Genomic DNA, 57,671 nt, shown 5'->3' with positions numbered 1-57,671 from the left:
GCTGTTGGGCAACAGCAAATGCATCAATCGCTGGGTGGCAAATGCCGGTGCGACGATGCCCAGCCGCGCCGACAGGTGCGGGCTAACGCTCTGGATCCCGCCCTCGTCATCGAGCAACACGTAAAGGTCGGCACCGATCGGCTCAGGCTCGCTTGGCACGGACAACGCCTGGCTTTCGGGCGGCGCTTCGCCACGGCCCAGCCAACGGCTCAGCCGGTTCTTTTCAGGGGGCAAGTTGCAGGCTCGCTTGCGCAGTCAGGTAGGTCGGCAGACGCGGGACCTCACCGATGCCGGGCAATTTCAGCAGCGGCAGGACTTGGGTCAATCGGGTCTTGGGGTACTGGATACTCACCGTCAGCACACCGGCGGTGTACGTCACATGGGTGTGATCGGCACTGAAACCAAGCGCAGGCGGTATCCAGGACAATTGATTCATGACGACACTCTGCGCCTGGCCGACCAACAGGTCATTGTAGTTGGCCGCCGTCGGACTTAACGCCACGCTGCGGCGCACCGCTTCACTGGTGGCCGCATTGAATGACTGCATCATGAGCAACGGCAAACTGTAACTCACCATGCCATAGAACACTGAAAAGAAAATCACAAACACCGCCGCGAATTCAATAGCGGCGGCCCCCCGTTGATGACGAGTCATTGTATGTTTCGGAATGATGCTCATAGCAACGTCTACCCTGACATTTACCGCATGACCACAGCATAGATTCTTTATGGACAACAGGATGTTTTTTACGTGATGAGATTAGGGGCTCTGCTGATCTGGTTTGTAATTTGCGCTGAACAGGATGCGCGACGCAAGGAAATTTCCAACGGGCTGACCATAGGCGGTATCGCCGTGGCTGCCGGGTATTTGAGTGCCACAGGCACTACCTGGCTGGGCGCACCGGCCATTGAAGCGGGCCTGGCGCTGCTGGTGGCGCTGGCGCTCACGCTACCCGGCTACTTCATCGGCAGGCTGGGCGCTGGCGACGTCAAACTGATGACGGCACTGGCACTGGCATCGGACAGCACTTACCTGCTGGGCACTTTTATTGGCGCGGGCGTCGCACTCTTGTCGTGGCGTCTTATCGGCAGACGGGCTTGGCCTCTTATACAGCAACGGCTTACGCAACGTTACGCGTGCATGAACCCGGAAGCGTCAGACAAATACCCTTTCTCACCGTTCTTATTGATCGGCCTGTTGCTGACGGCCTGGGCACTCCACTAACCGAATGAAAAAACCAATGCTATGTACATAGTCGGAAAGTAGAGCTACGGTTAATGCCGTGCGTTGACGTAATGTCGCGTATTCCGACAGCCCCGCCCTAAGTTTGCTGAATGGATAAAGGTCACGGTGTACCGGCCTTAACAGCATGGAGTCGCGTGTGAATAACTTCCCGGACATGAAAGTTCTCGTGGTCGATGACCAACCGTTTATTGTCGAAGAACTCTGCGAGTTTCTGGAGGGCAGTGGTTATACGTGCGTGCGTTGTCACTCAAGCCTTGAGGCCATCGAGCAATTCACGCATGACGGCAGCATCGGGATCGTGCTCTGCGATCTGGAAATGCCCGGCATGAACGGCATCGAAATGGTTGAAGCCATGAAAATGACGGGGGGCAAAACGCATCTGTTCGAAGCCATCATGCTGACCGGGCAGGCTGAAAAAAAGGACGTCATCAAGGCGTTGCGGGCCGGTATCGCCGATTACTACCAGAAGCCGGTCAATCTCGACGAGTTGCTGGAGGGCGTCCAGTTACAGGCCGAAGCGCTCAACGAGCGGCAACGAAATCGCCATCAATTGGGCCTGCTCAACGAGAAACTGCAATTTCTGGCGGCCTCGATTGACGACCTTTATCAGACGATGGATAGCGCCAAGAGCAAGCCGCAGCCTGAGCGAAAAACCGAGACCCGCCCGGACAGCGATGCACAGATGTCCGTCACACTGGCCAAGCTGTCACGCCGCCAGCAGGATGTGGCGCGCCTGGTCAGCACCGGGTTGACCAATTACCAGATTGCCTGCGAGCTGGGCATTACCGAAAACACGGTAAAACTTTATGTCTCGCAGGTGTTGCGCCTCACCCACATGCATAACCGCACCCAGCTGGCACTGGCCTTTTCACCCGGCAAGTCCGTGGAACGGCACAGGCAGACCGAAAGCCAGGGCTGAACGGGTCAGGCTTCTATTTCCGTCCGAACCATGTGATACGGCACCTCCGCGAGGGCTGAATGGACCTGATTGCGGCCGGCGTGCTTGGCGCGATAAAGCGCCGTGTCGGCTTGAGACGCCAGGCTCAGGCTGTCTTCGTGTACGCCAAGGGACACCACGCCGGCGCTGAAGGTGCAGAACAGGTCCGCAGGCTGCGCCGGGTAATGAATCTCCGCAAAACGGTGGCGGATTTCGTCAAGCACCTTGTGGGCGCTGTGGATATCGGTGTCCGGCATCACCACGGCAAATTCCTCACCGCCGTAACGACCGATGAAATCGGTCTTGCGCAGGCGTTGCTTGAGAAACAGCGCGAGGCTTTTGATCACTCGATCACCCATCGGGTGGCCGTGACTGTCGTTAACCTTCTTGAAGTGGTCGATATCGAGCATGGCAAAGCACAACGGCTTGCCATCGCGTCGTGAACGAAAGCTGCAATCTTCGAGCAGTTGCAGGATATGCGTGTGATTGTAAAGCCCGGTCAGGCTGTCGCGGACCATGCGCGCCTTGAGGTTGCGAGCTCTGGCGGCGCGGTTGCGCACCGTGGTAATCAGGTGGCGCGCCTTGATCGGCTTGGTCAGGAAGTCATCGCCCCCTTCGCTCATGGCGTCGAGCTGCTTATCCTGATCATCTTCCGCCGACAGGTAAATGATCGGCACGCTGACATAGCGATCATTGTGACGAATGACCTTGGCCAGCTCGGTGCCGGTGCAGCCCGGCATGTACATGTCGAGGATGATCAGGTCCGGCTGGAACTCCGCCAGTTCGGCCATCGCCTTGATCGGGTCGAGCAGAACACGCGTAACAATCCCTGCGGCATTGAGTACCCGCTCGGTGTGCATCGCCTGAGCACGGGAATCATCGATGATCAGCACCTTGTACGGCTCGTACTGGGCCACGCAGGTCAGGACTTCAATCTTTTCCAGCAGGCTCGAGGCTTCCAGCGTGCCGGTCAAAAACTCTTCACCACCGGCCCGCACGGCAGCCAGACGGGTGGGCGTATCCGTTTCGTGAAGACTGAAAAACAGCAGCGGCAGCTTATGCTCCAGCCCCTCTTGGGCCTGCGAGGCCAGTTTCAGGCCCTGACCCGGCCCGTTGAAGTCGACATCCATGACGATCGCCGCCGGATGCCGTTGTGCCATTGCGTGCAGAAAATCGCCGACCGTGTGCAACGACAAGGCGGTCAGGCCGAAAAATTCGAGTTGTTTGGCCAGGCGCTCGGCGCGTTCGTGATCCTGGAGCGCTATATAGACAGGCTTACGCAACGGCGGCAGAGAAGTGTGCTCAAGCCTGTCGCCTTGCCGCAGCCCGGTACGCGACAGACGCTGCATCAAACGATTGAGTTCGGTGATGACGTGGCTGTTGAGCCGCCCGCGATTAGCCTCGACCGCGCCCAGCACCTGGCTGATTTCGTTCGCCAGAGTGACGTGCTCAGCCTGCTCGAAGCGCTCGGCAAAGCGCAGCAGACGCAACGTCGATTCCTTGAGCTCAGCCATGTCATCCACCGACCACTCGGCTTTTTGCAGACGTTGCCACGTCTCAAGAATCTGGCGCGCCTGATGTATGACCCGCTGTGCAAAATGATGCTTGAGGCGATCTCGGCTAGGATCTTCTGGCTCGGTCATATTCGGACTACTGTGGTTTTGCTGAGCGGTACAGCTGATGGCGCTATGCTAGCACCCCTGTTACGACACAACGATGCCGTAAGTCAGTTATTTGACAACACTTTGCTGGCGCTTGGCCATTACACAAAATCAATTGACTGATAGAAGGGAGCTATAGCTGCAAGTGATCCGCTTTCCATGTGAAAGCTGAAGCTTGATACGTGGGCACCTTGAGGTATGGTTGCGGTCGAACCCCTTGTGAAGCATTCCACTCAAGATCGAAAGGACCCTACCATGCTGGATTGGAAAAACCGCGCAGGCAGCGCGGGTGAGCGCACCGCTGACACCTCATCGGTCAAACGCCGCGGTTACCTGGGTAACCTCTTCTATAGCCGCGCGCTGGGCGCCCTGATCTTGATTTATCTGCTGGTGGCGCTGCTGGTCGGCTGGTACTGGAGCAGAGAACCCGCCTTGTTTCCGGTACAGCAGAACGCACAAGCTGCGGCCGAGCGCGAAGGCAAGCAAATGGTCATCGGCTACACCACGGTCGAGACGCTTAAAAGCGTGGCCGGCACCTTGCTCAACAAGCCAGGCGGTTACCTGCTGAACGACAAACTGCCGCCGGGCGTCTGGCTGGACAACATTCCAAGCTGGGAATACGGCGTACTGGTGCAGGTCCGAGACCTGAGCCGTGCGTTGCGCAAGGATTTCGCCCGTTCGCAGTCGCAATCGGCTGAAGACGGCGATCTGGCCCGCGCCGAGCCTCTGTTCAACGTCAAAGACGACACCTGGATGTTCCCTTCCAGCGAATCTCAGTACGCCGAAGGCATCAAGGCCCTGAGCCGCTATCAGGCGCGGTTGTCCGATCCTAATCAGAAAGGCGCGCTGTTCTATGCCCGTGCCGACAATCTGAACAACTGGCTCGGCGACGTCGGGACTCGTCTGGGTTCGCTGTCGCAGCGCCTGTCGGCCAGCGTCGGTCGGGTCAAACTCAACAGCACGCTGAAAACCGAGAGCAACATTTCGGTCAAGCCGGGTGAAGTGCCACAGGTAGACGAAGAAATCGTCGAAACGCCGTGGTTGCAGATCGACAACGTGTTCTATGAAGCGCGTGGTCAGGCCTGGGCGCTGTCGCATTTGCTGCGCGCCATCGAAGTCGACTTCGCCGATGTACTGGCCAAGAAGAACGCAACGGTCAGCGTGCGCCAGATCATTCGTGAGCTGGAAGCGTCGCAAGAACCCATGTGGAGCCCGGTCATCCTCAACGGCAGCCCGTTCGGCATGTTCGCCAACCACTCGCTGGTCATGGCCAACTACATTTCACGTGCCAACGCTGCGGTGATCGACCTTCGCCAGTTGCTGAATCAGGGCTGATGCCTATCCCACCGAACGAGGCCGCGCACCGCGCCGCCTCGGACGCCGAGCACATCGCGTGGGTCGACGAGCAGGATCGACTGCTCGGGTCTATGGTTCGCGCCGAACTGCGTGACCAGGGCCTGATCGGGCGCGGCACCTACATTCTGCTGTTCAACAGCGCAGGCGAGCTGTGCGTGCATCGACGCACCCTGAGCAAGGCCATCTATCCCGGTTACTGGGATGTGGCCGCAGGCGGCATGGTGCAGGCGGATGAGAGCTATGCCGAGTCCGCCGCTCGCGAGCTGGAAGAAGAACTGGGCGTGAGCGGTGTGCCGTTGCAGGCTCACGAACAGTTTTTCTTCGATCAACCGGGTAACCGGCTCTGGTGCGCGGTGTTTTCGGCGGTGTGGGACGGCCCATTGAGGCTCCAGCCTGAAGAGGTGCTGGAGGCGCGCTTCATGCCGGTCGCTGAAGTGCTGCGTCAGGCTGAGCAGAACCCGTACTGTCCGGACTCTCTGGCTGCGTTGAAACGCTACCTGACACACATCGCGACGGCTTAGCGATGAACGCCCGGTAAAGCGTCGGTTCAGTAATTTGGCCCGCGCGCCCCTTAGCAATCGGGCGGTTTGCCGTTACACTGCGCGACCTTTTTCAAACTGTGACGGCCCTGCCGTTGCAGTAGCGCTGCCCCTGCCAGAGTGGGGCCTCGCGGTCGATGGCTGTTACAGGCCCGGCCCATCTTCAGTCCTCAACAAGAGGATTTTGCGTGGCTAAAAAAGCCGCTTCCCTCGCCGCCCTGGGTGGCCTGGTGTTTTCGACCGACGCAGGGCGTCATTGCCCTGATTGTCGTCGCCCCGTTGCCGACTGCACGTGCAAACAGACTGCTATCCCCGAAGGCGATGGCATTGCCCGCGTTCGTCGTGAAAGCAAAGGGCGCGGAGGCAAAACCGTCACGACCATTACCGGCGTGCCCTTGGCCGAGGAACCGCTCAAGGAACTGGCCAAAGCCCTCAAGCAGCGCTGTGGCACAGGCGGATCGCTCAAGGAAGGCGTGATCGAGATTCAGGGCGATCATGTCGAATTACTGCTGGCAGAGCTGGTCAAGAAAGGCTTCAAGGCTAAAAAGTCCGGCGGCTGAACCGGGAATCAAATCGTCACTTCAACTCATTACAATGCGCCCAGCCGGCTTGAAGCTGGCGCAACGACTTTTTATAGGGGACTTCGATGTCCGTAAGACGCACACGTAAAGACGATGGCAGCCAATGGACCGTTTCGGACAGCCGCAGCGTTTATGGTATTCGCCATTGGGGCGCTGGTTATTTCGCGATCAACGAAGCAGGTCGCGTCGAAGTACGCCCCAATGGGCCGGACAGTTCGCCCATCGATCTCTACGAGCAGGTTGATAACCTGCGCAAGAGCGGTCTTTCGCTGCCGTTGCTGGTGCGTTTCCCGGACATCCTGCAAGACCGCGTGCGTCAACTGACCGGGGCCTTCGACAGCAACATCGCGCGCCTGGAATACCAGAGCCAGTACACCGCGCTGTACCCGATCAAGGTCAACCAGCAAGAAGCGGTGGTGGAAAACATCATCGCCACCCAGAACGTTTCCATTGGCCTGGAAGCCGGCTCCAAGCCTGAGCTGATGGCCGTGCTGGCTTTGGCGCCCAAAGGCGGCACCATCGTCTGCAACGGTTACAAGGACCGTGAGTTCATCCGCCTGGCGCTGATGGGCCAGAAGCTGGGCCATAACGTCTTCATCGTCATCGAGAAAGAGTCCGAAGTCGAACTGGTGATCGAAGAAGCCGCCGAGCTGAAAGTCGCCCCTCAAGTCGGCCTTCGCGTGCGTCTGTCATCCCTGGCGTCGAGCAAATGGGCTGATACCGGTGGTGAAAAATCCAAGTTCGGTCTGTCCGCCGCGCAATTGCTGTCGGTGGTCGAACGTTTCCGCAAGGCCGGCCTGGATCAGGGCATTCGCCTGCTGCACTTCCACATGGGCTCGCAGATCGCCAACCTGGCGGACTACCAGCACGGTTTCAAAGAAGCGATCCGCTATTACGGCGAACTGCGCAAACTCGGCCTGCCGGTAGACTACATCGACGTGGGCGGCGGTCTGGGCGTCGATTACGACGGCACGCACTCGCGCAACGCCAGCTCGATCAACTACGACATGGACGATTACGCCGGTGTCGTGGTCGGCATGCTCAAGGAGTTCTGCGACGCACAGGGCCTGCCGCACCCGCATATTTTTTCGGAAAGCGGCCGTTCGCTGACCGCTCACCACGCCATGCTGGTGGTGCAGGTCACCGACGTCGAGAAGCACAACGACGAAGTGCCTGAAATCGCCGACAAGGAAAGCCTGCCGGAAACCGTGCAATGGCTGGTCGACCTGCTGGGTCCGACCGACATTGAAATGGTCACCGAAACCTACTGGCGCGCGACGCACTACATGAGCGACATCGCCACCCAGTACGCCGATGGCAAAATCAGCCTCGCAGAGAAAGCGCTGGGCGAACAATGCTACTTCGCTGTCTGCCGCCGCTTGTACAACTCGCTGAAAGCGCGTCAACGCTCCCATCGCCAGGTGCTGGACGAACTCAACGACAAGCTGGCCGACAAGTACATCTGCAACTTCTCGGTGTTCCAGAGCCTGCCGGACACCTGGGCCATCGGTCAGGTGCTGCCGATCCTGCCGCTGCATCGTCTGGATGAAGAGCCGGTGCGCCGCGCCGTGCTTCAGGACCTGACCTGCGACTCCGACGGCAAGATCAAGCAATACGTCGACGAGCAAAGCATCGAGACCAGCATGCCGGTGCATTCGCTGAACGAGGGTGAAGACTACCTGCTGGGGATTTTCCTGGTGGGCGCTTACCAGGAAATTCTGGGCGACATGCACAACCTGTTCGGTGATACCGACTCGGTGAACATTTACCAGAACCCGGACGGCAGCGTTTACCACGCGGGTATCGAAACCCACGACACCATCGAAGACATGCTGCGCTACGTGCATCTGTCGCCGGAAGAACTGATGACCCATTACCGGGACAAAGTCGCCAGCGCCAAGATCACTCCGCGCGAACGCACCTACTTCCTCGACGCGCTGCGTCTGGGTCTGACGCGTTCTTCGTACCTGTCTTCCTGACGACAGGCAGCCATCGGGTCAGCGCGGGAAACCGCGCTGAAACCGCTGCATCTGGCTGAATCCTCCTCGCGTCCACCGTGAGGGCATGTATGTCGTGACACCCCGCGTCACATATCGCTGCGATGTAATCCCCCACCAACACACTCTGTAGGCAACGTCCTGTTCTGCGCTGCCAGCCTCTACTCGCCCGGCGTGTGAGCCAGAATCCGCGGCCGTTTTCCGGTAGAGACCTTTCCCATGCCCGCCCCCGCCCGCGCGCCGCTTTTTCGCCTGGAGATTGCACGCCTGCAACGCCGCTTCAACGTTGTGTCGTTCAACATGACCGAGGCGATCAGCCAGCCGTTTACCGTTGAGCTGGATATGCTCGGCGACGGTTTCTATCTGGACCTGACCGGCCTCATGTACCAGCCTGCCTTCCTGAACCTCGGCGGACAGCAGGGTGTTCACGGGCAGATCCATTGGGCGACCCGCAAGCATTATGAACCCGGCCCTGGGTGTTACACCTTGAGGCTGGGGCCTCGGCTGACGTGCCTCGGGTTGCGTTACCACTCGCGCCTGTTTCAGCAGATGAGCGCGACCCGAATCATCACGCAAGTACTGGAAGAACACCGCCTCAAGAACAGCTATCGTTTTGACCTGCAGACGGAAAGCAGTGAACGCGCAAGCTGCGTGCAGTATCAGGAATCCGACCTGCAACTCGTCCAGCGTCTGTGCGCCGAAGAAAACATTCACTATCACTTCAGCCATTCCCGACGCCGTCACGAGCTGGTGTTCGGCGCAGGCCTGCACGGTTTTCAGCGCAGCCCTATCGCCCCTTGGCGTCAGTTCGAGGGGCAGCCCGGTGTGACACGGTTTGCCGTCACCGAAGACCAGTCCCCTCTGCCCGGCAGCCGTACAGGCCAGCGGGCAACCGGACACAGCACATTGCCATTTGTCACCTGCGGGCAACTGCTGCCGCTGGCCGGGCACCCTGAAAAACGCTGGAATCGCCTGTGGCTGATCACCGAGGTTCAGCATCGCTTTGCGGCCGCTGACGGCACCTCCGAACACTACCTGAACCGGTTTGAGGCCATACCGTGGGAGGCCGGTTTCAGCACACCGACACCTGCGCCCTGCACTCCCGTAGCGCCGTTGCAACAAGGCTGGATTGTCGGTAACGCCGATGAACCGACCAGGCCTGATGCCTCCGGTCGCGTGCAGGTCCGGCTCGAATGGGACTCGCAGCACCCGGACAAACCTGATCGCCGTTGCTGGCTGCACCTGGCACCGGGCCTGAACCTCGAATGCCGGGGCGGCATGACGGTGTTGATACGCTTTCCCGAGGACGACAAAACACCACCACAGATCATCGGCTGCCTGCAGCCGCGGGCACTTGAACCCTGTGAGGCGCCCTCTCCCGAGCCTGTCGATAACGTGCAGATGCGCCTCGACTGGCCAGTGATAAACGGGGCTGAGCGAGTCCTGCAACTGGGTGACGGCCCCACCGTACACCTCGGCGAAGGCAGTCGGCTGACGGTGGACGTCGGCGCCAGCCACGTACAGATCGACCATGACAGCATGACGCTGAGCAGCCCGCGCATCAGCGTTGCCAGCAAAGCGCACGACCCTGCCGGTGATCCGGACGCAGGCTCATGACGTACGGTAACTCTGTGGCACTGGGGCGCAGCGTGGCGGTCTCAGAACTATCCGAACCACCTGCCAGAGCCCTTTCACATGATCCGAGCGATTTTTCTGACACTGATGACCGGTGCCGTGCTGGCGGTGTTGTCCGGCTGTTCGCCCCTGAAGCTGCTCAACTCGTTGAACCCGACCGGCCCTGTCGACCACGTCGACGGGCTGGCCTATGGGCCGGACCCGAGCAATACGCTTGACGTGTACACGCCGAAATCGAAACCGGCCGACGCCCCGGTGGTGGTGTTTTTCTATGGCGGAAGCTGGAACAGCGGCTCGAAAACCGACTACGCCTTCGTCGGGGAAGCCCTGGCCGCGCGTGGCATGGTTGTGGTGATCGCCGACTACAGGCTCTACCCGCAAGTACGTTACCCGAGCTTTCTGGAAGACTCGGCCAAAGCCCTGGCCTGGGCGCACACACACGCAAGAGCCTACGGTGGCGACCCCGACCGCCTGTACGTGATGGGCCACAGCGCAGGCGCCTACAATGCCGCGATGATGGCGCTCGACCCACGCTGGCTGGCCCGTGAAGGGTTGTCGCCGTCCATGCTCAGCGGCTGGATCGGGCTGGCCGGACCTTACGACTTCCTGCCCATCGAAAATCCGGACGTGAAACCGGTGTTCTTCTTCCCGGACTCACCGCCGGATTCGCAACCCATCAACCACGTCAGCGTCAGCGCGCCGCCCGCCCTGCTGCTGGCCTCGAACACCGATTCGCTGGTCAACCCCAAGCGCAACACGGGCGGCCTGGCACGCAAACTGCGCGCTGCGGACGTACCGGTGCGCGACCTGTATTTCTCGCGCACCAATCACGGCACGCTGGTCGGTGCATTCGCGAAGTTGTTGAGCAGCCTGGCGCCTGTGGTCGACGAAGTGGACATGTTCGTCAACCATACCCCTCACCGGCATTCTGCAACGGATGAGCCGAAGCCAAAGCCTCAGTGAGCAAACCAACCGTTGGTGCGCGTCAGACGCCAGGCAATCGCCCCCAGGCTCAGGCCGCGCAGCAGGGTAAACGCCAGAAATGTCAGCCACAGCGCATGATTGCCGTGGCTGGACGCCAGATAGGCGACTGGTGCGATGGCGGCTGCGCTCAGCAACATCGCATTGCGCATTTCGCGGGCGCGCGTGGCGCCGATGAACAGCCCGTCCAGCAAATAGCTCCAGACTGCCAGTAACGGCATCAGTGCCAAATAAGGCAAATACGTCATCGCGGTTGCGCGAACCTCGGGAATGTCGGTCTGCAGGCTGACAAACATGTGCCCACCGATCAGAAACAGCAGCGCGAACGCTACGCTGGCAATCAGCGACCAGCCTCCCGCCACCACCAGCGAGCGCCGCAAAGTGTCCCGATCACGCGCACCGATGGCGTGCCCGCAGAGCGCTTCGACCGCGTGTGCCAGCCCGTCCAGCGCGTGGGCCGTCAACAACAGGCCGTTGAGCAGCAAGGCGTTGGCGGCAACCGTTGCATCCCCTAGACGAGCGCCCTGCACGGTGATCAGGAACATGACCGATTGCAGCGCCAGCGTGCGCAAAAAGATGTCGCGATTGACCGCCAGCAAGGGTCGCCAGTTGTTCCACAGCTTCAAGGCCGACCAGACGATCTGACCAGGCCAGGCCCGCAACGTTTTGCGGGCCAGCACCAGACCGAGCACTACACCGGTCCATTCCGCCAGCACCGATGCCCGTGCCGAGCCGACCACGCCCCAGTCCAGCCCCATCACGAACCAGAGGTTGAGCACGATGTTCACGAAATTGGTGATGAGCAGAATCGCCAACGGCGCTCTGGCGTTTTGCGCCCCGAGAAACCAGCCGACCAGCGCATAACTGGCCAACGCTGCCGGCAGGCCGAACAGCCGGGTGTGGAAAAAATCCAGGGTCATCTGCTGCAGATCGGCAGACGGCTGCATCATTGCCAGCGCCAGGTGGCTGAACGGCAAGGCGATCACGCCCAGCAGCAACGCCAGCCCACCGGCCAGCAACAGCCCCTGTAGCAGAATCCTGCGCAACGCCGCGCTGTCCCCACGCCCTGCCGCCTGCGCGGCAAAACCGGTCGTGCCCATGCGCAGAAAGCCCATCGCCCAGGCAAGAAAGGTATACAGCGTCGCACCCACGGCAACCGCGCCCAACTGATGGGCATGCGGCAAATGGCCGATCACCGCGCTGTCGACCAGCGCCACCAGCGGCACGGAAATGTTCGACAGAATCATCGGCGCCGCCAGCGCCCAGACACGGCGATGGGTTGAGCGATGACGCCAATCACTGAATAACGTGGACATAAGAACTCCCGGCAAGGCGGGCATTGTAGCCAGAGCGCGGAAACGTGTTGTATGAATAATGGCCGCCGCCCCAGAGAACAACGCCGGTGCAGGCATGCAATTGCGGACGCCCTGCGTCCGACCTTGAGCACACAGCGTTGTGACGCGGAGCTTCACGCAAGGCATTCCCACGCGGAGCGTGCGGAACGAGAGGTGTATGAGCGAACAACGCTCGTGCCAACGCCCTGCGTCCGACCTTGAGCGCACGGTGCGAAACGAGAGGTGCCCGGGCGCGCACTGTTCAATCTGACAGTAATACTTGTCACCTCGACTGTTATATAGTCGCTTCCTCTCTACCGTTGCCGATGAGTGCCTTCATGTTAAACAAAGGATTGTTTCTGGCATGCGTGCTTGCGCTGCTGAGCGCCTGTGATTCTTCCACTCCGGACAAACCGGCACCCGCCGGGGCATCTGCGACTCAGGCAGCGGTTCCCGATACAAAGCCCAAACCCGCTATCGACCTCGCCGCGCTGAGCAAACGCTATGCCGGGCGCGACCTGACCGTCATCGACGTGTCGGAAATCCAGGTTGACGGTGCAAGCACGCTCTCGGTGAGTTTTTCCGTCCCGCTGGACCCGGAGCAGAACTTCGGCGAAAAACTTCATCTGGTGGACAGCAAGAACGGCAAGGTCGATGGCGCCTGGGAGCTGTCGGACAACCTCATGGAGCTGCGCCTGCGCCACCTCGAGCCGCAACGCAAGCTGGTGCTGACGGTCGATGCCGGTCTGCTGGCCGTCAACAAGGCCAAACTCTCCGCCGAGTACATCAGCCGCCTGGAAACCCGCGACCTGCAAGCCACTGTCGGCTTTGCCAGCCGTGGCAGCCTGTTGCCGACCCGTCTGGCCGAAGGCCTGCCGGTCATCGCGCTGAATGTCGACAAAGTGGATGTCGAGTTCTTCCGGGTCAAGCCAGACTCGATGCCGAACTTCCTCGCCCAATGGGACGGCGCGTCGAGCCTGTCCAGCTACAGCTCCGAAGAACTGCTGCCTATGGCTGATCTGGTTTACAGCGGCCGTTTCGACCTCAAACCGGCACGCAACACCCGCGAAACCGTGCTGCTGCCGATTGCCGGCATCAAGGCACTGCAACAACCGGGCGTCTATCTGGCGGTGATGCGTGCGTCGGGCACTTACAGCTACTCGCAACCGGCCACCCTGCTCACCCTCAGCGACATCGGCCTGTCAGTACACCGTTACAGCAATCGTCTGGACGTCTTCACCCAGGCGCTGGAGGGCGGCAAGGCCCTGGGCAATGTCAGCGTCGATGTGTATGACGACAGCGGCAAGGTGGTCGCGCAAGGCAAGACCGACGGCGACGGCCACGCCCAATTGCCGTTGCCTGCCAAGGCTGCGGTGGTGCTGGCGCACAAGGACGAACAGACCAGCATGCTGCGCCTTAACAACGCGGCGCTGGACCTGGCCGAGTTCGACATCTCCGGCCCCCAGGCGCATCCGCTGCAATTCTTCATTTTTGGCCCGCGGGACCTTTACCGTCCCGGCGAAACCGTGCTGCTCAACGGCCTGCTGCGTGACAAGGACGGCAACAACGTCAAACCACAACCGATCACCGTCGAAGTGCGCCGTCCTGACGATCAGGTCAGCCGCAAGTTTGTCTGGGAAGCCGACAGCAGCGGTTTTTATCAGTATCCCTTGCAGCTTGCCGAAGAAGCTCCGACCGGGCGCTGGCAACTGGTGTTCGACCTGGGCGACGGCAAACCGCAGCTTTACGAGTTCAAGGTCGAAGACTTTTTGCCCGAGCGTCTGGCGCTGGAGCTCACGGGCAGCGATGAACCTGTCGCGCCCGCTGACAACCCCGAGTTCGACGTCACCGGCCGTTACCTGTACGGCGCGCCTGCGTCGGGCAACACCCTGACCGGTCAGGTGTACGTGCGCCCGTTGCGCGACGCGGTGCCCAAGCTGCCGGGTTACCAGTTCGGCTCGATCACCGAAGCAGACCTCAAGCACGACCTGGAGCTGGAACCCGTCACCCTGGACGCCGAAGGTCACTCGACGCTCTCCGTGCAGACCCAATGGGCAGAAGCCAGATCTCCGCTGCAACTGATTCTGCAAGCCAGCCTTCAGGAGTCCGGCGGTCGCCCGATTACCCGTCGCCTGGTACAGCCGATCTGGCCTGCCGAGCACCTGCCCGGCGTCCGCGCGCTGTTTGGCAGCAGTACTGGCGGCGACGATTACGACGACGAGGCCGGCAAAGGCGAATCCCAGACCAATGGCGACGGTCCGGCCGAGTTTGAAATCGTGATGGCCGACGCCGCGGGCAACAAGCTGGCCGCTGAGAACGTCAAGGTCCGGTTGATCCGCGAGCGCCGCGACTACTACTGGAACTACTCGGCCAATGATGGCTGGAGCTACCACTTCAACGAAAAATTTCTCAACCTGAATGAAGAAACCGTCAGCCTCGCCAAGGACTCCACCGCCAAGGTCAGCTTCCCGGTCGAGTGGGGTCCCTACCGCGTCGAAGTGGAAGATCCCTCCACCGGCATGGTCAGCAGCCTGCGTTTCTGGGCCGGTTACCGCTGGCAGGACAACACTGACGGCGGCGCAGTCAGGCCGGATCAGGTCAAACTGGCCTTGAACAAACCGGCTTACAACGATGGCGACACCGCCACCGTGACCGTCACACCTCCGGCTGCCGGCAAGGGCTATCTGCTGATCGAGTCAAGCGAAGGCCCGCTGTGGTGGAAGGAAATCGACGTGCCGGCTGAAGGCACGTCATATGAAATCCCGCTCGACAAGCAATGGGCGCGTCACGACCTGTACGTCACCGCACTGGTCATACGTCCCGGTGAGCGCAAAGCCAATGTCACGCCCAAGCGTGCTGTGGGCGTGCTGCACCTGCCACTGGACCGCGCGCAACGCAAACTCGCGCTGACCGTCACCGCACCGGAAAAGATGCGCCCCAGACAGCCGCTCACCCTCAAGGTGGCTGCGAAGAATGCGGACGGCAGTGTGCCAAAGCAGGTTCATGTGCTGGTGTCGGCAGTGGACGTCGGCATTCTCAACATCACCCGCTACGCCACGCCGGATCCGTTTGCCAGCCTGTTCGGGCGCAAGCAATACGGCGCTGACCAACTGGATATCTACGGCCAGTTGATCGAAGCCGGTCAAGGGCGTCTGGCGAGCATGGCGTTCGGCGGCGATGCGCTGGCCAAGGGCGGCAAACGCCCGGACACCAGCGTCACCATCGTCGCCCTGCAAAGCGCGCCGGTCATACTGAATGAGATGGGCGAAGGCGAAGTCAGCGTCGACATCCCGGACTTCAACGGCGAGTTGCGCATCATGGCTCAGGCCTGGACCGACGACCGCTATGGCATGGCCGAAGCGAAAACGGTGGTCGCTGCGCCGATCATCGCCGAATTGTCGACGCCGCGTTTCCTCGCCGGTGGCGACCAGACCAGCATCGCGCTGGACATCTCGAACCTCTCCGGCACCGCGCAGAAGCTGGACGTACACATCAGCGCGGAAGGCCAGTTGAGCATTCCGGGCGGGGATCAGAGCAAACCCCTGCAGCTCAAACAAGGTCAGCGCGTTACCCTGAAAGTGCCGGTGCTGGCGCAAGGCGGCCTGGGCCAGGGCAAGATCAGCGTGCGGGTGGAAGGTCTGGACCTGCCGGGTGAAAACCTGCCCGCCTTTACCCGCGAATGGACCGTGGGCGTGCGCCCCGCCTACCCGGCGATGCTCAAGCATTACCGCGCCACCCTGAACGAGCAGAGCTGGAACCTGCCGGAAGGTGCGCTGGAAACCTTCGAGCCTGCCGGCCGCGAAGCACTGCTGTCGCTGTCGAGCCGTCCGCCGCTGAACCTGGGCGAACAGATTAGGGCGCTGAAGGCCTACCCTTACGGGTGTCTGGAACAGACCGCGAGCGGCCTGTATCCCTCGCTGTACACCGATGCGGCAACCCTCAAGCGTCTCGGCCTGACGGGCGAGCCGGATGCCGAACGCAAGCGCAAGGTCGAGATCGGTATCGAGCGCCTGCTGGGCATGCAGCGTTACAACGGCAGCTTCGGGCTGTGGGGTTCAGACAGCGATGAAGAATACTGGCTGACCGCTTACGTCACCGACTTCCTGTTGCGCGCCCGCGATCAGGGCTTTGCGGTGCCACCGGATGCGCTGAAGAAGGCCAACGAACGCCTGCTGCGTTACTTACAGGATGCTGGCCAGATTCAGGTCAATTACAGCCAGAACGCCGAACATACGCGTTTTGCCGTGCAGGCTTACGCCGGGCTGGTACTGGCGCGCAGCCAACAGGCCCCGCTGGCGGCACTGCGCAGCCTGTTTGATCGTCGCAGCGATGCGCGCTCGGGCCTGCCGCTGGTGCAACTGGCCGTGGCGCTGGAGAAAATGGGCGACAAACCGCGCGCCGACCTGGCCCTGACCGCTGGCCTGGCGGTCGGGCGCAAGAACGAATGGCTGGCCGACTACGGCAGTTCCCTACGTGATCAGGCGCTGATTCTGGCGTTGCTGGAGGAAAACGACCTCGCCAAGGACAAACGTGACGAGCGCCTGTTTGCCCTGGCCGATGAAGTCGCCGCCAATCGCTACCTGTCCACGCAGGAAAGCAATTCGTTGTTCCTTGCCGGTCGCAATCTGCTGAGTAAGCCGGAAAAGGACTGGACCGCCAGCATCGCCAGCGGCACCGAAACCCGTGAGCTGAGTAACAAGCAGCCGGGACTCAAGCTGGCCGGCGCGCTGCTCGCCACCCCGCTGTCCGTCCATAACCAGAGTAGCGAGCCGCTCTACCAACAACTGACTGTCTCGGGTTATCCGACTCAGGCACCCGTGGCGGGCGGTGAAAACCTGAGCATTCGTCGTGAATACCTGAGCCTGAGTGGCGCGCCGTTGAACGTCGGCGCGCTTAAAACCGGGCAACTGGTGCTGGTGCATCTGGAGATCGGTGCAAAGCAGCGCGTACCGGATGCCTTGGTGGTGGACTTGCTGCCAGCGGGCCTGGAACTGGAAAACCAGAACCTCGCACAAAGCTCGGCCAGCCTGGAAGATGCCAGTGAAGAGGTGAAGACCCTCCGTGAGTCGATGGAAAACGCCGGGATCAAGCATCAGGAATACCGCAGTGATCGTTACGTCGCGGCGCTGGATATCGACGGCAGCCGAAGCGTCCACCTGCTGTATCTGGCGCGTGCCGTCACACCGGGCACCTATCGCGTACCGCCACCGCAAGTGGAATCGATGTACCGCCCGAACTGGCAAGCCCTGGGTGATGCACCTGCGCAGATGGTGGTGAGGGGAAAGTGATCAGTAACTGATTGATTGGAAAGCATACCTGTGGGAGCGAACTTGTTCGCGAAAGCGCCGGTACATCCGCTGAACATGTACCGCCTGGAACAAAGCCTTCGCGAACAAGTTCGCTCCCACAAAGAGAGCGTCTTACATCCGCTGAAGGTGCAAGGGCTGCCGCAGATGGGTGAGAGGACGTGAGCGCTAACTGATTGATTGGAACGCACACCTGAGGGAGCGAACTTGTTCGCGAAAGCGCCAGTACATCCGCTGAAGATGTACCGTCTGCAACAGAGCCTTCGCGAACAAGTTCGTGCCCACAAAGAGGGCGTCTTACATCCGATGAAGGTGCAAGGGCTGCCGCAGATGGGGTGACGGGACGTGAGCGCTAACTGATTGCTTGGAACGCATACCTGTGGGAGCGAACTTGTTCGCGAAAGCGCCAGTACATCCGCTGAAGATGTACCGTCTGCAACAGAGCCTTCGCGAACAAGTTCGCTCCCACAAAGAGGGCGTCTTACATCCGCTGAAGGTGCAAGGGCTGCCGCAGGTTGGGGTGAGAGGACGTGAACGCTAACTGATTGATTGGAGTGCGTACCCGTGGGAGCGAACTTGTTCGCGAAAGCGCCGGTACATCCGCTGAACATGTACCGCTTGGAACAAAGCCTTCGCGAACAAGTTCGCTCCCACAAAGAGGGCGCTTTACATCCGCTGAAGGTGCAAGGGCTGCCGCAGATGGGGTGAGAGGACGTGAACGCTAACTGATTGATTGGAATGCGTACCTGTGGGAGCGAACTTGTTCGCGAAAGGGCCGGTACATCCACTGAAGATGTACCGTCCGGAACAGAGCCTTCGCGAACAAGTTCGCTCCCACAGAAAGGGCGCCTTACATCCGCTGAAGGTGCAAGGGCTGCCGCAGATGGGGTGACGGGACGTGAGCGCTAACTGATTGCTTGGAACGCACACCTGTGGGAGCGAACTTGTTCGCGAAAGCGCCGGTACATCCGCTGAAGATGTACCGTCCGGAGCAGAGCCTTCGCGAACAAGTTCGCTCCCACAAAGAGCGCGCCTTACATCCGCTGAAGGTGCAAGGGCTGCCGCAGATGGGGTGAGAGGACGTGAGCGCTAACTGATTGATTGGAATGCGTACCTGTGGGAGCGAACTTGTTCGCGAAAGCGCCAGTACATCCGCTGAAGATGTACCGTCTGGAACAAAGCCTTCGCGAACAAGTTCGCTCCTACAGAGAGGGCGTCTTACACCTGTTGAAGATGCAAGGGCTAGAATATTGCCCGGGCCGGGGCTTGTTACCTTGTCAGTGAATGATCCAGCTCAGTAACCAGAGGCCCAGCGCCAGCCAGATGATCCCGAGGATGATCGAGGCGCGCATGAATGCCCGGACAGCCGAGTAAAGCAACATCAGGCCGATGATCAGTGCGACGATGCTGATCAGCGACGTGTCCATGCCCAGCGTGCGGGACAAGCCATCGACAAAATTTCCTCCAGCATGGGTAAACCCGTTGAACAACCACGCCAGACCGTCGACGAAGAAGCGAATCACCGCGCCGATGGCCTGCCCGAGCCATTCAAAAAAGCCTTCTACCTGCATATGTACGTCCTGATTGGGGTCGTGAAGAAAATGATCTGTTCGCTTTGGCCGTCGCCAGGCGTATCAGGTTCCGTGGATCATAAAGGCTCTTTGCGTTGAAACCTGAATTTCTTCTGCGCCTCGTGCAAAAACTCAAGTGGCTGGCAGGCGGCCTTTTGCTGGTGATCGCCCTCCTCTGGCTGGCTGACCGTGTGTGGCCGCTGCCACTGCCCAAGGATGACCTCGCCCGCGTGGTGCTGGCCGAAGACGGTACACCGTTGTGGCGCTTTGCCGATGCCGATGGCGTCTGGCGCTACCCGGTCACTCCCGCGCAGGTTTCGCCGTATTACCTTGAAGCACTGCTGACCTATGAAGACCGCTGGTTTTACAGCCATCCCGGCGTAAACCCGCTGGCGCTGTTGCGTGCCAGTTGGCAAAACCTCAGCGGAGCCCGTGTGGTGTCTGGCGGCAGCACGCTGTCGATGCAGGTCGCGCGGCTGCTCGATCCGCATTCACGAACCTTGCCCGGCAAGTTTCGCCAGTTGTGGCGCACGCTGCAGCTCGAGTGGCATTTATCCAAAGACCAGATACTCAGCCTGTACCTTAATCGCGCGCCGTTTGGCGGCACGCTGCAAGGGGTTGCGGCTGCCAGTTGGGCGTATCTGGGCAAGTCGCCACAGAACCTGACCCGCGCTGAAGCCGCGTTGCTGGCGGTGTTGCCGCAGGCGCCGAGCCGTCTGCGCCCTGACCGTCACCCGCAACGCGCACAACTGGCCCGCGACAAAGTCCTGAGGCGCCTGGCCGAGTTCAAGGTCTGGCCGCAAGGCAGTGTGGACGAAGCGCTGGAAGAGCCGCTATGGCTGGCACCGCGACAGGAACCCAGCCTGGCGCCCTTGCTGGCCCGACGCTTGAATCGACCGAACAGCCCGCCGCTGATCCGCACCACACTGGATGCCCCGCTGCAAAGGCGCATGGAAGACCTGCTGATGGGCTGGCGAGCACGGCTGCCAGAGCGCACGTCGGCAGCGATTCTGGTGGTTGAGGCCGACAACATGGCGGTGCGCGCTTACGTCGGCTCGGTGGACATCAACGATGCCAAACGTTTCGGTCATGTGGACATGGTCACCGCCCTGCGCTCGCCAGGCTCGACGCTCAAGCCGTTCCTGTACGGCATGGCGATGGACGCCGGGCTGATTCATTCCGAATCACTGATGCAGGACGTACCGCGGCGCTATGGCGACTATCGGCCTGGTAACTTTTCGACCGGGTTTGGCGGGCCGGTGGCGGCCAGCTCAGCATTATCGATGTCGCTTAATCTGCCCGCCGTGCAGTTGTTGGAGGTCTATGGCCCGAAACGCTTTGCCGCCGAACTGCGCAAAGGCGGCGTGCCGCTGACCTTGCCGCCCCTGGCCGAACCGAATCTGGCGCTGATTCTGGGTGGTGCAGGCAGTCGGCTTGAGGATCTGGTGGCAGGCTACAGCGCCTTCGCACGGGGCGGCAGGAGCGCCGATGTTCGACTGCAACCGCAGGACCGTCTGCGCGAACGGCGGATGATGTCGCCGGGGGCTGCATGGATTATCCGGCGCATTCTCAGCGGCCAGTCGCGCCCGGACATCGACCCGCGTGCAGAGCTGGTGCAGCGTCCGCAACTGGCCTGGAAGACCGGCACCAGCTACGGCTTCCGCGACGCCTGGGCGATTGGCGTGGGTCCGCGCTTTCTGGTGGGTGTATGGATCGGCAGACCGGACGGTACGCCGGTGCCGGGGCAGTTCGGCCTGGCGTCGGCAGCACCGCTGATGCTGCAGGTGCATGACGTGCTGGTCAATCGCGACAGCCAGCGCGGGATTGCTGCGCCGGTTCAGGCAGTACCGCTGAATGTAGGCGTGGCGGCGATCTGCTGGCCGCTGGGCCAACCGATGAGCAAGAGCGACCCGAACTGCCGCCGTCAGCGCTTCGCCTGGACACTGGACGGCACCACACCGCCGACCCTGCAAGCCGCCGATCAACCGCTCGGGCTGGGTTTGCTGGAGCGTATATGGGTCAATACTCAGGGGTTGAGCGTCGCTGCCAGTTGCCCGGATGCCCAGCCACGCGACATCGCCTTATGGCCTGCGCCGCTTGAACCCTGGTTGCCCAAGGCAGAGCGCCGAGAAGCGCGCCTGCCACCCGCCGACCCGGACTGCCCGCCACAAAACCTGAACCTGGCCCCGCCGCTGAGCATCGTCGGCGTGCGCGAAGGTGACAACCTGCGCCTGCCCGCCACCAGCCGCCAGGCCCTGCGCCTGAAACTGTCGGCCCTGGGCGGCAGCGGCCGGCGCTGGTGGTTCATCGATGGCGCCCCCTTGGCGGACACCGACACCCGCCAGGACTTCACCCCGACCCTGAACAAACCGGGCCGCTATCAACTGAGCGTCCTGGACGAAAGCGGCCAGACCGCGAGGGTTGAATTCAGCGTGGTGGAGTGAGCGTCACTGAACCTGAAAGATCTTCGGCTCGGGGAACAGGTTGTTGAGGGTTTCCAGCAAGCGGACGTGGTAAATGGGTTTGCGGAACAGGTCGAGTACGTGCAGGCGCAGCAGGTCGCTGACGTCGTCCATGTCGGCATGACCGGAGGTGACAATGACGGGCAGGTGCTGGCGCGACGTGTGTTCACGCAGATGGCGAATCAGCTGGATGCCGCTCTCCTCCGGCATCCGCAGATCAGTGATGACCAATGCTATATCGGGATGAACAGTCAACTGATGCAAGGCCATTTTGACGGAAGACGCGGTGAAGCAGCAGAACCCCTCACCTTCGAGCAGTTCTGCCAGTTCTTCGTTTGCGTCCTCTTCGTCGTCAACCAAGAGCAGCTGTTGGCGGGGAGGATGGACAGACATGGTGCTATCTCATTAAGGATGAACTCGTTATCACGATCATAGACTACCCTCCGGCAGGTGTGGAGGGTGTTGTGGTAACGGCAGTGCCGCCCAAACCGGTAAGGATCGCATTGAATTTCGTTCTGATCGCATCGCCTATGGGCGTGACAAGTACAAACAACACCAGCGCTACCATCGCAACCACAATTGCATACTCAATGGCTGAGGCCGCCTCCTTGTCTCTAAGGAACGATTGAATACGAGTGTAAACACTCACATACAGCTGAGTAAGAAACATTCGGGTCTCCTTGCGCCCCCTGAGGCGCTTCTGAATCGTCTTGCACGCTTGTCCCCTTGCAGTACCAGCATTGTCCCCAAACCCTTAACTCACAACCTCAAAAAAGTATTAACCGGAAAGTTATAACCGACTGAGAGGCCTGTTCCAGAGGCCTCGACCACGCGCTCGACAAACAAAAACCGCTTTCGTACAAAAGCATAATGGCGCTTTGAATCCGATGAGCTAACGTCATACAAAAGATCCTGCAATCCTTCGTTGCCCTGTCGCGACGTTGCCGCACCGTTTTGAGGTTGTCCTGCAATGACAAAGGGAAAGTTGCCATGAGCAGTCGAATTACCATGGTGCTCGCTGTCCTGTTCTTGCTGGGTGCATTGATCGCCGGGTATCTGGGACTCGCTGTCAGCACGCAGGCCGAAGCACCTCTTGTCGAACTCGAGTCTTCGGTGCCTCCAGCCACCGTACCGACCACCGCCTCTGCCCCGACCCCGCCCGTCGAGGACGCGTTGCGTCACAACGTTGTCGTGCTGACCCACGACATCCCTGCCTACACCCCCCTCACGGCTGCCGACCTGGCCGTCGAACGGCTCAAGGTCGCGCCGCCCGGCAGTTTCACGACTGTCGACGATGTGGTGGGCCGCAGCAGTTGGCGAACCCTGAGCGCCGGGACCTGGCTCAGCGAAAGCAGTTTTGAAACCGGGGGCACACTGGCACGAATGATTCGCCCTCACGAGCGGGCGCTGGCGTTGCAAGTGGACGAGGTGGTCGGCGCCTCCGGGCAACTCAGCCCCGGTGACTACGTGGACGTGTTGCTTTATCTGCCTGAAGACACCGGCAACCTGACCCGCTCAAGCCAGGTGGTGGTACCCGCGCTGCGCATTCTCAGCGTTGGCGGACTGCTTGGCACGGATCGCGACGGCAAACCGGTGCAACACATCAGCGCTGACGAACGCCTGAAACAGGAACAGCAACGCGTCAATGCACGAACCGTGACCGTCGCCGTGCCAGAGGCCTTGTTGAGCCGCTTGATGCTCGCCTCACAAACCGGGGTCTTGCGTCTCGCGGTGCGCAGTGCCGACGAAGGTCACCTGCAGAATTACTGGGCCGCTGAGCCCGGCAGTCATGACGTGGCCGAACGGCTGGATTCGGCCAACCGCCAATTGGTCGGTTTCAGGCAGTTGAGCCTGAACCAGGCCAGTGCGCCAGCGTCAAGCTCCGCCACCCGCACGGCTCGCACCGTCGAGGTCATACGCGGCAACCAGATCACGCAACAAACTCCCTGATTGAGCAAGGATTGCATTTGATGAGCTGTTGTTCCGTGCCCGCTATAAAACCCGGATTGCTGGGTTTATTCGTGATTGCCCTGTGGGGACCATCGGCCTGGGCGGCCTCAGGCAGTTGTGCCGGACTGGCTGCGATGCCTGCCGCCATCGAGATCGACCAAGGCATTCAACAGCATGTGCAATCTCCTGTGGCGATCACGCGCATCGCGGTGGGAGACCCGAAAATCGCCGATGTACACGTCAGCAACAGCGATGGCTTTCTGTTGACCGGCGTTTCGCAGGGGACGACCAGCCTGATGGTCTGGACCGCATGCTCCAGCTCGCCACGTCAGAGCATGGTTTTCGTGCGCGGCCTGGCCACGGCCTCGATGGTCGAAACGTTCACTGCGCCTTCCGCAGAAGCCCAGTTGCCCAGCCAGGTTCAGACCGACATCCGCTTTATTGAAGTCAGCCGCACCAAGCTCAAGGAAGCCAGCACGTCGATCTTCGGCAAAGGCTCGAACAACTTTCTGTTCGGCGCGCCTGGCACGGTGCCCGGCGTCAATGTCACGCCTGGGACTGTAAGCGGAACCCGGCCGAGCATCCCGCTGAACAACAGCAATTTCAATATCGTCTGGGGCGGTGGCAGCAGCAAAGTGCTGGGCATGCTCAATGCGATGGAAAACAGCGGCTACGCCTACACGCTGGCCCGTCCAAGCCTTGTGGCGCTCAACGGCCAGAGCGCCAGCTTCCTGGCCGGTGGCGAGTTCCCGGTGCCTGTGCCCAATGGCGAGGGCAACGGCATCTCCATCGAATACAAGGAGTTTGGTGTGCGCCTGACCCTGACGCCGACGGTGGTGGGACGTGACCGGATCCTGCTCAAGGTCGCCCCGGAGGTCAGTGAACTGGACTTTTCTGCCGGTATCACCATCTCCGGGACCACCGTGCCCGCGCTCAATATCCGCCGGACCGACACCAGCATTGCGCTGGCCGATGGCGAAAGCTTTGTGGTCAGTGGCCTGATCAGTTCAAGCAACAGCGGCTCGGTGGACAAGTTTCCCGGGCTGGGCGACATCCCGATTCTGGGAGCGTTTTTCCGCAGTTCGCAAATCCAGCGTGATGAGCGCGAGCTGCTCATGATCGTGACTCCGCATCTGGTGCAGCCACTCGCCGCCAACGCCCGCCTGCCCTCACTGCCCGGCGAAAGCTTGCGCAACTATGACCCGAGTTTCCCGCGTCTGTATTTCCTGGAAAACGGCGACTTTGATCACCGCGACGGGCTATCCCGATGAGCCAGAGCCTGAGCCAGACGTTTCTGGCGATCACCCGCAACAACACCGACCTGGAATGGCTGCAAAGCGCCCTGGGTTCGCTGGGCCAGGTGGTCAGTGCCGGAACGGGCAGTCTGGACGATCTGCTGTCGCTGGTGGACGTCACGTTTGCGAGCGTGGTGTTCGTCGGCCTGGACCGCGAACACCTGATGACGCAAAGCGCCCTGATCGAAGGCGCGCTGGAAGCCAAACCGATGCTCGCCATCGTTGCGCTGGGCGACGGCATGGACAATCAGTTGGTGCTCAACGCCATGCGCGCCGGTGCCCGCGATTTCGTGGCCTATGGCTCACGATCAAGCGAGGTCGCCGGGCTGGTCAGACGCCTGAGCAAGCGCCTGCCCGCCGTGACGCCCAACCCGAACATGAGCGGTCTTTCAGTGCTCTACGGCGCGCAAAGCGGCGACGACGGGGCCTTGATCGCGACGCACCTGGCGATGGTGGTCCACAAGACCGGGCAGCGCACGTTGCTGCTCGACCTCGGTCTGCCGCGCGGCGACAGCCTGTCGATGCTCGGCCTTGAGTCCTCGTTCAGCTTTGGTGATGCCCTGCGCCACTTGCGCAGACTGGACGCCACGCTGATCGACAGTGCGTTCACCACCAGTGAAAGCGGCCTGCGCATCCTGGCCTATACCGAAGCCGACGATCATCTGGATCAGTCCAGCGCCGCCGAGCTTTATATGCTGCTGAGTGCGCTGCGCCAGCATTTCCAGCACGTCGTCGTGAACCTCGTGGGCCAGCCAGACAGTGAAGCCTTGCGCTCGCTGGTCAGCCATTGCGACCAGTTGCTGTGGTACACCGATCAGAGCGTGCTGGGTTGCCGTCGAAACCTGACGGTGCTCACCAACTGGCGTGAAAAAGGCATGAAAATGCAACACGCCAGCCTGTTGGTGGACCGCTACCTGCGTTCCGTGGCGCCCAATTCGGAAACCCTGGGCAAGACGTTCGGCCTGCCGGTGCTGTCGGTACTGCCAATGGCCCCGGAGCTGCGCCTCAACGCCAAGAATCAAGGCATCACGCTGTTCGAACTGGCGTCGCGCGACGCCCTGTGCTCTGGGTTGCGACGCCTTGGCGAGCACCTGGCGCGTCATTCCGATGCTCCGGAAAAACCTGATCAAGGCTGGCTCGCACGACTGTGGGGGAACACATGATGGCGGAAAAACTGTTTGGCGTATCGTCCCGGTCTTCGGGCCAGGAAGACGGCGGGCAAGGCCTGAAACTGGTCCTGCATCGATACATCATCGATGGCATCGAAGAAAGCGGCAAAAACCTGCTTGAAGGCTCAAGACCCGCCTTGGCGCAATTCGTCATCGACAAAGTGGCCGAGTACGTTGCTCGTCTGCGGCTGGCTATTTCGCGTTACGAGATGGAGCGTCTGGCTGAAGAGCTGGTCGACGAGCTGACCGGTTTCGGCCCGCTGGAAGTGCTGCTACGCGACAGTTCGGTCACCGAAATTCTGGTCAACGGGCCGAGCAAGGTGTTTGTCGAGCGCGACGGCGTGCTGCATCACACAGACCTGCGCTTTATCGATTCGCATCACGTCGAGCGCGTGATGCAGCGCATTCTGGCACCGATGGGCCGGCGTCTGGACGAGTCTTCGCCCATGGTCGACGCACGCCTGCCCGATGGCAGCCGGGTCAACGCAATCATTCCGCCCATTGCCCTGGACGGTCCGTGCCTGTCGATCCGGAAATTTCGCAAGGACATGCTCAAAAGTGCCGACCTGGTGGCCATGCAGACCATCGATCAATCGATTTTCGAGTTCTTTCAGGAAGCGGTGGGCAAACGTTGCAACGTGCTGGTCAGCGGCGGCACCGGCACCGGCAAGACCACCATGCTCAACGTGCTGAGCCAGTTGATCGACCGCAATCAGCGTCTGGTCACCATCGAGGACGTTGCCGAGCTGCAACTCAGCCATTCGCACGTCGTGCGCCTGGAAACCCGCCCGCCCAATGCCGAGGGGCATGGCGAGGTAAGGGCCAGCGACCTGATTCGCAACTCGCTGCGGATGCGGCCGGACCGCATCATCCTCGGCGAAATCCGGGGCGTCGAGGTGCTGGATGTGCTGACCGCGATGAACACCGGCCATGACGGTTCGATGAGCACCGTCCACGCCAACAACGCCCAGGACGCCCTGCTGCGCCTGGAAACCCTGGTCGGCCTGACCGGGCGACTGATCCCGGAAAAAACCCTGCGGCAAATGATTTGCGCGGCGCTGGACGTCATCATCCAGCTGACCCGCCTGCCTGACGGTCGCCGCTGCGTCAGCGAAGTGGTGGAGGTCGTCGGCATCCGCGATGACATCTATGTCACCAACACGCTTTTCCGTCTGGATCGCCGCACCGGGGTGAGTTTCATGCGCGAGGCCGCGCACGCCGCGGGTGACAAGCTGCGAGCCGGCTACTGATCCGGCCAAGGGAGGCGCCATGAATGCGTCACTGATGCTCGGCCTGATTTCCATTCTGCTGCTGATCGCGTCCATTCGCATGTTCTATCTGGCGCTCAATCAGGGCGCCAGCGAGCGGATCAGGCAGCGCCTGACGGCCGGGCAGGTCCAGCCAGTGGCCGAAAAACCCGGCTGGGAGTATCTGGACCGCGCCTTTCTGCGCGCCGGTCTGGGTCAGCCGACCAAACGCATGGGCCTGGCGCTGACCCTGTACGCGCTGCTGATATTGATCGGCTATGGACTGGGTGGCGGGTTCGCTGCGATGGGTGTGCTGCTGGGCGTACCGCTGACGTTGCGCATGTTTGTGTCGTGGCGCTATCAGGTGCGGGTACGTCGCATGATCCAGCAACTGCCGCAGCTGCTCGATCACACCGTGCGCAGCCTCAAATCCGGGAGAACCCTGGCCGATGCGGTGTTACATGGCATCACCGCGGCGGACCAGCCTCTCAAGGATGGCATGAGCCGTATCGAGCGTAACGTGCAACTGGGCGTCAGCCTGCCGGACGCCGCACGGGATTTTGCCGAGCTGTATGAGCGCGACGAGTTTCACCTGTTCGCCATCGGCCTGCGGGTCAATCACCGCTATGGCGGTAACGCCAGCGAATTGATGGAAAACCTGATCAAGCTGATCAGGGAACGGGAACAGGCCGGCCGCCAGCTGCGGGCCATGACCGGCGAAACCCGCATGACGGCCGTAGTGCTGGCGCTGCTGCCTGTCAGCATGGCCGGCTACTTTCTGGCCGTGAACCCCAACTACCTGCTGCACATGTGGAACGACGACAGTGGGCAGTTCCTGCTGAGCCTGGCATTCACCCTTCAGGCGCTGGGCTGCGTGGTGCTGTGGCGCATGTTGAGGAGCATCTGAAATGGGGCTGCTATTGAGCGCACTGCTGCTGGCTGCGGCAGCTTTTCTGCTGTTGTCCGGCATCGCCCGCCAGCGTCGCAGCGAGCGGCTGGTGGCCAAACGACTTAGGGGCGAGCTGGTGCGCGAAAGCCGGGTCGGCAGCTTGCTGCGCTTGTTGGGCGATACCCGCCTCGGCCAGCGCAGCATCAGCCTGGACTCGGAAAGTCAGGTGCTGCTGAACCGCATCGGTTGGCGGCGCGCCAGCAAACGTTCGCTGTTCGCCGCTTGCCAGGTGGGTGTGCCCGTCGGCCTGATGAGCGTCGTCATCCTGATCCAGCTGATATTTTTCAAGACCGTCGAGCAACCGATCATTGCGCCGCTGCTGGCGCTGGGCATCGGCTACCTGCTGCCCAAACGGATCCTGGCCGCCGCAGCCAAACGTCGCCAGAAACAGATCGTGACCGAAATCTCGACCTTTATTCCGCTGCTGCGCATCCTGTTCGAATCCGGCATGGCGGTCGAGCAAGCGCTGCGGGTGCTGAGCAAGGAAGGCAAAGAGCTGCTGCCGGTGCTGTCCGAGGAAATACGTGTAGTGCTGACGCGCGTCGACTCCGGCCTGGAGCTGGGTGAGGAGCTGCGCAAGACCGCGGCTTTGCTGGCCGTCGACGAACTGAGCGACACCTGTGTGATTCTCAATCAGTTGATTCATCAGGGTGGCGGCGCGTTGAAATCACTGCTGACGCTCAAACAATTGATCGACGACCGACGCCTGACCCGCTTGCAGGAATACATTTCCAAACTGTCGGCAAAAATGTCGGTGGTCATGATGGTGTTTCTGTTTCCCGCCCTGCTGATTGTGCTGGCCGGGCCGGGTTTTATCGCCATAAGCCGCGCACTGGGCAGTTGAAGCCCGGTCGCCGCTGCACGAAAGGACGCCATGCAATGAAACCGCTAATCGTAATGCTCGGCCTGCTGCTGGGTGGCTGTGCCAGCGATGGTCGAGCGCTCTGGACTCAGGCTTCAAACCCGACGGTGCAGTGCCCAAAGCTGACCTCGGATCAGGAGTTCGCCCTGAATCTGGCCCAGAACATGGCCGATGAAGGGCGCCTGCACGCCAGCCTCGCCAACCTGGAAGGCTTGCCGGACAGCCTCGGCGAGGTGCGTTTGCGCAAGGCTCGGGTATTACGGCTGCTGGGCAGCAACGAGGCCGAGCCGCTGTATCGCAGCCTGCTCGGTACGTGTCGGGCAGCGCAAGGCGAACATGGGCTGGGGCAACTGGCGGCAGCGCGTGGCGATAATGCACTGGCGCAGCAGCACTTGCTTGCGGCGAGCAAGCTGCAACCGACGGATGAAAAGATCCGCAACGATCTTGGCGTGGTCTACCTCAACCAGTTCAAGCTGGAACAGGCGCGGTTCCAGTTTCTGACTGCACTGGAGCTCAAGCAGTCTGACCCGCTGGCGGCGATCAATCTGGCCACGCTGCTGATCTACCAGAACAACTGGACACAAGCCGCCGAACTGGCATCCCGGACAGGGCTGACGCCTGCGCAGATCACCGACGCCCAGGCGCGCGCCGAGAAGCTCAGAAAAAACCTGCCCTCACCACTGGCATCCGCCGCACGAAATGCAGCCGTGTCCGCGCAGGCTGCTCGACAGCCAACAGGAGTACAGCCATGAGAATCGTCATTGTCGGCATTGCCATGCTGCTGATCGCAAGCGATGCCTGGGCCGAGGGCGACGCGCCTTCACCCTCCGGGCAAAAACAGACCGAAACCTGGCTGCAATTGCAGGCCAGCGGCAAGGCGGCGTCACCAACGCCGCAAATCGCCACGCCTGCCGAACGCGACCTGAGCCTGCAACGCTGGCTTGAGACCTATAAAAACAAAATCCCGGAGTTCTACGAACAGGACGCTGGCGGCAGTTTTTCCTCGGGTGGCAAATAGCCCGCCCGGCCCTGACACTGCCCCTTACAAACCTGAGCTCAGCAGGCAACGAAGCACTCCGTTATCATGCGCAGACTTTCGAGATTCGAGACTGCCATGCGTCGCTTGTTATGCCTGATGTTATTGATCCTGGCCCTGCCCGTTTCCGGCGCGGGCCTGCTGGACAGTCGCCCGTCGTCCACCCTGGGCGGCGGCTCGCTGGATAACAGCAAAGACTTCCTGCCTGTTCGCCAGGCGTTCCAGCTGAGCCTGATCGAAACCACACCGGAGTCGATCAAGCTGCGTCTGGTCGCCACCGATGGCTATTACCTGTATCGCCATCGCTTCCAGTTCCGTACCGAACCGGTCGACATCGGCCTGGGCGAAGCGCAACTGCCCAAGGGCGAACAGAAGCACGATGAGTACTTTGGCGATGTCGAGGTCTATCACGGCATTCTCGACATCGACCTGCCACGCAAACCCGGCGAGCAACGCCCCTTCACCCTCGCGGTGACCTACCAGGGCTGCGCCGACAAAGGCCTGTGCTATCCACCTGAAACCGAGCGCCTGACCATCGGCGACGTGGCCGCCAGCCCGTCGTCCGTAGCGACCTCTGCGCCCGCCTCCGCCACCTGGAGCTGGAAAGAGCTGGCGCTGTTCTTCCTGGCAGGCGTAGGCCTGACCTTCACCCCGTGTGTCCTGCCGATGCTGCCGATTCTGTCGGGCGTCGTGCTGCGCGGTCAGGTCGGCGGCCTGCGCGGCCTGAGCCTGTCACTGGCGTACGTTTTGCCGATGGCGGCCTGCTTTGCCTTGCTTGGCGCGCTGATGGGCGTGTTTGGAGCCGGTCTGAATCTGCAGGCACGACTGCAATCGGCCTGGGTGCTGGTGCCGTTCTCAGCGTTCTTCGTGATTTTTGCGGTGGCCATGTTCGGCGCCTTCGAGCTGCGCCTGCCGCAGTCGATCAGCTCTCGCCTGGACCGCATCGCAGGCAAGACCGAAGGCGGATCACTGTGGGGCGCGGCAGTGCTGGGCGTGGTTTCCAGCCTGCTGGTCTCCCCCTGCGTATCGGCCCCGCTGGCCGGTGCGCTGCTTTACATCAGCGCAAGCGGCGATGCCATTGGTGGCGGCTTGAAACTGTTCGCCCTCGGGCTGGGGATGGGCGCACCGCTGCTGTTGATCGCAACGGGCGGGGCCACCTGGCTGCCGAAAAGCGGCCCTTGGCTGGTGACGGTGAAAAATGCAATTGGCGTGCTGCTGCTCGGGCTGGCAATCGGGCTGCTGAGCCGCGTGCTTCCGGGGCAAATCACCCTGTTGCTGGTCGGTCTGCTGTCAGCGGGCGTCGCCTTGTTTCTCGGCGCACTGGAGTTCACGGAAAAGACCACGCGGCAAAAACTGGCTCAACTGCTTGGCCTGGCGCTGCTGGTCTATGCACTGGCCTGCTGGTATGGCGCGCTGTCCGGGCAGACCGACCCTGTGCGCCCTTTGGGCCGCGAGTACGCCACGGCCAGTCACGGCACCGTCGCACCGGCTTCATCACAATGGCAGACGATCACCACGTCTGCCGAGCTGGACCGGGTGATGCAGGAAGCGCAAAGCGCAGGCAAGCCGTTGTTGCTCGACTGGTACGCAGACTGGTGCATCAGCTGTAAGGTCATCGAACACGAAGTGCTGCCGGACCCGGGCGTTGTCGCCCGGCTGGCGGGCTACAGCCTGATACGTTTCGACATGACCGACAGCACCGCAGAGCAACGCGCCTTGCTCGATCGCTACAAGCTGTTCGGCCCTCCGGCACTGCTGTTTTTCGCTAAAAACGGCGAAGAACGGGCAAATGTGCGAGTCGTCGGCGAAATCGACGCCGCAGGGCTGATCGAGCGTCTGAACAGGGCAAATGACCAAAACTAAACGACGGGTCACAAACTTTGCGCGAATATCGCTCATCGTGCTGGCTACTGTTGTTAACTGGACAGCCCATTGCCCTTCCGGCATAGTCGCCGGGCGTAAACCGCTCGCAGACAATAAAAGGAACACGCAATGGCGACTATCCTGGTCCTTCACGGGCCGAACCTGAACCTGCTGGGCACTCGGGAACCCGGGGTCTACGGCACGATCACTCTGCCTCAGATCAATCAGGACCTGGAGCAGCGCGCTCGTGATGCCGGTCACCACCTGATGTACCTGCAAAGCAACGCCGAATATGAATTGATCGACCGCATTCACGCCGCCCGTGGCGAGGGTGTGGACTTTATTTTGATCAATCCGGCCGCTTTTACGCACACAAGCGTTGCAATACGTGACGCGCTGATGGGAGTGAGCATCCCATTCATCGAAGTGCATTTATCAAACGTGCATAAACGCGAACCTTTCCGCCATCACTCCTACTTTTCAGACGTCGCTGTAGGAGTGATCTGCGGCCTTGGCGCCAGCGGATACCGACTGGCCCTGGAAGCCGCCCTGGAACAATTGGCCGTTAGCGCCAAGCCCTGATGAGTCCAGCCTGAAGCTGGCCACAGGGCTTGAACAGGCCGCCAAAAAGCCCTTACAGAACCTTGGGAGTTGATTAATGGATATTCGCAAAGTCAAGAAACTGATCGAATTGCTGGAAGAGTCCGGCATCGACGAATTAGAAATTCGTGAAGGCGAAGAATCCGTGCGGATCAGCCGCCACAGCAAGACGCCGGCGCAGCCTTACTACGCGCCTGCCCCGGTCGCCGCGCCTGCAGCCGCGCCAGCACCCGCCGCTGCACCGGCCGCTCCGGCTGCAGAAGCACCGTCTGCGCCTGCGCTGAACGGTTTTGTCGTCAAGTCGCCAATGGTGGGCACGTTCTACCTGACCCCGGCGCCAACCTCGCCTGCGTTCGTCAAAGTCGGCCAGACCGTCAAGAAAGGCGACACCATCTGCATCGTTGAAGCGATGAAAATGATGAACCACATCACGGCAGAAGCCAGTGGTGTGATCGAGTCCATCCTGGTAGAAAACGGTCAGCCGGTTGAGTTCGACCAGCCGCTGTTCACAATCGTTTGACCCGGGGAGAGCCTGCGATGTTGGAAAAAGTTCTGATCGCCAACCGCGGCGAAATTGCCTTGCGCATCTTGCGTGCCTGTAAAGAACTGGGCATCAAGACCGTCGCTGTACACTCCACGGCAGATCGCGAGTTGATGCACCTGGGCCTGGCGGACGAAACCGTCTGCATCGGCCCGGCACCGGCCAACCTGTCATACCTGAACATTCCGGCGATTATCTCGGCGGCTGAAGTGACCGGCGCCACGGCCATCCACCCTGGCTACGGTTTCCTCGCGGAAAACGCCGATTTCGCCGAACAGGTCGAAAAATCCGGCTTCGCCTTTATCGGCCCGAAAGCAGACACCATCCGCCTGATGGGCGACAAGGTGTCTGCCAAGGACGCCATGAAACTGGCCAACGTGCCCACCGTTCCGGGTTCCGACGGCCCGCTGCCGGAAGACGAAGAAACCGCTCTGCGCATCGGTCGCGAAGTAGGCTATCCGGTGATCATCAAGGCCGCCGGCGGCGGTGGTGGTCGCGGCATGCGTGTGGTTCATCGCGAAGAAGACCTGATCGAAGCGGCGTCCCAGACCCGCGCCGAAGCGGCAGCCTGGTTCAGCAACCCGATGGTCTACCTGGAAAAATACCTGACCAACCCGCGTCACGTGGAAGTTCAGGTCATTTCCGACGGCCAGGGCCAGGCGATTCATCTGGGCGACCGCGACTGCTCGTTGCAGCGCCGTCACCAGAAGGTTCTGGAAGAGGCACCGGCACCGTTCATCGACGAGCAGGCACGCGCTGACGTGCTTGCCGCCTGCGTCAAGGCGTGTATCGATATCGGCTATCGCGGTGCGGGGACGTTCGAGTTCCTGTACGAGAACGGTCGCTTCTACTTCATCGAAATGAACACCCGTGTTCAGGTGGAGCATCCGGTTTCCGAAATGGTCACCGGTATCGACATCGTCAAGGAGATGCTCAGCATCGCCGCTGGCAACAAACTGTCGTACACCCAGGATGACGTTGTCATCACCGGGCATGCGCTGGAATGCCGGATCAACGCCGAAGACCCGAAAACCTTCGTTCCGAGCCCAGGCCTGGTCAAGCATTTCCATGCACCGGGCGGCAATGGCGTTCGCGTCGATTCGCACCTGTACAGCGGTTACAAAGTGCCATCGAACTACGACTCGCTGATCGGCAAGGTCATCACTTGGGGCGCGACCCGCGAAGAAGCCATGGCACGCATGCGCAATGCCCTGGATGAAATCGTGGTCGACGGGATCAAGACAAACATCCCGCTGCACCGTGACCTGACCCGTGATGAAGGCTTCTGCGAAGGCGGCGTCAACATCCACTACCTGGAGCACAAACTGGCCAATCAATAAGCCAGTGTGTTTCAGAACGACAAAGCCGCAGAGATGCGGCTTTGTTGTTTGCAGCGCATAGCAGTAAACTTGCCCGCTTCCTGCGGCCACATCGGCCCAATCAGCCGCACTCATTTCCAGATCGAAGGTAATCCGCCATGCCTTGGCTGCAAGTCCGCCTCGCCATCAGCCCAGAACAAGCCGAAACCTACGAAGATGCGCTTCTTGAAGTCGGCGCCGTGTCCGTGACGTTCATGGACGCTGAAGACCAGCCGATTTTCGAACCGGAACTCAACACCACGCCGCTGTGGGCACACACTCACCTGCTCGCACTGTTCGAGGCCGACACCAACGCCGAACTGGCGCTGGCGCACCTGAGCCTGCTGACCGGCGCAGAACTGCCTGAACACAGTGCCGAAGTCATCGAAGACCAGGACTGGGAACGCAGCTGGATGGACAACTTCCAGCCCATGTGTTTCGGTCAGCGCCTTTGGATCGTGCCGAGCTGGCACGCAGCGCCACAACCGGATGCCGTGAACCTGCTGCTCGACCCGGGCCTGGCGTTCGGCACCGGGACCCACCCGACCACCGCCCTGTGCCTTGAATGGCTGGACGGCCAGGACCTCAAAGGCTGCAACGTACTGGATTTCGGCTGTGGCTCGGGCATTCTGGCCATCGCCGCGCTGCTGTTGGGCGCCGAGCAGGCCGTCGGCACCGACATCGACGTGCAGGCGCTGGAAGCCTCGCGCGACAATGCCGGACGCAACAATATCGCCGCCGAACGTTTCCCGTTGTACCTGCCCGAAAATCTGCCCCACCAGCAGGCTGATGTGCTGGTCGCCAACATTCTGGCTGGCCCGCTGGTGTCTCTTGCTCCGCAACTGGCAGCGCTGATCAAATCCGGGGGTCGCCTGGCCTTGTCAGGCATCCTTGCCGAACAAGGTGAAGAAGTCGCTGCGGCCTATGCTGACAGCTTTGATCTGGACCCGATCGCAAACCGAGATGGCTGGGTACGCATCACGGGTCGCCGCCGTTAACCGCCGCTTCAACCGGACAGCCGCATGACCGACAGCTTCGTCACGCAGTGCCCGCACTGCCAAACCAGTTTTAGAGTCAGTCACGCTCAACTGAGCGTGGCCCGTGGCGTGGTGCGTTGCGGAGCCTGCCTGCAGGTGTTCAACGCTGCCCGGCAATTGCTGGAGCAGCGCGCTATCGACGACTCCGAAAAAGCGCCGCTGGCCACGGTGCCGGTCGTGCCCGAGCAACGCCGCCCGGAACCTCTGCAGGCACTCGTGCCCGTGCCGTCCCCGGAGGCCACGCCTGAACCAGCCAAACCGGCCGAGGAAGACGATCCCTGGCAGGTCAGCGAACTGGACCTGGACAACCTGAACCTGGACGAAGAGCTGGCGCGTCTCGAACAACGCGAGACCCGCCGACCCGATACGTTTGGACGTCCGGCCAGCGCGGCCGACAATGACGAGGTGAGCCTGAGCGCAAAGCGTGACACGCGTCAGTCTGAAGAAGCCGCCTGGGTCGACACCCTGCACAACGACGATGTCGAGCACCTGCCCGAGCTGCACGCGGAAGTCATTCCGGACACTGACTCAATCGAAGAACCGGAACCCTCGCCGTCATCAGAACGCGACCGGACCGAGCCGTCTCTGACACTCGACAAGGACCTGGATGACGACGAGCCGGGAATGCCGGTGATCGTCCAGCGCAAGACCCTGCCCGTCGAAAAAGCCGAGCGCTGGTCGGCGGTGGATGATGAAGACGATGACCATGTCGACGACCATGAACCCGAGCCTGATCCGCGCAGCAAACGCGGACGCAACGAACCGGCAGTTCGCGACCAGACACTTCTGGACCTGACCGACGATCCCTTGCAACTGGACTGGCAGCGTCCCAAACCACGCTGGGGCCGCCGTTTTGCGTGGGGTTTGCTGATTATGCTGGCGCTGGCGGGCCTGGCGGGTCAATACGTCTGGTATCACTTCGATCAACTGGCGCGCCAGGATCAGTATCGACCGTGGTTCCAGCAGATCTGCCCGCAGATCGGCTGCAAAGTGCCGTCGAAAGTCGACATTTCCCAGCTCAAGAGCAGCAACCTGGTGGTGCGCAGCCACCCTGAGTTTCAGGGCGCTCTGGTGGTGGACGCTATCATCTACAACCGCGCCTCGTTTTCCCAGCCATTCCCCCTGCTCGAGCTGCGCTTTTCCGATACCGGCGGTCAGTTAATTGCCAGTCGTCGGTTCAAACCCAGCGAATACCTGAGCGGAGAAATGGCCGGCAAAGAAGAGATGCCACCCCAGACGCCTATCCACATTGCGCTGGACATCCTCGATCCGGGTGCCAAAGCGGTGAATTACAGCCTGAACTTCCGTTCGCCGGAATGACGGCTTTATACCGAAAAGACGGACTGCGTCTAAACTGGAAAAGGCTTTCTGCGCTCAAGAACCCGGCATGATCGCCGACGTTTTTATGCCAGACGCACTGTAATTGCGCGGCAGGCGCCCCTAAAAGAACTGTTCAGATTTTATCCAATTCAGCCTTTATCCAGTCATCGAGAGCGGGTATCATGCCAACCCTTTTTCAAACTCTCGGTTCGATCTGAGGGTGGCGCAAGCGGCTGGCTGGACGGGCCGTTGCAGACCGGGTGAAACGGTTTTTTACACGGCCTGCGGATGATTTGGCCTCCACAACAGGTAAGGCTATGTCGGCAGTACGCATCGGCCCATATACAGTGCATAACGGCTTGATTCTCGCCCCGATGGCGGGCGTCACCGACCAGCCTTTCCGTCAGCTGTGCCGACAACTCGGTGCCGGTCTGGTGGTGTCGGAAATGGTCACCAGTGACATGAGCCTGTGGAACAGCCGCAAATCGCGTCTGCGCATGATCCACGAAGGCGATCCCGAGCCCCGCTCGGTGCAGATCGCCGGCGGGGATCCGCAGATGCTGGCGGATGCAGCACGTGCCAATGTCGAACTGGGTGCCCAGATCATCGACATCAACATGGGTTGCCCGGCCAAGAAGGTCTGCAACAAGGCAGCGGGTTCGGCGCTGTTGAAAGATGAACAACTGGTCAATGACATTCTGCAGGCCGTCGTGGCTGCGGTCGATGTGCCCGTCACGCTGAAGATCCGCACTGGCTGGGATCGCGACAACCGCAATGGCCTGACAGTGGCGAAAATCGCCGAGCAGGCCGGCATTCAGGCGCTGGCGGTACATGGACGAACCCGTGCCGACCTTTATACCGGCGAAGCCGAGTACGACACCATTGCCGCGATCAAGCAGGCAGTGTCGATTCCGGTCTTCGCCAACGGCGACATCGATTCACCGGAAAAGGCCCGGCGCGTACTGCACGCCACCGGCGCAGACGGATTACTGATTGGCAGGGCCGCTCAGGGGCGTCCCTGGATTTTTCGCGAGGTAGAACATTTTCTGCGCACCGGAGAAACACTCCCGGCCCCGCAGTTAAGTGAAGTGGAACGCATTCTGCTTGAGCATCTGGCAGCGCTTCACGCGTTCTATGGCGACGTGATGGGTGTGCGCATTGCACGCAAACATGTCGGCTGGTACCTCGCAACGCTGCCGGGCGCCAGAGAGTTTCGCGCCCTTTTCAACCGTTTGGACGATACAGATGCACAGTGCGCCAACGTTCGGGAGTTCTTCAGCCAAGGCTGCAAGGGCCCGGATAACCAGAATGATAAAGAGGTGGCCGCATGACGTTGATGACCGAGACTTTAGTGAGTGGAACAACACCCGTGAGCGACAATGTCAATTTGAAACAGCACCTCAACACGCCGAGCGAAGAGGGTCAGACCCTGCGCGGAAGTGTCGAGAAGGCGCTGCACAATTATTTCGCCCACCTCGAAGGCGCATCGGTCACTGACGTCTACAACCTGGTGTTGTCGGAAGTCGAGGCTCCGCTTCTTGAAAGCGTGATGAACTACGTCAAGGGCAACCAGACAAAAGCCTCCGAGCTGCTGGGCCTGAACCGAGGCACGTTGCGCAAGAAACTCAAACAGTACGATCTGCTTTAAAGCATTCAAAACAGAAAAGGCGACCTTGCACCTCGGTCGCTTTTTTTTGCTGACTTCTTTTGCTTTTGATGGAAATCGAAATGACCGACCAGATTACCCGCCTGCCGATCCGCCGCGCCCTGATCAGCGTATCCGACAAGACCGGAATCCTTGAGTTTGCCCGCGAGCTTGAAGCGCTGGGCGTCGAGATCCTTTCCACTGGCGGTACGTTCAAGCTGCTGAAGGACAACGGTGTTGCGGCAGTCGAAGTGGCCGATTACACCGGCTTCGCTGAAATGATGGACGGTCGGGTCAAGACCCTGCACCCCATGATCCACGGCGGTATTCTGGGCCGTCGCGGTACCGACGACGCGATCATGAACGAACACGGCATCAAGCCGATCGATCTGGTTGCAGTCAATCTGTACCCGTTTGAAGCCACAGTCTCCAAACCAGGCTGCGACCTGCCCACCGCCATCGAGAACATCGACATCGGTGGCCCGACCATGGTCCGGTCTGCGGCGAAGAACCACAAGGACGTGGCAATCGTGGTCAACGCCGGCGATTACGGTCAGGTGCTGGAAAGCCTCAAGGCAGGTGGCCTGACGTACGCACAGCGTTTCGACCTGATGCTCAAGGCCTTTGAGCACACCGCCGCCTACGACGGCATGATCGCCAACTACCTGGGCGGCGTCGACCAGACCGCTGACACCCTCAGCACCGAAGGCCGCAGCCAGTTCCCGCGCACCTTCAACACCCAGTTCGTCAAGGCTCAGGAAATGCGCTACGGCGAGAACCCGCATCAAAGCGCGGCGTTCTACGTTGAAGCCAAACCTGCCGAAGTCGGTATCGCCACCGCGACCCAGTTGCAGGGCAAAGAACTGTCGTTCAACAACGTGGCCGATACCGATGCCGCGCTGGAATGCGTCAAGAGCTTCGTCAAACCCGCCTGTGTGATCGTCAAGCACGCCAACCCGTGCGGCGTTGCCGTTTGCCCGGACGAAGAAGGCGGCATTCGCCAGGCTTATGAACTGGCCTACGCCACTGACTCGGAGTCGGCATTTGGCGGCATTATCGCCTTTAACCGCGAACTGGACGCAGCGACGGCCAAGGCCATCGTCGAGCGTCAGTTCGTCGAAGTGATCATCGCCCCAAGCGTCAGCGCCGAAGCCCGCACCATCGTGGCCAGCAAGGCCAACGTACGCCTGCTGACCAGCGGCCAGTGGAGCGAGCGCCTGCCGGCCTGGGACTACAAGCGCGTCAATGGCGGCCTGCTGGTACAGAGCCGTGACATCGGCATGATCACCTCGGCAGACCTCAAGGTCGTGACGCAGCGTGCGCCGACCGAACACGAAATGCACGACCTGATCTTCGCCTGGAAAGTCGCCAAGTACGTTAAGTCCAACGCCATCGTCTATGCCCGCAACCGCCAGACCATCGGCGTCGGCGCAGGCCAGATGAGCCGTGTGAACTCGGCCCGTATCGCCGCCATCAAGGCCGAGCATGCCGGTCTGCAAGTTCAGGGCGCGGTCATGGCCTCTGATGCCTTCTTCCCGTTCCGCGACGGTATCGACAACGCAGCCAAGGTCGGCATCACCGCCGTCATTCAGCCCGGTGGCTCGATGCGCGACAACGAAGTGATTGCAGCGGCAGATGAAGCGGGTATTGCGATGGTGTTCACCGGCATGCGCCACTTCCGCCACTAATCAGAAAAACGGCCGCACTGTCGCACGCGTCTGCTGCGCCAGTGCGGCCTCGTACTGCGGACCTGGTTTTTCAGACGTTCCGCGTACTCCAGAATCAGCGTCATCGAGGTTTTTGAAATGAATGTTTTGATCATTGGCAGCGGCGGTCGTGAACACGCCCTGGCCTGGAAAGTCGCTCAGGACCCACGCGTTCAGAAGGTGTTCGTCGCCCCCGGCAATGCGGGCACGGCCATCGAGGCCAAGTGCGAGAACGTGGCCATCGATGTTCTGGCGCTGGAACAACTGGCGGATTTCGCGGAAAAGAACGTTTCGCTGACCATCGTCGGCCCTGAAGTCCCGCTGGTAGCAGGCGTTGTCGACCTGTTCCGCAGCCGCGGCCTGGACTGCTTCGGTCCGACCGCAGGCGCTGCACAACTTGAAGGGTCCAAGGCCTTCACCAAGGATTTTCTGGCGCGCCACAAGATCCCGACGGCCGATTATCAGAACTTCACCGACATCGAGCCAGCATTGGCGTACCTGCGTGAGAAAGGCGCTCCGATCGTCATCAAGGCCGATGGCCTCGCCGCTGGCAAGGGCGTCATCGTCGCCATGACCCTGGCCGAAGCCGAAGACGCGGTCCGTGACATGCTGGCCGGCAATGCTTTCGGCGATGCCGGTTCGCGTGTGGTGATCGAAGAGTTTCTGGATGGCGAAGAAGCCAGCTTCATCGTCATGGTCGATGGCAAGAATGTGCTGCCGATGGCCACCAGCCAGGACCACAAGCGCGTCGGCGATGGCGACAGTGGCCCGAACACCGGTGGCATGGGGGCTTACTCCCCTGCCCCGGTAGTGACCGCCGAGGTGCATCAACGTGTCATGGACCTGGTTATCTGGCCGACCGTCAGGGGTATGGCTGAAGAAGGTAACGTTTACACCGGTTTCCTCTATGCTGGTCTGATGATCGACAAGGCTGGCAACCCGAAAGTCATCGAGTTCAACTGCCGCTTTGGCGATCCGGAAACCCAGCCGGTCATGTTGCGCCTGCAATCCAGCCTGGTGCTGCTGGTCGAAGCCGCTCTGGCGCAGGCGCTGGACAAGGTCGAAGCACAATGGGACCCGCGTCCAAGCCTGGGCATCGTTCTGGCGGCAGGTGGTTATCCTGGCGATTACGCCAAAGGTGCGGTCATCGAGGGGCTTGAGGCTGCTGCGCAACTGGAAGGCAAGATTTTCCACGCAGGCACCGCTTTGCAGGACGATCGTGTCGTGACCAGTGGCGGTCGTGTACTGTGTGCCACAGCACTGGGTGACAGTGTCGGCAGCGCGCAGAAGAATGCCTACGCGCTGGCATCGAAAGTCGATTGGGAAGGTTGTTTTTATCGCAATGACATTGGCTACCGTGCCATCGCCCGCGAGCGTGGCGAAGACCAGGAATAAGCAACCGGGCCAGCGCCCGATCAAAGGCGCTGGCCGGTTGACCTGCCGTTACGCAAGTTACCTGGCATTCATTCACGAAGGGATTTCATAGTGCGCTGGCTCAGGATTGCCGTAGCCTCAACGGTCGGACTGCTGACCCTGCTGTTCGTGCTTTCGGCTCAGGCCGAACATGGCGCTGGCTGGTCGACGCTGCTTGACGAAAAGGCCCACCTGACGCTGGATGAAATCCGTTCGGCGCGCTATCAGAACCAGTTCAGCCCCATCGAACTGGAACGCGTGACGGCTGCCGACCGCAGCGGCGCGGTATGGCTGCATTACCACCTGCAACCGACCCAGCATGAGCAACTGCTGCGCATCTTCGCCCCCGACCTTGCCAGCGCAGACATGTACGTCATGGACGGCGATCGACTGATCGATCACCTGCGCACCGGTAACGACGTTCCTCTGGAAGATCAGCGCCTGCCTTCCAACGATTTCCTGCTGCCGATTCCGCAAAGCGCGGCGTCGCTGGACATCTATCTGAGGCTTGTGTCAGCCCAGAAAATGCGCCCCAGCATTACCCTTGAGCCAGCCATCCAAAGCGCTGCCGACGAAACCGAACCGTTCCTGTTCGGCCTGCTTTTCGGCGCCCTCGCGATGCTGATCGTGCAGAACCTGACGCGTTTCGGGCATACGCGCTCACGCAGCAACCTGTGGCTGGCAGCCTGCGAAACCCTGCTCGGGCTCAGCGCCCTGCTGCTGTTGAACCTGCTTCGTCCGATTGACCCCTGGCACATCGCACAGACGCCAAGCTCGCATCTGGCGCTGTTGCTGGCCGCCGTCGCCGGCCTGATCTACACCTATTGCTTCTTCATTCATCGCAGGGCGCGCAAGCTGGATCGCCTGTTGCTGGGCATCGCCGTACTCATGGGCCTGGGCGCCCTGATGGTACTGATCGACAGCACGCTGCCCATCAATATCCTGACCTTCGCGCTGGTGTCCGTCACGACGCTGAGCATTCTCGCCGTGTCCATGTGGCACTGGCAGAAAGGCTATCGCTCCGCGCGGCTGTTCGTCTTCGGGATGATCACCTTCAATATCGGTTACATGGTGGTCCTGCCTGGCCTGCTGTGGCTGAGTCTGGTGCCACCACAATGGCTGATACTCGCACTGCTCAGCGTCTTCTGTATCAGCGGCCTGCTGATGAGCCTGGCGCTTGGCGAACGCCACCGCAGCATTACCGAAGACCGTTTCAGCATCAGCCGGGATCAGGCAGCCAGCACCGCCGAAATCAACGCCAAGGCAGAGTTTCTGGCCAAGATCAGCCACGAGATTCGCACGCCCATGAACGGCGTGCTGGGCATGACCGAACTCCTGCTCGGCACCCCGCTGTCAGTCAAGCAGCGCGATTATGTGCAGACCATCCACAGCGCCGGTAATGAACTGCTGACGCTGATCAACGAGATTCTGGACATCACCAAGCTGGAATCCGGGCAGATCGAACTCGATGATGTGCAATTCGACATCGGCGCGCTGGTCGAGGACTGCCTGAGTATTTTCCGCGCCAAGGCCGAAAAGCAGCAGGTAGAGCTGATCAGCCTGATCCAGCCGCAGGTGCCCCGCGTCATCAATGGCGACCCGACGCGACTGCGCCAGACGCTGTTGAGCCTGCTGGAGAACGCCCTGAAGAACACCGACGAAGGCGAGATTCTGCTCGCCGTCGCGCTGGAGACGTCGAAGTCCGGCGGCTCCCGCTTGCGCATATCGGTCCAGGACAGCGGTGAATCGCTTTCCGATGAAGAGCGGGACGAGTTGCTGCACGCCGAGCTGCACAGCAGGAATTTCATGGCCAGCAGCAGGCTGGGCGGCCATCTGGGGCTGGTCATTGCCCGCCAGCTGATCGTGCTGATGGACGGTGAATTCGGCATTCAGAGCAGTGGAACCAAGGGCAACATGCTCTGGCTGACGCTGCCGATGGACGCAAAACTGCTGGAACAGCCGACCATCGACCTGGACAGCCCGTTGAAAGATGCTCGCGTGCTGGTCGTCGATGACAACGACACCTGTCGCAAGGTGCTTGTCCAGCAATGCAGTGCGTGGGGCCTGAACGTCAGCGCCGTGGCGTCCGGCAAGGAAGCGCTGGCGCTGCTCAGAACCAAGGCGCATCTGCGTGATTATTTCGATGTGGTCCTGCTCGATCAGAACATGCCCGGAATGACCGGCATGCAACTGGCCGCCAAGATCAAGGAAGACCCAAGCCTGAACCACGACATTCTGCTGATCATGCTGACGGGCATCAGCAATGCACCGAGCAAGATCATCGCGCGCAATTCAGGCATCAAGCGCATTCTGGCCAAACCGGTGGCGGGTTATACGCTCAAGACCACGCTGGCCGATGAACTGACCCAGTTGAACAAAGGCGTCGTTTCATCAAAGGCAAACACGGTGCCGAACATCCCGGCGAGCGTGCCCAGCGACTTCCGTATTCTGGTGGCCGAAGACAACAGCATTTCGACCAAAGTGATCCGTGGCATGCTCGGCAAGCTAAACCTGAATCCCGACACCGCCAGCAACGGCGAAGAGGCTCTGCGCGCCATGAAAGCACAGCGCTACGATCTGGTGCTGATGGACTGTGAAATGCCGATACTGGACGGGTTCTCGGCCACCGAGCAATTGCGTGCGTGGGAAGTCGGCAATCAGCGAGTACGCACACCGGTCGTTGCACTGACTGCGCATATCCTCGCCGAGCACAAGGATCGCGCCCGTCAGGCCGGGATGGACGGTCACATGGCCAAGCCCATCGAGTTGTCCCAGTTGCGCGAACTGGTGGAACACTGGGTGGCGCACCGTGAGAAGGCTCGCGGCCTGACGTCGGCGGGCGAGTTGTATCAGCAGAACTGACAGCCACGGGAAAGCCGCACGAGGGCCTGATAGACTGGCGACGCCATCCACCAGCTGCTGTGAGTCGAAGCCATGCTTCACGTGTTGTTCAGCGTTTATCTGAAAATGCTCGTGCTTTACAGTCCGTTTTTCGTCCTTTCCTGCTTCATCAGCCTGACCCGAGGCCACTCGCGCAAGGAACAGCGACGCCTGGCCTGGAAAGTGGCACTCGCCACACTGGTCTCCAGCGTGTTGCTCTACCTGTTCGGGAGAGTGATTTTCGATGTGTTCGGGATCACGGTCGATGCATTCAGAATTGGCGCCGGCAGTGTGCTGTTCATTTCAGCGCTGGGCATGGCTCAGGGCAAATCGGCCGTGCAGACCGATAATGTTCAGCAGGATGTGACCATTGTTCCGTTGACCATCCCTTTGACTGTAGGCCCCGGCACCATCGGTGCGTTGCTGGTCATGGGCGTGAGCCAGCCCCACTGGGACGACAAGCTCACCGCTATTCTGAGTATCACCCTGGCCAGCCTGACGGTTGGAGTGGTGCTTTACCTCTCCAACCGCATCGAACGCATTCTGGGTGATCAGGGCCTGCAGATCGTCAGCCGTCTGATGGGGTTGTTCGTCTGTGCGTTGGCCGCGCAGATCATATTCACCGGCATCCGGGGCTACCTGCTGCCGTAAGCAGACTCAGATGCAAGCCGACCTGATCAGGCTCTGGGCCTTCCCGCCCAGATAGCGTGTCACGTCCTCCCGGTGCCTCTCATACGCGCGGCTGTCAAAGGTGTAGATGCCGCCCTTGAAATGGAACAGCAACCTCCGACCGCCTCCCGAATACTCATCGACACTCAGGTGCAGGCTGCAGAGCAGCATCAGGGTTCGCGTCGCGTCGTACTTTTCGCAGGGCACGATCTGAAAGCTGCCCAGGCGGCCTTGATCGAAGCCGTGCTTGAAGTAAGACTCGGCAGCCTGATGCACCGCCATCGCCTGAAACCCGCGCTGCACCATCGCGCCGAGGCGTTCGCGACCGGGGCCACTGGTGATGTTGAACGTGGCCTGCATCAGGTCCTCCACATTGCTCACTACCAGCGAATCCCCCAAAACCACGCCTTTTTCCTGCACACCACGGGCTTTGAGCCGGTTGCGGTAATAATGCATCCAGCTGTTCCACTGCGTCTTGAAATCAAATTGCCTGCTTGCGAACAGTTGCGCGTCCAGCAGCGCGCTTTGAATATCCGATTGGTCCGGACTCGATAGCCCCGGCAAGAACGTCACCAGGCTGGGAATATCCCCCAGGTAAGCAGCATTGTCGGCGTTTTCATTCATGGTGTTACTCCCTTCCATGGGATTGTCACGCGGCGTTACAGGCGCAGGATTTCACGCGCTGCATGAGCAGAGAGCGTGTCTTGAACGGCCTGACGATAAGGATCAAAAGCTTTTGAGCTGAACCGAAAGCCGGCCGCTGCTGCCTGCACCATCATTTCCCCGCCAAGTATCTGCCAGAAATAAAGGGCCGGCCTGAGCGCCGTTGTTGTCATCTGTAGAGCGCACAACACAATCGTTGCTTCATCCTCGCTATGCATCGCGCAAGGCACGACCTGAAAATGCTCGGAGCGCCCGGACGTGAACCATGAACTGAAAAACGCCTGGGCATGCTCGCTGGTCATCAGTTTGTCGAGCGAACGACCGTAGAGCTGGTGAAGTTCAGGAGAGCGGTTAACGGGAAGCTGCAATTTGCGAAGGTCTCTGAGATGGTGAATCTTCACCCTCTGGTCTCGCACATCCGCGTAGCGATTCGCTCCGTTTTTCTCCAGTGATCGCTGATAGGCCCCCTGTCGCGTGCGCCAGTCGTCCCGGTGAGGCACCGATTCATCAGCCTTGAGCTGAGCGTAAAGCAGGCAGTCCAGAATATCCTGCCGCAGTCCCGGCGCGATGTTATGGGCGAAGGACACCAGGTTTTTGCCTGATAACAGGCTTTCTTCAAGGGTGCTCATCAAATGCTGCCCCGGAGCGGCTCGATCAGCGCAGGACGTCTGTTCGACAACGCCTGATCAATCAGGTCGCGATACTGGGCGTACGTCTGGGGCATCAACTGCATCGAGTAGAACGTCAGGCTGATATTGCCCTTCAGGCTTTCAGGTTCGATGGGCTCAAACAGGAAATCCGGGGTCAACGACTGCCCGGTGACGAGGTGAAGCTGCGCCAGGGTCAGGTTAAACCGCGAGTCAACCAGACCGACTTGCAAGGTGAGCGTTGTCTGCGTTTGCTCCGCCCCGTGCGATGTGCTTTGCAGTACGTTATCGGACAGCAGGCGAAGCGCCTGGCTGTTGGACGGCTGGGCACCCGCCTGACTCATGAATGAACGGATGCGGCTCATCGCCTCAGTTGATACCGCGTCGGCAAGTACGCGACCGAGGCAACTCCAGACGGTCTCGACAGGCTCGACGGGCAAGGGCTCACTGATATGTTCACTGGCTTTGTGTACCCAGCCAAAGCGCAAGGCGGCAGCGAGCCAGGTTTCACTCCACTTGTCGCACTCGGAAAATTTCAGGTGTTTTCTTGAAGCGGCCAACTGCACATACAACAAAGCGTCCATGACATCGCTGTACGAGCTGGCGTCTTGCGGTGCTGAAAAAAACAGCAGGCAGCCCGCATTGACGACGGCGGTATTCAATTCCTGTTTCATGGGAAATTCCTTTTATCCCGAAAGCGGAGGCAATCATTGCCTCCGCGAACAAACCGATCAGATTTCAAACTCCTCGATCGCGCCTTTGGCAGTGTCACTCAGCCGCTGACGAATCAGCTCCCGGTGAAGGGAATACAGACCGGTGTTGAGCACCAGATTGTCCTCGCCCTTCCAGGTCTCGACTTCGGTGTCCTGCCATTCCCAGAACAAGACATTGGTGACGTCACTGCCGGTCTTGAAGCTGACGGCGGCCATTGCCAGGTTCAAGGTCTTGTCTTCCGATTCGACGCAGGAAGCAATACGGAAACTGCCGCCGCTGTGGGTCTTGGTCTGCCGCTCGAAAATACGCAGCGGCTCTTGCTTGGCTTTCAGGGCTTCGATGGCGTCCCTGGCGACTTTGAGCATCAGCAGCGACGCTGGCCCAGGCAACGCCGCCGCGGTAACGGCCGAGCCGAGAATTTCAAGGCCGACTTCATCCATCGTGAAACGCTGTTGGGTGCCGCGATATCGGGCGTAGTTCCACTGGGTGGACAGCCAGCCGACTTTCGAAAGCACTTCGTTGAATTTGTTGTACCACTCAGCCCCTTGGGCATCAGGGCTGAACTGCTTATTGGCCACCAGCGTGGCAAACAGGAAGGAGTCCATGACGTCCTCCTTGCTCTGGCGCGACACGCCCTCGGCAAACGCGACCAGACTGCCTTCTACCAAGGCGCCTTTGGCAACCGCATCGTCTTCGGCGGCGTCAGTCAAACCGCCCACCAGACGCGATCCGTCATTTCGGCTCGCCATAAATGCCGCCAACGGCGCAGGGTATTCAGCCAGCTCGCAAGCAGCGATGTAATCAAGGGTGTCGATAGCGTTCATAGGCATTTCCTGTTTCATTTCATTAGTCCTTTAATTCATGAGTCCTGATGGACAGCACGAGACTAGCGAAATAAATCAGGCTGTTTTTCGGCACGCCCACGACCTGGCCGTGGCAACTGCGTGACATCAGTCTGACGTTTCTACTGAGGAGTGCAGAGCGCTGCGCGGTGATTCCATCACGGCGGCGCGGGACGAAAGGAGGTTTCCGAGAATGGATCGGGAAATGAACTACGTGCCTGCCAGCGCGAAGATAACCGTTTCGCTCAGGCATGTGAGCCGGAAACCCGGCTCACAAGGTCAGCATCACGCCAGAACTTCAGCACTTTCCCACAAACCCGGCAGGTCGCTCTGACCTGCCATCGGCTCAGGTTGTAGGCTTGTTACCGTACCAGCGCGGCGTGTAGACCCAGTTGCCACCCTTGTTGCGAGGAAAGGTGCAGGTCAGGGAGGAGCCGATCAGCACCATCGTTCGCATATCCACCTGATCAGGGGTCAACTCGCCCAGCGTGATGACACGCAATGTCTGGCCCGGACGGCCAATGTCACGGCCCAGAGTGACCGGCGTTTCGGGAAGACGGTGCTGGCGGACGATCTCCAGCGCACGCCCCAATTGCCAGGGCCGGGAGCGGGAAATAGGGTTGTAGAACGCAAGGGCCAGGTCTGCCTGACAGGCAAGGTCGAGACGTTTTTCGATGATGTCCCACGGCTTGAGGTTGTCGGACAGCGACAGCACACAGAAATCATGACCCAGCGGCGCACCGGCCTGAGCGGCGGTAGCCAGAGACGCCGAAACGCCCGGCAGAATCTCCAGCTCGACGGCATGCCAGTGTGGGTTGTCGGACTCATGCAGCGCTTCAAGCACCGCCGAGGCCATGGCGAAGACGCCCGGATCACCGGACGACACCACGACCACCGAACGCCCTTGTGCGGCCAGTTCGAAGGCATGTCGGGCACGCAGCATTTCTTCGCGATTGTCGGTGCAGTGCAGCACCTGATCGGCACGAAACGGCCCGGCCATGCGCACGTAAGTTTCATAGCCCAGCACGTCATTGGCGCGCGCCAGTTCGGCCTTGACCGCAGGCACCATCAGGTCTGCCGCGCCGGGGCCTAACCCGATCACCGCCAGCCGGCCACGCCCACGACCGATGCGTTGCACGTCCAGTGGCAGAGCGGCAATGGCAATGGCCATGTCATCGCCGACGCTGATCGGCGGCAATAGTTGCGGCACGGCAGCTGTAGCCATCTGGCTGGCCGATGCGGCAGGCTGGAAGCGCACAGGCACGCCCAGCTCATCGGCGGCCTGATGCAAATACACATTGGCCATCTGGTCTTCACTGGCCAACAGGCAGGCCAGGGATTGTTCGGCAATGCGCGACTCATGCAGGGCCGAACGAACCCGAGCTGCCGTTTCCTCGGTCATTTCAGTGACGGCCACCAGCACGCAACGCGGATAGATCAGCAATTCATTGGCGGAAGGTTCACGCAAAGCAGAGCCGACATGAATCGCCAGTTCGGCTTGCGGGTCTTCAGGCAGTTGCGCCCGGGCGAGCCACGGCGCCTCGCCTTCGATGCGCACCGGCTCACCGGCGAGCAGATCGGAGACAAAGCGTTTGCCCAGTTCCAGATCGCCCAACGCATAGCCGCTGGGAGGGTTGAGCAGACACGTGCCGAAGCGCAGCTCGCCGCTGGTGGTGATCGCCGGAGCAACGCCAAGCCCGCTCGCAATGCTGCGCGCCATGACATTGACCCCGCCCAGACCGCCCAGCAGCGGCACCACGGCGCTGCCGTCTTCGGCCACGGCCAGCACCGGCGGCTCGGCGCCCTTTTCCAGCAGCAACGGAGCCAGCGTGCGGATCACGATCCCCGCAGCACACAGGGCAATGATCGGTGTGTTTTGCCGATACAACTGACGCAACGTGGTGCCGAACTCGCTGTAGGTGCTGTCGGCACCTTGCACACGCTCGGCCAGCCCCTGAATCAGCGCACCGGGAAACAGCTGTTGAATGCGCTTTGCCGTGGCGAGGCTGCCGTTTCCGAGAATGACGATGGCGGGAGTGTCGAGAATCATCAGCCTTGCCACCTGTCACCCGGGACGATAATCAGCGAGAAATACGGCGAAGACATCGGATCGACCTGATCCAGCGGCACGATCTTTTGATTGATCATGGTCGCGCGCTCGACATACAGCGCACGTCCGGCCATGCCCAGCTCGGTCAGCACTTCACGCACTTTATGGAAGTTGCGCCCCAGTTTCATGATCACCGCCGCATCGGCATCGGCCAGTTTGCGTTTCAGGTCGTCGTGGGACAGCACCCCCGACAGCACCGACAGGCTCTGGTTGCGGTACACCAGCGGCGCACCCAATACAGAAGCGCCACCGAGCATTGAACACACACCCGGAATCACTTCGGCCTCGTAGCGATCGGCCAGGCGGTCGTGCAGGTACATGTAAGAGCCGTAGAAGAACGGGTCGCCTTCGCAGATCACCGCCACATCACGACCGGCGTCCAGATGCGCCGCCACCTGAAGGCTGGACTCGTCGTAGAAGTCACTGATGACTTTCTCGTAGGACAGCGGCGCCGGCAACGCTTCGGTGGTCACCGGGTAGACCAGCGGCATCAGGGTCTGAAGATCCTGCAGATGCGCTTCGATGATGCCGAACGCGTTACCCTTTTTGCCCTTGGCCACAAAATACGCCACCACTGGCGACTCGCGCAGCAAGCGCAGGGCTTTGACGGTAATCAGCTCCGGGTCGCCGGGGCCGACACCCAGGCCAATCAATCGACCGCGTGCCTGCATCATTCGATCTCCGTGGCCAGTGCGTTGACTGCGGCCACGGCCATGGCGCTGCCGCCGCGACGACCCTGCATGATCACAAATGGCACGCCACGGCTGTCGGCAGCAAGCATCGCCTTGGACTCGGCTGCGCCGACAAAGCCGACCGGAAAACCGAGAATCAGCGCAGGCTTGGGCGCCCCCGCATCGAGCATTTCCAACAGATAGAACAGCGCTGTCGGCGCGTTGCCGATGACCACCACGCTGCCTTCCAGATACGGACGCCACAGCTCCAGCGCGACGGCGGAGCGCGTGTTGCCCCGTTCCAGCGCCATTTCACGCACGCCTTCATCGTGCAATGTGCAGATGATCGGGTTATTGGCCGGCAGGCGGGTACGGGTGATGCCTTCGGAAACCATGCGCGCATCGCACAGGATCGGCGCACCGGCGGCCAGCGCATTGCGCCCGGCTGTACCGGCACCCGGCGAATAGCGCAGGTCCTCGATGACCTCGACCATCCCGCACGCGTGAATCACACGTACGGCGAGTTTTTCCAGGTCGGCAGGAATCGTGTCCAGGCGCGCTTCGGCGCGAATGATCGAGAAGGAATTGCGATATATCTCCTGACCATCGCGGATGTAATCAATCATGCAATGCTGCTCCGTGAGTCGGCGTTCAACTGCGCACCGACTGCTTCAATAGTAAGGTCACGCGCGCGCAGCACACCGAAACCGGGCTGGGCTGCGTCGCGAAAATAAAGGTCGTAACGGCCGGGCGCAACGGCCAGCAAGGTCACCGGCGCGACATGGGCAGCGGCACAGGAACGCCTGCAACCGCTCAGATGCACGGCCTGACTGGCCGCCAGCCCGGAGGCCAGTTGCAGGGCGTCGGCCTTGGTGTCGGCCAGCCCCTTGGCACAACCGGCAGAACCGGTACACGCCACGATCTGCGCCAGCGGCGAGGTGATCGAGCAGATCAGCCCCGCTGCCTGCAACGCGCTCATCACCGTCGCCGCTCGCTCAACCGCCACATTGGGCAGCAGCAGACTTTGCCAGGGCGTCAGGCGCAACGTGCCGTCGCCCTGATCGGCCGCTAGTTGCGCAACGGTGGCCAACATTGTCGCGTCAAGACGCCCCAATGGCACCACCGCCCCGATCGCGACCTTGCCGGGCTGCCGTTGTGGATAGACACCCACATGGCGATTGCCCTGCACGGGCGGACGCTGCCAATTGGTGACGGCCTGTTCAACCCGCAACGCGCCGTTCAGCCGGGCCGAAAGCTGACGCAACAGCTCGTCCGTCGACACCTCGGCCAGCAAATGCCGCATACGGGTGTGCTCGGGGCGGGCCAGATCGAGAAACAGCTCAAGCAGCGCAACAACCAGCGCCTGACCGGCAGCCAGCGGTACAGCGGCCAGCGGTCGATCATGGGCCGGACAGCCCGCCAGCCCGAACGCCAGCAGCACGTCGCCGTCCAGTGTCATCGCTGACAGCCAGACATCGTGCGGATGTTCCAGCATGACCAGCGCTTCACCGGCATCCAGCGAGAGCGCGAACTTGGGCGACAGTTCGTGGAAACGCGGATGACTCTCCAGTGCGTCCAGAATCTGCGCCGCCAGTGGCCGGGCATCGAACAGCATGCTCGGGTCCAGCCCGGCGGTGGGGCTGAGCATGAGATTGCGCACATCGTCACTGGCCGGATTGGCCGGGCCGAGTCCTGCGGCCATCAAGGTTTTGATCAGCGGGTCATGCGCTGCGCCGATGCCGCGAATCTGCAGATTCGCGCGGTTGGTGGCTTCGATCACGCCGTGCGCATACGTCTGCGCCGCGGCGGCCACCGCCAGTGCCTGGGCGCTGGTCATGACGCCACCCGCCAGCTTGATCCGGCAGATCCCGCCGTCCAGCGCCGGGACGATACGCAGCAACCCCGGACAGGCCGAGGGGCGTAGCGTGACAGACGATGTGCGAGCGGACTGCTGCTCGTTCAATGGATCACCCGATAGTGAACTGGCTGGAAACGGAAATGGATTAGCGCACTTGTACCCCATTGGGCGCGGTATTATGCCTGCTTTGTCCGCAGGCATGAAAAGGCGCTCTGTCGGAAGTTCGGATTGAGGTAAGTGCATGTCGCCGTGGCTGACAGTCGTGGGAATCGGAGAAGACGGTTACAAAGGCCTGGGCAAGAACGCCCGGCACGCTCTGCTGCACGCGGATCAGGTGTTCGGCGGCCCGCGCCAGCTGGCGTTGCTGCCGCCGTGCATTCGCGCCGAACGGCGTGCGTGGCCAAGCCCGTTCTCGCTGAATCCGGTGCTGGAGCAGCGCGGTGCCGAGATTTGCGTGCTGGCCAGTGGCGACCCCATGCTGTTCGGCGTCGGTGCCAGCCTGACCCGCGTGGTCGCTGTCGACGAAATGCGTATTCTGCCAGCGCCCTCCTCTTATTCACTGGCTGCGGCCCGTCTGGGCTGGCCGCTCCAGGAAGTCGTCACGTTGTCGGTAGTCGCCCGGCCGGTAGCCGCCCTGAACGCGCATTTTCATCATGGCGTGCGCCTGCTGGTCCTGAGCAACGACGGCAGCAGCCCGGCCATCATCGCCGGCCTGCTGCGTGATCGAGGCTTCGGCCCGAGCCGCATGACCGTGCTGGAGCATCTGGGCGGTGAAGCGGAACGGCGCGTCGAAGGGCTGGCCAGCGAATGGGGCAATCCTGACATCGCGGCTCTGAACGTGGTCGCCATCGATTGTCGCGCCGATGCCGGCGCCATTCGTCTGAGTACGCTGGCCGGTTTGCCGGACAGCGCCTTCGAGCATGACGGGCAACTGACCAAACGCGACGTTCGGGCCATCACCCTCGCCCGCCTGGCGCCGGTGCCGGGCGAACTGCTGTGGGATGTCGGCGCGGGCTGCGGCTCTATCGGCATCGAGTGGATGCGCGCTCACCCGACGTGCCGGGCCATGGCCATCGAAGCCGATGAAGGCCGTCAGCAACTGATCGAGTTCAACCGCGATGCGCTGGGTGTACCCGGCCTGCAATTGGTGCGCGGCAGTGCGCCTCAGGCGTTGAGTGGTCTGGAACGCCCGGATGCCATTTTCATCGGCGGCGGGGTAACGCGTATCGGCGTACTGGAAACCTGTTGGGAGCAACTGCGCTCCGGCGGTCGACTGGTCGCCAACGCCGTGACCCTGCAAAGCGAAGCCGCGTTGATGGCCTGGCGTGAGCGGCATGGCGGCGAGCTGACGCGCATCCACGTCGCGCAAGCGCAGCCTCTTGGCGAATTCGACACCTGGCGTCAGGCCCTGCCGATCACCTTGCTGGACGTAGTCAAACCCTGATGCGCGAAGAAACCGCCGAGCAACCTGCCCCGCTGCGCAGCGGCCTGACCACCGGCAGTTGCGCGACCGCGACCAGCCTGGCGGCAGCCAGATTATTGCTCAGCGGGCAGGTCAGCGATGCGGTGGACATTGTGTTGCCCAAGGGCAGGCAGGTGCAGATGCGTCTGGAATTTTGCCGCCTGGTGGATAACGCCGCCGAGGCCGGGACGCTCAAGGATGCGGGCGACGATCCCGACGTCACGCATGGTGCGCTGGTGTTTGCCCGCGTCAGGCTGGAAACGGCCCCCGGTGTGCGCTTCGTGGCGGGCGCGGGCGTCGGCAGCGTGACCCGTCCCGGCCTGGTACTGGCGGTCGGCGAACCGGCCATCAACCCGGTGCCCCGCCGCATGATGAGCGAGCATTTGCTGCGGCTGGCAGAAGAACACGGCTACAGCGGCGGGTTCGAGGTCACGATTGGCGTCGAGGGCGGCGAAGCGCTGGCGCTCAAGACCATGAACCCGCGCCTCGGCATTCTCGGCGGGCTGTCGATTCTCGGCACCAGCGGAATCGTCCGGCCGTTTTCCTGCGCGGCGTACATTGCTTCGATCCATCAGGGCATCGACGTCGCCACCACCAATGGCTACCGGCATATCGCCGCATGTACCGGCAATGCCAGTGAAGACACCATGCGTCGCGTCTACAACATCCCGGATATCGCCCTGATCGAAATGGGCGACTTTGTCGGCGCGGTGCTCAAGCACCTGCGTAAAGTCCCTGTGGATAAGTTGAGCCTGTGCGGCGGCTTCGGCAAGATCAGCAAACTGGCGGCCGGCCATATGGACCTGCACAGTCGCCATTCCAGCATCGACCTGCCTCAATTGGCGCGTTGGGCGGCGCAGGTGGGCGCGGACGAGGCCTTGCAACAACAGATCCTGCACGCCAATACCAGTCAGCAAGCATTGGCGATGAGCGCTGCGGCCGGGGTGCCACTGGGTGACGAAGTCTGTCGTCATGCACTGGAGTTCGCCCGCAGCGTGGTGCCTGCAAACGTTCGGGTCGAAGTGTTCGCGATTGATCGCCAGGGCGGAGTCGTCGGTCAGGCGGGCGTTGACCTACAGAAAGAGATCCCATGAAACGAATTCTGCTGCTGGGCGGCATTACCGAAGCGCTGGCGATTGCACGCAGGCTCGGGCCTGAACACATCTACAGCTTGGCGGGCGTGGGCCGGGTGCCTGCCGATCTGGCCTGTCAGTTGAAAGTCGGTGGCTATGGCGGCGCAGAAGGCATGGCGCAGTACATGCGTGAACAGGGTGTCGACCTGCTGCTGGACGCGACCCATCCTTATGCCGCACAGATCAGCCACAATGCGGCGCTTGCGGCGCAGATGACGGGTATCCCCTGCTGGGCCTTGCGGCGCGCGGCCTGGCAGGCCGGTCCAGGTGATGACTGGCGTGAAGTGGCCGACTGGTCAGCGCTGGTCACGGCGCTGGCCCCTTTCAAGCGGCCGCTGTTCACGCTGGGGCGCGAGCCTTTGCAGCATGTGCATGAAATCCCGGAACACCAGTTCTGGACCCTTCGCGCCCTGGACAGCTACCCCGGCAACGACCGCTGCGAAGTGATCGGCGCACGCGGCCCGTTTATGCTGGAAGATGAGCGTCAGTTGTTCGAACAACGCAATATCGACGTCCTGATCAGTAAAAACAGCGGCAGCAGCTCCACCGAACCCAAACTGGACGTCGCACGCGAACGAGGCCTGCCCGTCCTGATCCTTAAGCGCCCGCCATTGCCTGAAGTGGATCGGGTGTTTTGGGGGGTGGATGAGGTGTTTGGGGCGTTGGGGCTGGAGTTTTGAGACTGTCTCAAATACGAGATCGCCGCCCGGTCGCCCATGTGGGAGTGAGCTTGCTCACGAAGAGGCCTGCCAAACCACAGAAAATCTAACTCGCCCACCAGTCCGCCTTCGCGAGCAAGCTCGCTCCCACAAGATCAATGCAAGCTTTGAGCGGCAGCACTCGCGAGCAGTGCGGATCGCCGCCCCGGTCGCTACCGCATGATCAACAACGCCCATGTGGGAGTGAGCTTGCTCACGAAGAGGCCTGCCAAACCGCAGGAAATCTGACGCGCCCGCCAGTCCGCCTTCGCGAGCAAGCTCACTCCCACAAGATCAATGCAAGCTTTGAGCGGCAGCACTCGCGAGCAGTGCGGAACGCCGGCCCGGTCGCTACCGCATGATCAACAACGCCCATGTGGGAGTGAGCTTGCTCACGAAGAGGCCTGCCAAACCGCAGGAAATCTGACGCGCCCGCCAGTCCGCCTTCGCGAGCAAGCTCACTCCCACAAGATCAATGCAAGCTTTGAGCGGCAGCACTCGCGAGCAATGCGGACATCCGCCCCGGTCGCTACAGCATGATCAACGACGCCCATGTGGGAGTGAGCTTGCTCACGAAGAGGCCTGACAAACCGCAGAAAATCTGACGCGCCCGCCAGTCCGCCTTCGCGAGCAAGCTCACTCCCACAGGATCAATGCAAACTTTGAGCGGCAGCACTCGCGAGCAATGCGGATCGCCGCCCCGGTCGCTACCGCATGATCGACAACGCCCATGTGGGAGTGAGCTTGCTCACGAAGAGGCCTGACAAACCGCAGAAAATCTAACGCGCCCGCCAGTCCGCCTTCGCGAGCAAGCTCACTCCCACAGGATCAATGCAAGCTTTGAGCGGCAGCACTCGCGAGCAATGCGGAACGCCGCCCCGGTCGCTACCGCATGATCGACAACGCCCATGTGGGAGTGAGCTTGCTCACGAAGAGGCCTGACAAACCACAGGAAATCTAACGCGCCCGCCAGTCCGCCTTCGCGAGCAAGCTCACTCCCACAGGATCAATGCAAACTTTGAGCGGCAGCACTCGCGAGCAATGCGGATCGCCGCCCCGGTCGCTACCGCATGATCGACAACGCCCATGTGGGAGTGAGCTTGCTCACGAAGAGGCCTGACAAACCACAGGAAATCTGACGCGCCCGCCAGTCCGCCTTCGCGAGCAAGCTCGCTCCCACAAGATCAATGCAAGCTTTGAGCGGCAGCACTCGCGAGCAGTGCGGATCGCCGCCCCGGTCGCTACCGCATGATCAACAACGCCCATGTGGGAGTGAGCTTGCTCACGAAGAGGCCTGCCAAACCACAGGAAATCTGACGCGCCCGCCAGTCCGCCTTCGCGAGCAAGCTCACTCCCACAGGATCAATGCAAGCTTTGAGCGGCTGCACTCTCGAGCAATGCGGATCGCCGCCCCGGTCGCTACCGCATGATCGACAACGCCCATGTGGGAGTGAGCTTGCTCACGAAGAGGCCTGACAAACCACAGGAAATCTGACGCGCCCGCCAGTCCGCCTTCGCGAGCAAGCTCGCTCCCACAAGATCAATGCAAGCTTTGAGCGGCAGCACTCGCGAGCAATGCGGATCGCCGCCCCGGTCGCTACCGCATGATCGACAACGCCCATGTGGGAGTGAGCTTGCTCACGAAGAGGCCTGACAAACCACAGGAAATCTGACGCGCCCGCCAGTCCGCCTTCGCGAGCAAGCTCGCTCCCACAAGATCAATGCAA

General features: G+C 61.1%; 48 protein-coding genes (1 of these 48 running past the window's edge). 33 read left to right on the top strand and 15 right to left on the bottom strand.

Features of this window, described 5'->3' with window-relative positions; genetic code table 11:
• Both BW686_RS19935 and BW686_RS19930 read right to left on the bottom strand, forming a co-directional pair.
• Positions 1-234: the start of a PAS domain-containing sensor histidine kinase gene (locus tag BW686_RS19935; protein ID WP_179149323.1), read on the bottom strand. 2,535 nt of this gene lie to the left of the window's left edge; 234 of the gene's 2,769 nt are visible here — the first part of the coding sequence; the start codon lies at positions 232-234; its stop codon lies beyond the left edge, outside the window.
• Positions 224-679 carry a TadE/TadG family type IV pilus assembly protein gene (locus BW686_RS19930; protein ID WP_084919222.1) on the bottom strand — a complete coding sequence of 152 codons (456 nt, stop codon included), beginning with the start codon at positions 677-679 and terminating at the stop codon, positions 224-226. Before BW686_RS19930 ends, BW686_RS19935 begins: the two co-directional genes overlap by 11 nt.
• 75 nt (positions 680-754) lie before the next feature.
• Between BW686_RS19930 and BW686_RS19925 the strand changes: the two genes are divergently transcribed.
• Entirely contained in the window at positions 755-1,225 is a 471-nt protein-coding gene (locus BW686_RS19925; protein ID WP_084919221.1) for an A24 family peptidase, read from the top strand.
• A 145-nt stretch (positions 1,226-1,370) separates the two neighbouring features.
• Positions 1,371-2,165: a response regulator transcription factor gene (locus BW686_RS19920; protein WP_179149322.1), complete on the top strand. Its 795-nt coding sequence runs from the start codon at positions 1,371-1,373 to the stop codon at positions 2,163-2,165.
• A gap of 5 nt (positions 2,166-2,170) precedes the next feature.
• Here the strand turns inward: BW686_RS19920 and BW686_RS19915 are convergent, their stop codons facing one another.
• Positions 2,171-3,826, bottom strand: a complete 1,656-nt coding sequence (locus BW686_RS19915; protein ID WP_084919220.1) for a response regulator — start codon at positions 3,824-3,826, stop codon at positions 2,171-2,173.
• Positions 3,827-4,099: 273 nt separating this feature from the next.
• On the opposite strand from BW686_RS19915, the gene BW686_RS19910 reads away from it, so the two are divergent.
• From BW686_RS19910 to BW686_RS19885, 6 genes are all read left to right on the top strand, one after another.
• The gene (locus BW686_RS19910) at positions 4,100-5,179 is read left to right on the top strand and encodes a DUF2333 family protein (RefSeq protein ID WP_084919219.1); all 1,080 of its coding nucleotides are present in this window, start codon (positions 4,100-4,102) and stop codon (positions 5,177-5,179) included.
• Positions 5,179-5,721, top strand: coding sequence for an NUDIX hydrolase (locus tag BW686_RS19905; protein WP_084919218.1), 543 nt, complete (start codon positions 5,179-5,181; stop codon positions 5,719-5,721). Before BW686_RS19910 ends, BW686_RS19905 begins: the two co-directional genes overlap by 1 nt.
• Positions 5,722-5,927: 206 nt before the next feature.
• Entirely contained in the window at positions 5,928-6,299 is a 372-nt protein-coding gene (locus BW686_RS19900; RefSeq protein ID WP_084919217.1) for a translation initiation factor Sui1, read from the top strand.
• A gap of 86 nt (positions 6,300-6,385) precedes the next feature.
• The gene (speA, locus tag BW686_RS19895) at positions 6,386-8,299 is read left to right on the top strand and encodes an arginine decarboxylase (RefSeq protein ID WP_084919216.1); all 1,914 of its coding nucleotides are present in this window, start codon (positions 6,386-6,388) and stop codon (positions 8,297-8,299) included.
• 237 nt (positions 8,300-8,536) lie between these two features.
• Positions 8,537-9,934 (top strand): type VI secretion system Vgr family protein, encoded by a 1,398-nt coding sequence (locus tag BW686_RS19890; RefSeq protein WP_084919215.1) that lies wholly within the window; start codon positions 8,537-8,539, stop codon positions 9,932-9,934.
• A gap of 78 nt (positions 9,935-10,012) precedes the next feature.
• Entirely contained in the window at positions 10,013-10,915 is a 903-nt protein-coding gene (locus BW686_RS19885) for an alpha/beta hydrolase (RefSeq protein WP_084919214.1), read from the top strand.
• Here BW686_RS19885 and BW686_RS19880 read toward each other — a convergent pair.
• Positions 10,909-12,249, bottom strand: coding sequence for an MATE family efflux transporter (locus tag BW686_RS19880; RefSeq protein WP_084919213.1), 1,341 nt, complete (start codon positions 12,247-12,249; stop codon positions 10,909-10,911). The two genes, BW686_RS19885 and BW686_RS19880, sit on opposite strands and share 7 nt — an antisense overlap.
• 356 nt (positions 12,250-12,605) lie before the next feature.
• Between BW686_RS19880 and BW686_RS19875 the strand changes: the two genes are divergently transcribed.
• Positions 12,606-17,555, top strand: coding sequence for an alpha-2-macroglobulin family protein (locus BW686_RS19875; protein ID WP_084919212.1), 4,950 nt, complete (start codon positions 12,606-12,608; stop codon positions 17,553-17,555).
• Positions 17,556-18,850: 1,295 nt separating this feature from the next.
• On the opposite strand, the gene BW686_RS19860 is transcribed toward BW686_RS19875, so the two are convergent.
• Entirely contained in the window at positions 18,851-19,144 is a 294-nt protein-coding gene (locus tag BW686_RS19860; protein WP_002555356.1) for a hypothetical protein, read from the bottom strand.
• 95 nt (positions 19,145-19,239) lie between these two features.
• On the opposite strand from BW686_RS19860, the gene pbpC reads away from it, so the two are divergent.
• On the top strand, positions 19,240-21,588 hold the full coding sequence (pbpC, locus tag BW686_RS19855; protein ID WP_084919211.1) for a peptidoglycan glycosyltransferase PbpC: 2,349 nt from the start codon (positions 19,240-19,242) through the stop codon (positions 21,586-21,588).
• A gap of 3 nt (positions 21,589-21,591) precedes the next feature.
• Here the strand turns inward: pbpC and BW686_RS19850 are convergent, their stop codons facing one another.
• Both BW686_RS19850 and BW686_RS19845 read right to left on the bottom strand, forming a co-directional pair.
• Positions 21,592-21,999 carry a response regulator gene (locus tag BW686_RS19850; RefSeq protein ID WP_084919210.1) on the bottom strand — a complete coding sequence of 136 codons (408 nt, stop codon included), beginning with the start codon at positions 21,997-21,999 and terminating at the stop codon, positions 21,592-21,594.
• Positions 22,000-22,042: 43 nt separating this feature from the next.
• Positions 22,043-22,276, bottom strand: coding sequence for a Flp family type IVb pilin (locus tag BW686_RS19845; protein WP_084919209.1), 234 nt, complete (start codon positions 22,274-22,276; stop codon positions 22,043-22,045).
• A 320-nt stretch (positions 22,277-22,596) separates the two neighbouring features.
• Here BW686_RS19845 and cpaB point away from each other — a divergent pair, with 320 nt between their 5' ends.
• The 20 genes from cpaB (at position 22,597) to BW686_RS19745 (ending at position 45,128) form a co-directional block, all read left to right on the top strand.
• On the top strand, positions 22,597-23,556 hold the full coding sequence (gene cpaB / locus BW686_RS19840; protein WP_084919208.1) for a Flp pilus assembly protein CpaB: 960 nt from the start codon (positions 22,597-22,599) through the stop codon (positions 23,554-23,556).
• Between the two features lie 20 nt (positions 23,557-23,576).
• Entirely contained in the window at positions 23,577-24,827 is a 1,251-nt protein-coding gene (locus tag BW686_RS19835) for a type II and III secretion system protein family protein (RefSeq protein WP_084919207.1), read from the top strand.
• Positions 24,824-26,014, top strand: a complete 1,191-nt coding sequence (locus BW686_RS19830; protein ID WP_084919206.1) for an AAA family ATPase — start codon at positions 24,824-24,826, stop codon at positions 26,012-26,014. The genes BW686_RS19835 and BW686_RS19830 overlap by 4 nt, the downstream gene beginning before the upstream one ends.
• The gene (locus BW686_RS19825) at positions 26,014-27,270 is read left to right on the top strand and encodes a CpaF family protein (protein ID WP_084919205.1); all 1,257 of its coding nucleotides are present in this window, start codon (positions 26,014-26,016) and stop codon (positions 27,268-27,270) included. The genes BW686_RS19830 and BW686_RS19825 overlap by 1 nt, the downstream gene beginning before the upstream one ends.
• Positions 27,271-27,289: 19 nt before the next feature.
• Positions 27,290-28,174, top strand: coding sequence for a type II secretion system F family protein (locus BW686_RS19820; protein WP_084919204.1), 885 nt, complete (start codon positions 27,290-27,292; stop codon positions 28,172-28,174).
• Between the two features lies 1 nt (position 28,175).
• Entirely contained in the window at positions 28,176-29,060 is an 885-nt protein-coding gene (locus BW686_RS19815; RefSeq protein WP_084919203.1) for a type II secretion system F family protein, read from the top strand.
• Between the two features lie 35 nt (positions 29,061-29,095).
• Complete coding sequence (locus BW686_RS19810; RefSeq protein WP_084919202.1) at positions 29,096-29,830, top strand: hypothetical protein; 735 nt, start codon at positions 29,096-29,098, stop codon at positions 29,828-29,830.
• Positions 29,827-30,096 carry a DUF3613 domain-containing protein gene (locus BW686_RS19805; protein WP_084919201.1) on the top strand — a complete coding sequence of 90 codons (270 nt, stop codon included), beginning with the start codon at positions 29,827-29,829 and terminating at the stop codon, positions 30,094-30,096. Before BW686_RS19810 ends, BW686_RS19805 begins: the two co-directional genes overlap by 4 nt.
• Positions 30,097-30,192: 96 nt before the next feature.
• Positions 30,193-31,977, top strand: coding sequence for a protein-disulfide reductase DsbD (locus BW686_RS19800; RefSeq protein WP_256898957.1), 1,785 nt, complete (start codon positions 30,193-30,195; stop codon positions 31,975-31,977).
• A gap of 129 nt (positions 31,978-32,106) precedes the next feature.
• A complete protein-coding gene (gene aroQ / locus BW686_RS19795) occupies positions 32,107-32,559 on the top strand; it encodes a type II 3-dehydroquinate dehydratase (RefSeq protein ID WP_084919199.1) in 453 nt (150 codons plus the stop codon).
• 76 nt (positions 32,560-32,635) lie between these two features.
• Positions 32,636-33,097: an acetyl-CoA carboxylase biotin carboxyl carrier protein gene (gene accB, locus BW686_RS19790; protein ID WP_084919198.1), complete on the top strand. Its 462-nt coding sequence runs from the start codon at positions 32,636-32,638 to the stop codon at positions 33,095-33,097.
• 17 nt (positions 33,098-33,114) lie between these two features.
• Positions 33,115-34,458: an acetyl-CoA carboxylase biotin carboxylase subunit gene (gene accC / locus BW686_RS19785; RefSeq protein ID WP_084919197.1), complete on the top strand. Its 1,344-nt coding sequence runs from the start codon at positions 33,115-33,117 to the stop codon at positions 34,456-34,458.
• 137 nt (positions 34,459-34,595) lie between these two features.
• Entirely contained in the window at positions 34,596-35,474 is an 879-nt protein-coding gene (gene prmA, locus BW686_RS19780; protein WP_084919196.1) for a 50S ribosomal protein L11 methyltransferase, read from the top strand.
• 24 nt (positions 35,475-35,498) lie between these two features.
• A complete protein-coding gene (locus BW686_RS19775; RefSeq protein ID WP_084919195.1) occupies positions 35,499-36,833 on the top strand; it encodes a DUF3426 domain-containing protein in 1,335 nt (444 codons plus the stop codon).
• A gap of 317 nt (positions 36,834-37,150) precedes the next feature.
• Complete coding sequence (gene dusB / locus BW686_RS19770) at positions 37,151-38,164, top strand: tRNA dihydrouridine synthase DusB (protein ID WP_084919194.1); 1,014 nt, start codon at positions 37,151-37,153, stop codon at positions 38,162-38,164.
• Entirely contained in the window at positions 38,161-38,481 is a 321-nt protein-coding gene (gene fis / locus BW686_RS19765) for a DNA-binding transcriptional regulator Fis (protein WP_005888657.1), read from the top strand. Before dusB ends, fis begins: the two co-directional genes overlap by 4 nt.
• Before the next feature lie 80 nt (positions 38,482-38,561).
• Entirely contained in the window at positions 38,562-40,166 is a 1,605-nt protein-coding gene (gene purH / locus BW686_RS19760) for a bifunctional phosphoribosylaminoimidazolecarboxamide formyltransferase/IMP cyclohydrolase (RefSeq protein ID WP_084919193.1), read from the top strand.
• Positions 40,167-40,283: 117 nt separating this feature from the next.
• Positions 40,284-41,579: a phosphoribosylamine--glycine ligase gene (purD, locus tag BW686_RS19755; RefSeq protein WP_084919192.1), complete on the top strand. Its 1,296-nt coding sequence runs from the start codon at positions 40,284-40,286 to the stop codon at positions 41,577-41,579.
• A gap of 90 nt (positions 41,580-41,669) precedes the next feature.
• Positions 41,670-44,459: a hybrid sensor histidine kinase/response regulator RetS gene (gene retS, locus BW686_RS19750; protein ID WP_084919191.1), complete on the top strand. Its 2,790-nt coding sequence runs from the start codon at positions 41,670-41,672 to the stop codon at positions 44,457-44,459.
• 72 nt (positions 44,460-44,531) lie between these two features.
• Complete coding sequence (locus tag BW686_RS19745; protein WP_084919190.1) at positions 44,532-45,128, top strand: MarC family protein; 597 nt, start codon at positions 44,532-44,534, stop codon at positions 45,126-45,128.
• A 6-nt stretch (positions 45,129-45,134) separates the two neighbouring features.
• On the opposite strand, the gene BW686_RS19740 is transcribed toward BW686_RS19745, so the two are convergent.
• The 8 genes from BW686_RS19740 to cobG all read right to left on the bottom strand — a co-directional run bounded on the left by BW686_RS19740 (position 45,135) and on the right by cobG (position 52,756).
• Positions 45,135-45,770: a hypothetical protein gene (locus tag BW686_RS19740; RefSeq protein ID WP_084919189.1), complete on the bottom strand. Its 636-nt coding sequence runs from the start codon at positions 45,768-45,770 to the stop codon at positions 45,135-45,137.
• Positions 45,771-45,805: 35 nt separating this feature from the next.
• Complete coding sequence (locus BW686_RS19735) at positions 45,806-46,438, bottom strand: hypothetical protein (protein ID WP_084919188.1); 633 nt, start codon at positions 46,436-46,438, stop codon at positions 45,806-45,808.
• Positions 46,438-47,130, bottom strand: coding sequence for a hypothetical protein (locus BW686_RS19730; RefSeq protein WP_084919187.1), 693 nt, complete (start codon positions 47,128-47,130; stop codon positions 46,438-46,440). The genes BW686_RS19735 and BW686_RS19730 overlap by 1 nt, the downstream gene beginning before the upstream one ends.
• A gap of 57 nt (positions 47,131-47,187) precedes the next feature.
• Positions 47,188-48,012, bottom strand: coding sequence for a hypothetical protein (locus BW686_RS19725; protein ID WP_084919186.1), 825 nt, complete (start codon positions 48,010-48,012; stop codon positions 47,188-47,190).
• Positions 48,013-48,358: 346 nt separating this feature from the next.
• Entirely contained in the window at positions 48,359-50,062 is a 1,704-nt protein-coding gene (gene cobJ, locus BW686_RS19720) for a precorrin-3B C(17)-methyltransferase (RefSeq protein ID WP_084919185.1), read from the bottom strand.
• Positions 50,062-50,793: a precorrin-2 C(20)-methyltransferase gene (locus BW686_RS19715; RefSeq protein WP_084919300.1), complete on the bottom strand. Its 732-nt coding sequence runs from the start codon at positions 50,791-50,793 to the stop codon at positions 50,062-50,064. The genes cobJ and BW686_RS19715 overlap by 1 nt, the downstream gene beginning before the upstream one ends.
• A complete protein-coding gene (locus tag BW686_RS19710) occupies positions 50,793-51,419 on the bottom strand; it encodes a precorrin-8X methylmutase (protein ID WP_084919184.1) in 627 nt (208 codons plus the stop codon). Before BW686_RS19710 ends, BW686_RS19715 begins: the two co-directional genes overlap by 1 nt.
• Positions 51,416-52,756 (bottom strand): precorrin-3B synthase, encoded by a 1,341-nt coding sequence (gene cobG, locus BW686_RS19705; RefSeq protein ID WP_256898950.1) that lies wholly within the window; start codon positions 52,754-52,756, stop codon positions 51,416-51,418. Before cobG ends, BW686_RS19710 begins: the two co-directional genes overlap by 4 nt.
• Before the next feature lie 136 nt (positions 52,757-52,892).
• On the opposite strand from cobG, the gene cbiE reads away from it, so the two are divergent.
• The 3 genes from cbiE to BW686_RS19690 are packed head-to-tail and all read left to right on the top strand — an operon-like array spanning position 52,893 to position 55,926.
• On the top strand, positions 52,893-54,095 hold the full coding sequence (gene cbiE, locus BW686_RS19700) for a precorrin-6y C5,15-methyltransferase (decarboxylating) subunit CbiE (RefSeq protein ID WP_084919182.1): 1,203 nt from the start codon (positions 52,893-52,895) through the stop codon (positions 54,093-54,095).
• Positions 54,095-55,207, top strand: coding sequence for a cobalt-precorrin-5B (C(1))-methyltransferase (locus BW686_RS19695; protein ID WP_084919181.1), 1,113 nt, complete (start codon positions 54,095-54,097; stop codon positions 55,205-55,207). Before cbiE ends, BW686_RS19695 begins: the two co-directional genes overlap by 1 nt.
• On the top strand, positions 55,204-55,926 hold the full coding sequence (locus tag BW686_RS19690) for a cobalt-precorrin-6A reductase (protein WP_084919180.1): 723 nt from the start codon (positions 55,204-55,206) through the stop codon (positions 55,924-55,926). Before BW686_RS19695 ends, BW686_RS19690 begins: the two co-directional genes overlap by 4 nt.
• Positions 55,927-57,671 lie beyond the last annotated feature (1,745 nt).

Origin of the sequence: Pseudomonas syringae, from assembly GCF_002157375.1 — a bacterium.
GTDB classification, from domain to species: Bacteria; Pseudomonadota; Gammaproteobacteria; order Pseudomonadales; family Pseudomonadaceae; genus Aquipseudomonas; species Aquipseudomonas syringae_T.
Note: the sequence above shows the minus strand (reverse complement) of the source record. Positions and strands in the feature narration are given on the sequence as shown.

Excerpts from the sequence above, each read along its gene's own strand:
- cobJ (WP_084919185.1), bottom strand. The coding sequence starts at position 50,062 with ATGATTCTCGACACTCCCGCCATCGTCATTCTCGGAAACGGCAGCCTC.
- BW686_RS19735 (WP_084919188.1), bottom strand. The coding sequence starts at position 46,438 with ATGAGCACCCTTGAAGAAAGCCTGTTATCAGGCAAAAACCTGGTGTCC.
- BW686_RS19915 (WP_084919220.1), bottom strand. The coding sequence starts at position 3,826 with ATGACCGAGCCAGAAGATCCTAGCCGAGATCGCCTCAAGCATCATTTT.
- BW686_RS19880 (WP_084919213.1), bottom strand. The coding sequence starts at position 12,249 with ATGTCCACGTTATTCAGTGATTGGCGTCATCGCTCAACCCATCGCCGT.
- cbiE (WP_084919182.1), top strand. The coding sequence starts at position 52,893 with ATGTCGCCGTGGCTGACAGTCGTGGGAATCGGAGAAGACGGTTACAAA.
- BW686_RS19690 (WP_084919180.1), top strand. The coding sequence starts at position 55,204 with ATGAAACGAATTCTGCTGCTGGGCGGCATTACCGAAGCGCTGGCGATT.
- BW686_RS19860 (WP_002555356.1), bottom strand. The coding sequence starts at position 19,144 with ATGCAGGTAGAAGGCTTTTTTGAATGGCTCGGGCAGGCCATCGGCGCG.
- prmA (WP_084919196.1), top strand. The coding sequence starts at position 34,596 with ATGCCTTGGCTGCAAGTCCGCCTCGCCATCAGCCCAGAACAAGCCGAA.
- BW686_RS19695 (WP_084919181.1), top strand. The coding sequence starts at position 54,095 with ATGCGCGAAGAAACCGCCGAGCAACCTGCCCCGCTGCGCAGCGGCCTG.
- BW686_RS19805 (WP_084919201.1), top strand. The coding sequence starts at position 29,827 with ATGAGAATCGTCATTGTCGGCATTGCCATGCTGCTGATCGCAAGCGAT.
- cpaB (WP_084919208.1), top strand. The coding sequence starts at position 22,597 with ATGAGCAGTCGAATTACCATGGTGCTCGCTGTCCTGTTCTTGCTGGGT.
- BW686_RS19925 (WP_084919221.1), top strand. The coding sequence starts at position 755 with ATGAGATTAGGGGCTCTGCTGATCTGGTTTGTAATTTGCGCTGAACAG.
- BW686_RS19920 (WP_179149322.1), top strand. The coding sequence starts at position 1,371 with ATGGAGTCGCGTGTGAATAACTTCCCGGACATGAAAGTTCTCGTGGTC.
- BW686_RS19930 (WP_084919222.1), bottom strand. The coding sequence starts at position 679 with ATGAGCATCATTCCGAAACATACAATGACTCGTCATCAACGGGGGGCC.
- BW686_RS19825 (WP_084919205.1), top strand. The coding sequence starts at position 26,014 with ATGGCGGAAAAACTGTTTGGCGTATCGTCCCGGTCTTCGGGCCAGGAA.
- BW686_RS19910 (WP_084919219.1), top strand. The coding sequence starts at position 4,100 with ATGCTGGATTGGAAAAACCGCGCAGGCAGCGCGGGTGAGCGCACCGCT.
- BW686_RS19775 (WP_084919195.1), top strand. The coding sequence starts at position 35,499 with ATGACCGACAGCTTCGTCACGCAGTGCCCGCACTGCCAAACCAGTTTT.
- BW686_RS19710 (WP_084919184.1), bottom strand. The coding sequence starts at position 51,419 with ATGATTGATTACATCCGCGATGGTCAGGAGATATATCGCAATTCCTTC.
- BW686_RS19905 (WP_084919218.1), top strand. The coding sequence starts at position 5,179 with ATGCCTATCCCACCGAACGAGGCCGCGCACCGCGCCGCCTCGGACGCC.
- fis (WP_005888657.1), top strand. The coding sequence starts at position 38,161 with ATGACGTTGATGACCGAGACTTTAGTGAGTGGAACAACACCCGTGAGC.
- BW686_RS19725 (WP_084919186.1), bottom strand. The coding sequence starts at position 48,012 with ATGAAACAGGAAATGCCTATGAACGCTATCGACACCCTTGATTACATC.
- BW686_RS19740 (WP_084919189.1), bottom strand. The coding sequence starts at position 45,770 with ATGAATGAAAACGCCGACAATGCTGCTTACCTGGGGGATATTCCCAGC.
- speA (WP_084919216.1), top strand. The coding sequence starts at position 6,386 with ATGTCCGTAAGACGCACACGTAAAGACGATGGCAGCCAATGGACCGTT.
- BW686_RS19820 (WP_084919204.1), top strand. The coding sequence starts at position 27,290 with ATGAATGCGTCACTGATGCTCGGCCTGATTTCCATTCTGCTGCTGATC.
- BW686_RS19850 (WP_084919210.1), bottom strand. The coding sequence starts at position 21,999 with ATGTCTGTCCATCCTCCCCGCCAACAGCTGCTCTTGGTTGACGACGAA.
- purD (WP_084919192.1), top strand. The coding sequence starts at position 40,284 with ATGAATGTTTTGATCATTGGCAGCGGCGGTCGTGAACACGCCCTGGCC.
- BW686_RS19730 (WP_084919187.1), bottom strand. The coding sequence starts at position 47,130 with ATGAAACAGGAATTGAATACCGCCGTCGTCAATGCGGGCTGCCTGCTG.
- accB (WP_084919198.1), top strand. The coding sequence starts at position 32,636 with ATGGATATTCGCAAAGTCAAGAAACTGATCGAATTGCTGGAAGAGTCC.
- BW686_RS19885 (WP_084919214.1), top strand. The coding sequence starts at position 10,013 with ATGATCCGAGCGATTTTTCTGACACTGATGACCGGTGCCGTGCTGGCG.
- BW686_RS19810 (WP_084919202.1), top strand. The coding sequence starts at position 29,096 with ATGAAACCGCTAATCGTAATGCTCGGCCTGCTGCTGGGTGGCTGTGCC.
- BW686_RS19835 (WP_084919207.1), top strand. The coding sequence starts at position 23,577 with ATGAGCTGTTGTTCCGTGCCCGCTATAAAACCCGGATTGCTGGGTTTA.
- BW686_RS19890 (WP_084919215.1), top strand. The coding sequence starts at position 8,537 with ATGCCCGCCCCCGCCCGCGCGCCGCTTTTTCGCCTGGAGATTGCACGC.
- BW686_RS19830 (WP_084919206.1), top strand. The coding sequence starts at position 24,824 with ATGAGCCAGAGCCTGAGCCAGACGTTTCTGGCGATCACCCGCAACAAC.
- BW686_RS19815 (WP_084919203.1), top strand. The coding sequence starts at position 28,176 with ATGGGGCTGCTATTGAGCGCACTGCTGCTGGCTGCGGCAGCTTTTCTG.
- BW686_RS19875 (WP_084919212.1), top strand. The coding sequence starts at position 12,606 with ATGTTAAACAAAGGATTGTTTCTGGCATGCGTGCTTGCGCTGCTGAGC.
- dusB (WP_084919194.1), top strand. The coding sequence starts at position 37,151 with ATGTCGGCAGTACGCATCGGCCCATATACAGTGCATAACGGCTTGATT.
- BW686_RS19715 (WP_084919300.1), bottom strand. The coding sequence starts at position 50,793 with ATGCAGGCACGCGGTCGATTGATTGGCCTGGGTGTCGGCCCCGGCGAC.
- aroQ (WP_084919199.1), top strand. The coding sequence starts at position 32,107 with ATGGCGACTATCCTGGTCCTTCACGGGCCGAACCTGAACCTGCTGGGC.
- BW686_RS19800 (WP_256898957.1), top strand. The coding sequence starts at position 30,193 with ATGCGTCGCTTGTTATGCCTGATGTTATTGATCCTGGCCCTGCCCGTT.
- purH (WP_084919193.1), top strand. The coding sequence starts at position 38,562 with ATGACCGACCAGATTACCCGCCTGCCGATCCGCCGCGCCCTGATCAGC.
- BW686_RS19845 (WP_084919209.1), bottom strand. The coding sequence starts at position 22,276 with ATGTTTCTTACTCAGCTGTATGTGAGTGTTTACACTCGTATTCAATCG.
- BW686_RS19745 (WP_084919190.1), top strand. The coding sequence starts at position 44,532 with ATGCTTCACGTGTTGTTCAGCGTTTATCTGAAAATGCTCGTGCTTTAC.
- accC (WP_084919197.1), top strand. The coding sequence starts at position 33,115 with ATGTTGGAAAAAGTTCTGATCGCCAACCGCGGCGAAATTGCCTTGCGC.